At 75.1% G+C, this 57,502-nt stretch carries 49 protein-coding genes (2 of these 49 only partly in view); 24 read left to right on the forward strand and 25 right to left on the reverse strand.

What is annotated here, in order from left to right; all coding sequences use genetic code 11:
* Positions 1-443, forward strand: partial view of an AAA family ATPase gene (locus tag ABZ249_RS21690; RefSeq protein ID WP_355265782.1) — the 3' end only. Its footprint begins 2,602 nt before the window's first position; the window shows 443 of its 3,045 coding nt (coding positions 2,603-3,045); its start codon lies beyond the left edge, outside the window; the stop codon is at positions 441-443.
* Positions 444-550: 107 nt separating this feature from the next.
* Positions 551-1,261 (forward strand): hypothetical protein, encoded by a 711-nt coding sequence (locus tag ABZ249_RS21695; RefSeq protein ID WP_355265785.1) that lies wholly within the window; start codon positions 551-553, stop codon positions 1,259-1,261.
* Between the two features lie 16 nt (positions 1,262-1,277).
* Here ABZ249_RS21695 and ABZ249_RS21700 read toward each other — a convergent pair whose 3' ends face one another.
* Positions 1,278-3,104: an NAD+ synthase gene (locus tag ABZ249_RS21700; protein ID WP_355265788.1), complete on the reverse strand. Its 1,827-nt coding sequence runs from the start codon at positions 3,102-3,104 to the stop codon at positions 1,278-1,280.
* 211 nt (positions 3,105-3,315) lie between these two features.
* Between ABZ249_RS21700 and ABZ249_RS21705 the strand changes: the two genes are divergently transcribed.
* Complete coding sequence (locus ABZ249_RS21705; RefSeq protein ID WP_220559845.1) at positions 3,316-4,677, forward strand: glutamine synthetase family protein; 1,362 nt, start codon at positions 3,316-3,318, stop codon at positions 4,675-4,677.
* A gap of 48 nt (positions 4,678-4,725) precedes the next feature.
* Here ABZ249_RS21705 and ABZ249_RS21710 read toward each other — a convergent pair whose 3' ends face one another.
* The gene (locus ABZ249_RS21710; protein ID WP_355265791.1) at positions 4,726-5,082 is read right to left on the reverse strand and encodes an SdpI family protein; all 357 of its coding nucleotides are present in this window, start codon (positions 5,080-5,082) and stop codon (positions 4,726-4,728) included.
* 6 nt (positions 5,083-5,088) lie between these two features.
* Positions 5,089-6,393: an MFS transporter gene (locus ABZ249_RS21715; protein ID WP_355265794.1), complete on the reverse strand. Its 1,305-nt coding sequence runs from the start codon at positions 6,391-6,393 to the stop codon at positions 5,089-5,091.
* A 121-nt stretch (positions 6,394-6,514) separates the two neighbouring features.
* On the opposite strand from ABZ249_RS21715, the gene ABZ249_RS21720 reads away from it, so the two are divergent.
* The 4 genes from ABZ249_RS21720 (at position 6,515) to ABZ249_RS21735 (ending at position 9,196) form a co-directional block, all read left to right on the forward strand.
* Positions 6,515-7,441 (forward strand): LysR family transcriptional regulator, encoded by a 927-nt coding sequence (locus ABZ249_RS21720; RefSeq protein ID WP_355265797.1) that lies wholly within the window; start codon positions 6,515-6,517, stop codon positions 7,439-7,441.
* A 188-nt stretch (positions 7,442-7,629) separates the two neighbouring features.
* Positions 7,630-7,953: a winged helix-turn-helix domain-containing protein gene (locus ABZ249_RS21725; protein ID WP_355265800.1), complete on the forward strand. Its 324-nt coding sequence runs from the start codon at positions 7,630-7,632 to the stop codon at positions 7,951-7,953.
* Positions 7,953-8,213, forward strand: a complete 261-nt coding sequence (locus tag ABZ249_RS21730; protein WP_220559841.1) for a hypothetical protein — start codon at positions 7,953-7,955, stop codon at positions 8,211-8,213. The genes ABZ249_RS21725 and ABZ249_RS21730 overlap by 1 nt, the downstream gene beginning before the upstream one ends.
* Before the next feature lie 14 nt (positions 8,214-8,227).
* A complete protein-coding gene (locus tag ABZ249_RS21735) occupies positions 8,228-9,196 on the forward strand; it encodes an NAD(P)-dependent alcohol dehydrogenase (protein WP_355265803.1) in 969 nt (322 codons plus the stop codon).
* Here the strand turns inward: ABZ249_RS21735 and ABZ249_RS21740 are convergent.
* The 5 genes from ABZ249_RS21740 to ABZ249_RS21760 all read right to left on the reverse strand — a co-directional run bounded on the left by ABZ249_RS21740 (position 9,177) and on the right by ABZ249_RS21760 (position 17,591).
* The gene (locus tag ABZ249_RS21740) at positions 9,177-12,020 is read right to left on the reverse strand and encodes an AAA family ATPase (RefSeq protein ID WP_355265806.1); all 2,844 of its coding nucleotides are present in this window, start codon (positions 12,018-12,020) and stop codon (positions 9,177-9,179) included. The genes ABZ249_RS21735 and ABZ249_RS21740 overlap by 20 nt on opposite strands.
* Before the next feature lie 64 nt (positions 12,021-12,084).
* On the reverse strand, positions 12,085-14,949 hold the full coding sequence (locus tag ABZ249_RS21745) for an AAA family ATPase (protein ID WP_355265809.1): 2,865 nt from the start codon (positions 14,947-14,949) through the stop codon (positions 12,085-12,087).
* 45 nt (positions 14,950-14,994) lie between these two features.
* Positions 14,995-16,182: a globin domain-containing protein gene (locus ABZ249_RS21750; RefSeq protein WP_355265812.1), complete on the reverse strand. Its 1,188-nt coding sequence runs from the start codon at positions 16,180-16,182 to the stop codon at positions 14,995-14,997.
* A gap of 215 nt (positions 16,183-16,397) precedes the next feature.
* Entirely contained in the window at positions 16,398-16,859 is a 462-nt protein-coding gene (locus tag ABZ249_RS21755; RefSeq protein ID WP_355265815.1) for an Rrf2 family transcriptional regulator, read from the reverse strand.
* Between the two features lie 87 nt (positions 16,860-16,946).
* Positions 16,947-17,591: a hypothetical protein gene (locus ABZ249_RS21760; RefSeq protein WP_355265818.1), complete on the reverse strand. Its 645-nt coding sequence runs from the start codon at positions 17,589-17,591 to the stop codon at positions 16,947-16,949.
* Positions 17,592-17,780: 189 nt separating this feature from the next.
* On the opposite strand from ABZ249_RS21760, the gene ABZ249_RS21765 reads away from it, so the two are divergent.
* Together ABZ249_RS21765 and ABZ249_RS21770 are read left to right on the forward strand one after the other, a co-directional pair.
* Positions 17,781-18,923, forward strand: coding sequence for a histidine kinase (locus ABZ249_RS21765; RefSeq protein WP_355265821.1), 1,143 nt, complete (start codon positions 17,781-17,783; stop codon positions 18,921-18,923).
* Positions 18,920-19,525: a response regulator transcription factor gene (locus tag ABZ249_RS21770; RefSeq protein WP_220559832.1), complete on the forward strand. Its 606-nt coding sequence runs from the start codon at positions 18,920-18,922 to the stop codon at positions 19,523-19,525. Before ABZ249_RS21765 ends, ABZ249_RS21770 begins: the two co-directional genes overlap by 4 nt.
* A 14-nt stretch (positions 19,526-19,539) precedes the next feature.
* Here ABZ249_RS21770 and ABZ249_RS21775 read toward each other — a convergent pair whose 3' ends face one another.
* Positions 19,540-21,138, reverse strand: a complete 1,599-nt coding sequence (locus ABZ249_RS21775; RefSeq protein WP_355265824.1) for an MFS transporter — start codon at positions 21,136-21,138, stop codon at positions 19,540-19,542.
* Between the two features lie 414 nt (positions 21,139-21,552).
* On the opposite strand from ABZ249_RS21775, the gene panB reads away from it, so the two are divergent.
* Together panB and ABZ249_RS21785 are read left to right on the forward strand one after the other, a co-directional pair.
* Entirely contained in the window at positions 21,553-22,398 is an 846-nt protein-coding gene (panB, locus tag ABZ249_RS21780; protein WP_220559830.1) for a 3-methyl-2-oxobutanoate hydroxymethyltransferase, read from the forward strand.
* Positions 22,399-22,593: 195 nt separating this feature from the next.
* Positions 22,594-23,634 (forward strand): LLM class F420-dependent oxidoreductase, encoded by a 1,041-nt coding sequence (locus ABZ249_RS21785; RefSeq protein ID WP_355265827.1) that lies wholly within the window; start codon positions 22,594-22,596, stop codon positions 23,632-23,634.
* Positions 23,635-23,689: 55 nt separating this feature from the next.
* Here the strand turns inward: ABZ249_RS21785 and npdG are convergent, their stop codons facing one another.
* Positions 23,690-24,385, reverse strand: coding sequence for an NADPH-dependent F420 reductase (gene npdG, locus ABZ249_RS21790; protein ID WP_220559828.1), 696 nt, complete (start codon positions 24,383-24,385; stop codon positions 23,690-23,692).
* 46 nt (positions 24,386-24,431) lie between these two features.
* On the reverse strand, positions 24,432-24,620 hold the full coding sequence (locus tag ABZ249_RS21795) for a hypothetical protein (protein ID WP_355265830.1): 189 nt from the start codon (positions 24,618-24,620) through the stop codon (positions 24,432-24,434).
* A 106-nt stretch (positions 24,621-24,726) separates the two neighbouring features.
* Between ABZ249_RS21795 and map the strand changes: the two genes are divergently transcribed.
* The 9 genes from map (at position 24,727) to ABZ249_RS21840 (ending at position 34,431) form a co-directional block, all read left to right on the forward strand.
* Positions 24,727-25,578 (forward strand): type I methionyl aminopeptidase, encoded by an 852-nt coding sequence (map, locus tag ABZ249_RS21800; RefSeq protein ID WP_220559826.1) that lies wholly within the window; start codon positions 24,727-24,729, stop codon positions 25,576-25,578.
* Between the two features lie 44 nt (positions 25,579-25,622).
* Positions 25,623-26,420, forward strand: coding sequence for a HEAT repeat domain-containing protein (locus tag ABZ249_RS21805; protein WP_355265834.1), 798 nt, complete (start codon positions 25,623-25,625; stop codon positions 26,418-26,420).
* A gap of 60 nt (positions 26,421-26,480) precedes the next feature.
* Positions 26,481-27,314 (forward strand): M55 family metallopeptidase, encoded by an 834-nt coding sequence (locus ABZ249_RS21810; protein ID WP_355265837.1) that lies wholly within the window; start codon positions 26,481-26,483, stop codon positions 27,312-27,314.
* 70 nt (positions 27,315-27,384) lie between these two features.
* Positions 27,385-28,755: a M20/M25/M40 family metallo-hydrolase gene (locus tag ABZ249_RS21815; protein WP_355265840.1), complete on the forward strand. Its 1,371-nt coding sequence runs from the start codon at positions 27,385-27,387 to the stop codon at positions 28,753-28,755.
* A gap of 74 nt (positions 28,756-28,829) precedes the next feature.
* Positions 28,830-29,792, forward strand: a complete 963-nt coding sequence (locus ABZ249_RS21820; protein ID WP_355265843.1) for an LD-carboxypeptidase — start codon at positions 28,830-28,832, stop codon at positions 29,790-29,792.
* Positions 29,793-29,914: 122 nt separating this feature from the next.
* The gene (locus ABZ249_RS21825; protein WP_220559820.1) at positions 29,915-30,181 is read left to right on the forward strand and encodes a helix-turn-helix domain-containing protein; all 267 of its coding nucleotides are present in this window, start codon (positions 29,915-29,917) and stop codon (positions 30,179-30,181) included.
* Positions 30,182-30,265: 84 nt separating this feature from the next.
* Positions 30,266-31,516, forward strand: a complete 1,251-nt coding sequence (locus ABZ249_RS21830; RefSeq protein ID WP_355265846.1) for a sulfotransferase — start codon at positions 30,266-30,268, stop codon at positions 31,514-31,516.
* 214 nt (positions 31,517-31,730) lie between these two features.
* Complete coding sequence (locus ABZ249_RS21835; protein ID WP_355265849.1) at positions 31,731-33,698, forward strand: acyl-CoA dehydrogenase; 1,968 nt, start codon at positions 31,731-31,733, stop codon at positions 33,696-33,698.
* Positions 33,699-33,789: 91 nt separating this feature from the next.
* On the forward strand, positions 33,790-34,431 hold the full coding sequence (locus ABZ249_RS21840; RefSeq protein WP_355265852.1) for a PadR family transcriptional regulator: 642 nt from the start codon (positions 33,790-33,792) through the stop codon (positions 34,429-34,431).
* A gap of 179 nt (positions 34,432-34,610) precedes the next feature.
* Here ABZ249_RS21840 and ABZ249_RS21845 read toward each other — a convergent pair whose 3' ends face one another.
* The 3 genes from ABZ249_RS21845 to ABZ249_RS21855 form a co-directional block, all read right to left on the reverse strand.
* Positions 34,611-35,450 (reverse strand): ABC transporter permease, encoded by an 840-nt coding sequence (locus tag ABZ249_RS21845; RefSeq protein ID WP_220559816.1) that lies wholly within the window; start codon positions 35,448-35,450, stop codon positions 34,611-34,613.
* A gap of 97 nt (positions 35,451-35,547) precedes the next feature.
* Entirely contained in the window at positions 35,548-36,609 is a 1,062-nt protein-coding gene (locus ABZ249_RS21850; RefSeq protein WP_355265855.1) for an ATP-binding cassette domain-containing protein, read from the reverse strand.
* A 124-nt stretch (positions 36,610-36,733) separates the two neighbouring features.
* The gene (locus ABZ249_RS21855) at positions 36,734-37,456 is read right to left on the reverse strand and encodes a glyoxalase (RefSeq protein WP_355266012.1); all 723 of its coding nucleotides are present in this window, start codon (positions 37,454-37,456) and stop codon (positions 36,734-36,736) included.
* Positions 37,457-37,966: 510 nt separating this feature from the next.
* Between ABZ249_RS21855 and ABZ249_RS21860 the strand changes: the two genes are divergently transcribed.
* Both ABZ249_RS21860 and ABZ249_RS21865 read left to right on the forward strand, forming a co-directional pair.
* Positions 37,967-39,169, forward strand: a complete 1,203-nt coding sequence (locus tag ABZ249_RS21860) for an MFS transporter (RefSeq protein ID WP_355266015.1) — start codon at positions 37,967-37,969, stop codon at positions 39,167-39,169.
* A gap of 112 nt (positions 39,170-39,281) precedes the next feature.
* Complete coding sequence (locus ABZ249_RS21865; RefSeq protein ID WP_355265858.1) at positions 39,282-40,622, forward strand: GH1 family beta-glucosidase; 1,341 nt, start codon at positions 39,282-39,284, stop codon at positions 40,620-40,622.
* Positions 40,623-40,960: 338 nt separating this feature from the next.
* Here ABZ249_RS21865 and ABZ249_RS21870 read toward each other — a convergent pair whose 3' ends face one another.
* From ABZ249_RS21870 to ABZ249_RS21895, 6 genes are all read right to left on the reverse strand, one after another.
* Positions 40,961-41,524 (reverse strand): hypothetical protein, encoded by a 564-nt coding sequence (locus ABZ249_RS21870; RefSeq protein WP_220559812.1) that lies wholly within the window; start codon positions 41,522-41,524, stop codon positions 40,961-40,963.
* 145 nt (positions 41,525-41,669) lie between these two features.
* On the reverse strand, positions 41,670-42,275 hold the full coding sequence (locus ABZ249_RS21875) for a TetR/AcrR family transcriptional regulator (protein ID WP_355265861.1): 606 nt from the start codon (positions 42,273-42,275) through the stop codon (positions 41,670-41,672).
* A gap of 59 nt (positions 42,276-42,334) precedes the next feature.
* A complete protein-coding gene (locus ABZ249_RS21880) occupies positions 42,335-43,507 on the reverse strand; it encodes an acyl-CoA dehydrogenase family protein (RefSeq protein WP_355265864.1) in 1,173 nt (390 codons plus the stop codon).
* Positions 43,504-45,510 carry a biotin carboxylase N-terminal domain-containing protein gene (locus ABZ249_RS21885; RefSeq protein WP_355266018.1) on the reverse strand — a complete coding sequence of 669 codons (2,007 nt, stop codon included), beginning with the start codon at positions 45,508-45,510 and terminating at the stop codon, positions 43,504-43,506. Before ABZ249_RS21885 ends, ABZ249_RS21880 begins: the two co-directional genes overlap by 4 nt.
* A gap of 89 nt (positions 45,511-45,599) precedes the next feature.
* Positions 45,600-47,198: a carboxyl transferase domain-containing protein gene (locus ABZ249_RS21890; RefSeq protein ID WP_355265867.1), complete on the reverse strand. Its 1,599-nt coding sequence runs from the start codon at positions 47,196-47,198 to the stop codon at positions 45,600-45,602.
* Complete coding sequence (locus ABZ249_RS21895; RefSeq protein ID WP_355265870.1) at positions 47,195-48,961, reverse strand: acyclic terpene utilization AtuA family protein; 1,767 nt, start codon at positions 48,959-48,961, stop codon at positions 47,195-47,197. The genes ABZ249_RS21890 and ABZ249_RS21895 overlap by 4 nt, the downstream gene beginning before the upstream one ends.
* 128 nt (positions 48,962-49,089) lie before the next feature.
* On the opposite strand from ABZ249_RS21895, the gene ABZ249_RS21900 reads away from it, so the two are divergent.
* Both ABZ249_RS21900 and ABZ249_RS21905 read left to right on the forward strand, forming a co-directional pair.
* Positions 49,090-49,599 (forward strand): hypothetical protein, encoded by a 510-nt coding sequence (locus ABZ249_RS21900; protein ID WP_355265873.1) that lies wholly within the window; start codon positions 49,090-49,092, stop codon positions 49,597-49,599.
* Between the two features lie 836 nt (positions 49,600-50,435).
* Positions 50,436-51,707 carry an ABC transporter substrate-binding protein gene (locus tag ABZ249_RS21905; RefSeq protein WP_355265876.1) on the forward strand — a complete coding sequence of 424 codons (1,272 nt, stop codon included), beginning with the start codon at positions 50,436-50,438 and terminating at the stop codon, positions 51,705-51,707.
* 60 nt (positions 51,708-51,767) lie between these two features.
* On the opposite strand, the gene ABZ249_RS21910 is transcribed toward ABZ249_RS21905, so the two are convergent.
* From ABZ249_RS21910 to ABZ249_RS21930, 5 genes are all read right to left on the reverse strand, one after another.
* Positions 51,768-53,057 carry a thymidine phosphorylase gene (locus ABZ249_RS21910; RefSeq protein WP_355265879.1) on the reverse strand — a complete coding sequence of 430 codons (1,290 nt, stop codon included), beginning with the start codon at positions 53,055-53,057 and terminating at the stop codon, positions 51,768-51,770.
* 89 nt (positions 53,058-53,146) lie between these two features.
* Positions 53,147-53,563 (reverse strand): cytidine deaminase, encoded by a 417-nt coding sequence (locus tag ABZ249_RS21915; protein WP_220559803.1) that lies wholly within the window; start codon positions 53,561-53,563, stop codon positions 53,147-53,149.
* Positions 53,542-54,804 (reverse strand): ABC transporter permease, encoded by a 1,263-nt coding sequence (locus ABZ249_RS21920; protein WP_355265881.1) that lies wholly within the window; start codon positions 54,802-54,804, stop codon positions 53,542-53,544. Before ABZ249_RS21920 ends, ABZ249_RS21915 begins: the two co-directional genes overlap by 22 nt.
* Positions 54,801-56,366, reverse strand: a complete 1,566-nt coding sequence (locus tag ABZ249_RS21925) for an ABC transporter permease (RefSeq protein ID WP_220559801.1) — start codon at positions 56,364-56,366, stop codon at positions 54,801-54,803. Before ABZ249_RS21925 ends, ABZ249_RS21920 begins: the two co-directional genes overlap by 4 nt.
* Positions 56,363-57,502 carry the 3' portion of an ABC transporter ATP-binding protein gene (locus ABZ249_RS21930; protein WP_355265884.1) on the reverse strand. It continues 468 nt past the right edge of the window, so only the last 1,140 of its 1,608 coding nucleotides appear in the window; its start codon lies off the right edge, out of view; the stop codon is at positions 56,363-56,365. Before ABZ249_RS21930 ends, ABZ249_RS21925 begins: the two co-directional genes overlap by 4 nt.

Below are 57,502 nucleotides of genomic sequence, written 5' to 3' on the forward strand. Positions count from 1 at the left end.
GCCTCGGCCTCTGGGAGAAGGCGGTGGCCGCCTGGGAGGACACCCCCATGCCCCTCCACCTGGCCTCCGCCCGGCTGCGGGCCGCCCGCGCCGCCGTGGCCGCCGGGGAGCGCGACCGGGCCCGGGAGCTGGTGCGCGCGGCCCACGAGGCCGCCGACCGGCACGGGGCCGTCCCGCTGGCCGCCTCCGCCGCCGACCTGGCCCGCCGGCTCGGTGTCGGCCCCGCCGGCGGGGCGCCCGCCCCCGCCCCCGCCGGGCTGACCGCCCGCGAACTGGAGGTCGCCCGGCTGCTCGCCGCCGGGAGCACCAACGCCCGCATCGCCGAGGAGCTGTTCATCTCCGCCAAGACGGCCAGCGTCCACGTGTCCAACATCCTCGCCAAGCTGGGCGTGCCCAACCGCGCCACCGCCGGCGCCCGGCTGCGCGAACTCGGCCTGGGGTAGCCCCGGCCCCCGGGCCCGGATCCGGTCTGGAGCCGGGCCCGGGGGGCGGCATAGGGTGGCGGGAAGACCACGATGCCAGGCGCTCCCCCACCGACGAGGTATCCCCCATGCCCACCTCCGCCGTGCCCGCCCGACGTGTCCGCACCCGGAAGACCGCGGTCGTGTCCGCGGCCGCCGTCGCCCTCTTGTTCGCAGCCGGCGCCCTCATCCTGGGCTCCGGCCCCGGGACCGGGCCCGCCGTCCCGGCCGGCGCCGACTCCCCCACCGACGCGGTCTCCCCGGCCCAGGGCGCCCCCTCGGCCGACCTGCTCGCCTACGCGGGACCGGAGCAGGCGAGCCGGCTCGACCTCGGCCCGGGGCCGTACACGCTCCCCGACGACCCCTGCACCGCTCTGACCGAGGAGACCCTGGCCGGACTGGGGCACACGGCGTCCTCCGGCATCCCCGGCGAGCGCGGCTGCTCCTGGAGCGCCCTGAGCCCGGACGGCGGCCTCCACGGCCTGTCCGTGTCCTACACCGCCTGGGAGGACGCCGACCGGGCACGGCACCGCTTCGACGAGGAGTTCGCCCGTGTCCGGGGCGACGAGGAGGGCGTCCACTGGGACCAGAGCTCCAACGCCGGTGAACAGAGCCGTCTGGCCCTGGCGGAACGGGACGGCGCCTTCCTGGCGACCCTGCTGGCCCGCCAGGGGGAGGTGCACGTCACCGTGGTGCGCGCCTTCACGCCCGGCCCCGGCGGCGGGGAGGGCGCGGACCGCAGCGTCGAGGTGCGGCTCCTGGGCGAGCTGGGCCGCCAGGCCCTGGGCCGGCTGGGCTGAGGCGACCGGACCGGGGTCAGACCGTCCAGCGGTTGGTGATCGGCAGCCGCCGGTCCCGGCCCAGGTTGCGGGCGCTGATCTTGGTGCCCGGCGCCGACTGGCGGCGCTTGTACTCGGCCCGGTCCACCAGCCGGATCACCCGCCGCACCAGGTCCGGGTCGTAGCCGGCGAAGACCAGCTCCGCCTCGCCCTTGTCGGTGCCGATGTAGGCGTCCAGGACCGCGTCCAGCAGCTCGTAGTCGGGCAGCGAGTCGGTGTCGAGCTGGTCCGGGCGCAGCTCCGCGCTGGGCGGCTTCTCGATCGAGTTCTCCGGGATCGGCGGCACCTCCCCTGCCCGGACGGCCTCGGCGTTGCGCCACCGGGACAGCTCCCACACCAGCGTCTTCCAGCAGTCCTTGATGGGCGCGAACCCGCCCACCGAGTCGCCGTACAGCGTCGAGTACCCGGTGGCCGCCTCGCTCTTGTTGCCGGTGGCCAGCACCAGGTGGCCCTCCTGGTTGGACAGCGCCATCACGAGGGTGCCGCGCACCCGCGCCTGGAGGTTCTCCGCCGACAGTCCGTCCAGCGGCGCGTCCGCGGCGGCGGTGGCCGCCTCGAAGGCGTCCACCACCGGCGCGATCGCGATCGTGCGGGCCGCGAAGCCCTGGCGCCGGGCCAGCTCCTCGGCGTCGGTGACCGAGTGGCCGCTGGAGTGCTCGCTGGGCAGCAGCACCCCGTGCACCCGGTCGGCGCCGACCGCGTCGACGGCGATGGTGGCGGTGAGCGCGGAGTCGATGCCCCCGGAGATCGCCACCAGGACCGAGGCGAAGCCGTTCTTGGCCACGTAGTCGCGCAGGCCCGTGACCAGGGCCCGGTAGACCTCGCCCACGTCGGAGAGGGGGTCCGGGCGCGGGGTGACCACGTTCTCCAGGGGTTCGTAGGGCTCGACCGGGGTGCTCGACACGGTGCGGCGCACGATGGCCAGGCCGTCCACGACCCCGCCGGGGGCCGGGTCGGCGCCGGAGGCCGTGTCGGAGCCCGTATGGGGCGCGGTGTCGGAGCCCGTGCCGGGTGCGGAGCCGAGGGGCAGGTCGAGGTCCGCCACCAGCAGCGTCTCGGTGAACTGGGGGGCGCGCGCCACCAGCTCGCCCTCGGCGTCCACCACCAGCGAGTCGCCCTCGAAGACCAGCTCGTCCTGGCCGCCCACCATGTTCACGTAGGCCAGCGCCGCGCCGATCTCCCGGGCGCGCCGCTGGCACAGCTCCAGGCGCACGTCGTCCTTGTGCCGCTCGTACGGGGACCCGTTGAGCGACAGCAGCAGCCCCACCCCGGCCGCGCGGGCCGCCGTCACCGGGCCGCCCTCCTGCCACAGGTCCTCGCACACCGCGATGCCCACGTCGACGCCGCGCACCCGCACCACCGGGAAGGTGTCGCCCGGCACGAAGTTGCGGAACTCGTCGAACACCCCGTAGTTCGGCAGGTGGTGCTTGGCGGAGGTGACCACCACCGCGCCTTCGTGCAGGACCGCCACCGAGTTCTGCGGCGCGCCCGCGGGCTGGCCGTACCTGGCCCCGGGCCCCTCCCGGCGGGACAGGAAGCCCACCACCACCGGCAGGCCGCCCAGCCCCTGCTCCGCCAGCTCCCCGGCCAGGCGGTGCACGGCCTTGACCGAGGCCGACACGAAGGAGTTGCGCAGGGCCAGGTCCTCCACCGGGTAGCCGGTGACCACCATCTCCGGCAGGGCGAGCAGGTGCGCCCCCCGGTCCCGGGCCTCCCGCGCGGAGTCCACGACGATCCTCAGATTGCCCTCCAGGTCACCGACCGTCGGGTTGACCTGGGCGAGTGCGATTCTCAGCTGTGCCACGACCACGAGCCTAGCCGGAGGGTTCCCGGCCGCGCCCGTGCGGGAGTCCCCGCAACGCGCCGTCACCGGCCATAATGCGAGGAAGAGGAGCGACAGGGGGACGAACCGGACGGCCGACGGGACGGGCGCGGAAATACCCCGGAAATATGCACACGGCAGACTGGGCCCGGGACACCCGACCAGGGCCGACCGTCATCGAGGAAGGTTGATCGTGAATCGACAGCAGGAATTCGTGCTCCGCACGTTGGAGGAGCGCGACATCCGGTTCGTACGGCTGTGGTTCACCGACGTGCTCGGGTACCTCAAGTCGGTCGCCGTGGCACCCGCCGAGCTCGAGGCGGCCTTCTCCGAGGGCATCGGGTTCGACGGCTCCGCCATCGAGGGCTTCGCCCGCGTGTACGAGGCCGACATGCTGGCCCAGCCCGACCCGTCCACGTTCCAGGTGCTGCCCTGGCGCAACGAGCCGCACGGCACCGCGCGCATGTACTGCGACATCCTCATGCCCGACGGCTCGCCGTCCTCCGCCGACCCCCGGCACGTCCTCAAGCGCCAGCTCGGCAAGGCCTCCGACCTCGGGTTCACGTTCTACACGCACCCCGAGATCGAGTTCTACCTGCTCAAGAAGATGCCCGAGCTGGGCGAGCTGCCCGTGCCCAACGACTCCGGCGGCTACTTCGACCACACCCCGCACAACAGCGCGCACGACTTCCGGCGCAACGCCATCAACATGCTCGAGGCCATGGGCATCTCGGTGGAGTTCAGCCACCACGAGGGCGGGCCCGGCCAGCAGGAGATCGACCTGCGGTACGCGGACGCGCTGACCACCGCCGACAACATCATGACCTTCCGGCTCGTGATGAAGGAGGTGGCGATGGAGCAGGACGTGTACGCGACGTTCATGCCCAAGCCCTTCACCCAGTACCCGGGGTCGGGCATGCACACCCACCTGTCGCTGTTCGAGGGCGACCGCAACGCGTTCTACGAGCCCGGCGCCGAGTACCAGCTGTCCAAGGTCGGGCGCGGGTTCATCGCGGGCCTGCTGCGGCACGCCGACGAGATCACCGCGGTCACCAACCAGTGGGTGAACTCCTACAAGCGGCTGTGGGACGACCCCGCCGCCTCGGCGGGCATGGGCGGCGAGGCGCCCGCGTACATCTGCTGGGGCCACAACAACCGGTCGGCGCTGGTGCGGGTGCCCATGTACAAGCCGGGCAAGTCGAACTCCAGCCGGATCGAGATCCGGTCCCTGGACACGGCCTGCAACCCGTACCTGGCGTACGCGGTGATCCTGGCCGCGGGCCTGAAGGGCATCGAGGAGGGGTACGAGCTGCCCCCGGGCGCCGAGGACGACGTGTGGGCGCTCACCGACGCCGAGCGCCGGGCGCTGGGGATCCGGCCGCTGCCGCAGAGCCTGGACGAGGCGCTGCGCCTGATGGAGAACAGCGAGCTGGTCGCCGAGACGCTGGGCGAGCACGTCTTCGACTTCTTCCTGCGCAACAAGAAGGCGGAGTGGCACGACTACCGCCGCCAGGTGACCCCGTACGAGCTCCAGCGCTACCTGCCCACCCTGTAGGCCCAGGACACCGCGGGCCCCGGCCGCCCGGCCGGGGCCCGCGCCCTGTCAGCGGGCGCGGGCGCGCACCTGCCGGGAGGCGATCGCGGAACCCGCCGACAGCAGGGTCACCGACAGCAGCGTCGCCGCCAGGATTCCCGCGGCCTGCACCGCCGCACTCGGGCCGAGCACCGCAGCGGCGGGAGCTCCCAGCATGGCCACCCCGGAGGCCAGGGCCCAGGGAGCGGCCCGGTAGTGCACCTCGTACCAGACCTCGTCGTCGCTCCGCGTGAACCGGGTGCGCAGACCCATGAAGGGGTTGGGGGCCAGTTTCCGCCGCCGCCCGAGGTGGCCGGTCGCCAACACGAGCCCGGCGGCCGCGGTCGTCACGAACACCAGCCACCACAGAGCAGCGCCTTCGAGCACGGGGCCTCACGACCTTTCGCCGGGGACGGAACCATCACCCAACGTATCTTTCCGCCCCGGGCCGGAGGGTGGCCGGAGTCGGCCATCACTCTCTGGGGTGGGTGAGGAGGCCGGGCGATGAGTACCCGCACTCAGCAGGAGCGGGGTGAGGAGCAGCAGCACCCCGGCGGCGGCGATCGCGGACCGCGCGCCCGTCACCGCCGCGAGCAGGCCCCACAGCGCGGTCACGGCGGCGACCACCACGGACCTCGTCACGTTCCAGGCCACCAGGACCCGGGCCGCCCGCTCCGCCGGGACGCGCCGCAGGCGCTCGGCGGCGAACAGCGGGTTGAACACCCCGATGCAGGTGATCATCGCCGCCTGCACCGCGATGACCAGCACCATCCCGGCCGGGCCCGGCACCACCGGGACCAGCCCGAGCGGCCACACCGCCCGCAGCGTCCCGGCGGCCCGCAGTACCCGGCGGCGCCCGTAGCGCGCCTCCAGCCGCGGGGCGAGCCGCGCCCCGCAGAGCCCGCCCAGGCACGGCAGGCCCAGCGCCATCCCGTACTGCCAGGCCGACCAGCCGAGTTCTCCCAGCAGCAGCACCGCCAGCAGCGGCTCGGTGGCCATGATCAGCGCGTTCACCGCCACCGTGTTCCGGAACAGCGGCCGCAGCACGGGGTCGGCGTGGATGAACCGCCATCCCCGGACCAGGTCCGCGGCCCGCGCGGGCTCGGGGCGCGCGGGCCGCTCCTCCCGGCCCCGGATCGCCGCGACCGCCAGCGCCGACGCCAGGAACCCGAGGGCGTTCGCGGCCACCGTGGCCACCGGTCCCAGCAGTCCGACGGCCGCTCCACCCGCCACCGGCCCGACCGTCGTCGCGGTCCAGGTCGTCGCCTCGAACCGGCCGTGCGCCACCACCAGGTGCTCGGGCCGCACGATCTGTTTGAGGTGGGCGCCGCCGACCGAGGTGAACGTGATCCCGGCCGCCGCGGTGACCGCCGACACCGCGAGCAGCTGCGTGTACGTCAGCAGGCCGCACCAGTAGGCGACCGGGACCGACAGCAGCGCGGCGCACCTGACGGCGTCGGCCCCGATCATGACCGGCCTCTTGCGCCGCCGTTCCGCCCACGGCCCCAGCGGCAGCGCCAGCAGCGCACCCGCCGCGGTCCCCGCGGCGGCCAGCGCCGACACCTGCGCCGGTCCCGCCCCCAGCACCGTGACCGCGATCAGGGGGAACGCCCCGAACCCCAGCCAGGTGCCGGCCGTGGACACGGCGAACCCCGTCCACAGCCACCCGAACGCGCTCCCCAGCCTCTGCCGCGACATCCGGTCCCTTCCGACGGCCGTCCGCTGACGGAGAGATCAGAGCAGACCGGCCCGCCCGTGATCCAACAACGGCGGGACGGGTGGTCCACAACCGCGCGTTGTGGCCCCCTACGATGCGGGCATGGACATCGAGGCCGTGCGCACCTTCGTCGCCGTCGCCGAGACGGGGCGGTTCCAGGACGCCGCCGCCGACCTGCGCGTCACCCAGCAGGCCGCCTCCAAACGGGTCGCGAACCTCGAGCGCTCCCTGGGCGCGGTGCTGTTCACCCGCACCGCGGGCGGCGCCCGGCTCACCCCGGAGGGCCGCGCCTTCCTCCCGCACGCCCGCGGGGTGCTGCGCGCCGTGGAGCACGCGGCGGCCTCCGTACGCCCGGGGAGGCGGGCGCTGCGGGTGGACGTGCTGAGCCGGCGCATCGCCCCGGGCGCGGCCCTGCACCGGTTCCACCTCGACCACCCGGACACCGGGCTGGACGTGGTCTCACTGCCGAACGCCGGCGCCGGGGCCGCCGTCGCGGAACTCCTGGCCGGGCGGATCGACGCCACCTTCCGCGCCGTCGCCGACCCGCCCGCGGGCGTCACCGCCGAACGCGCCCTGGACGACCCCCTCCAGTTGCTGACGGGGCCGCGCCACCCGCTGGCCGGGGCGGGGACGCTGCGCCCGGCGGACCTGGCCGGGTACCGGATCCGGATCCCCGGCATCCGCCCGGGCACCGAGTGGGCCGACTACTACGACGCCCTGGCGGAGGAGTTCGGCCTGGGCATCGACGCCACGGGCCCGGACTTCGGCAGCGACGCCCTGCTGGACGCCATCGCGGAGTCGGCGACCGTGGCGACGCTGGTGTGCGCCGGGGACCGGTACGTGTGGCCCGACTCCTGCGGCCTGCGCCGCATCCCGCTGGCCGACCCGGTGCCGGTGTACCCGCACTCGCTGCTGTTCCGCACCGGGGACCCGCACCCGGCCCTGGACCTGCTCCGCCGCCACCTCGCCGCCCGCCGCACGGTCCCGCCCGGCCCGGTCTGGGAGCCGCCCGGCCGCCGGGTGCCGTGAAGGAGCGGTCGCTCCCGCTTCGGCCCCGGGGCCGCCGGGCCCGACCGCTCCGCCCTGTGCAGGACCCGCACCGCCGTCGGTCCCCCCGCCCCGTGTGAGGGCGCCGGCCGCCGCCGGGGGCTTGTGCCGGCGGGCAGGGCGGCCTTATCTTTCATATGTAAGAAGTTTCTTACACGTATAGGGAAGACATGACACAGCGCGAACCCACCGGTGACGAGCTCGTCGAACTGTTCGCCGCACTCGCCAACCCGGTACGCCTGCGGATCATCGCGACGCTCCGGGGCGGCCGCGACTACGTCAGCAACCTCGCGCGCGTCATCGGCATCAGCCGCCCGCTGCTCCACATGCACCTGCAGCGCCTCGAAGCGGCCGGAGTGGTCGTCGGCAGCCTGGAGCTGTCCGACGACGGCAAGGCCATGAAGTACTTCGAGCTCGCCGACCTGGACCTGCACCTCACCCCGGAACTGATCGCCACCGCGGCCGCGAGCCTCACCGTCAAGGAGAAGCAGTAATGGACTGGCCCACCGTGATCCTCATCCTCGGCCTGCTCACGATCGCCACCTTCATCGGCATCGCGATCGAGGCCGGCCGCCAGGAGTCCCGCAAGACCACCATCGGCGCCGCCCGCGCCGACGAACTCCGGAGCCTGGTGGCCCGCTACGAGGAACTGGCCGCCACCACCCTCGACGCCCAGCAGCGCACCGCCGCGGACGTCGCCGAACTGCGCGCCCGCGCCGCCTCGATCGAGCAGATCCTGCGAACGGTGGAATGACGATGTCCGACCTGATGCGAGCACTCGTACAGACCGCCTACGGCGAGGCCCGCGACGTCCTCGCGTTCGCCGAGGCCCCCGTGCCCGAACCCGGTGAGGGCGAGGTGCGCGTCCGGGTCCACGCCGCGGCGCTGAACGCCGCCGACGTGTACATCATGCGCGGCGAGCCCGTCGTGGGCCGCCTCGCGTTCGGCCCGTCCCGGCCGCGGCAGCCGATCCGGGGACGGGACCTGGCGGGCGTGGTCGACGCCGTCGGCCCCGGGGTCCGCGGCCTCGGCCCCGGCGACCGCGTGGCCGGCGAGGGCGAGGGGTCGCTCGCCGAGTACGCCTGCGTCAAGGCGTCACGGGCGGCGCGCGTGCCCGACACCGTGCCGCTGCACGACGCCGCCGCCGTCCCGCTGGCCGGGGTGACCGCCCTCCAGGCGGTGCGCAACGGCGGAGTGGGGCCCGGCGACCGCGTGCTCGTCAACGGCGCTGCGGGCGGCGTGGGCTCCTTCGCCGTGCAGCTGGCCGCGACCGCGGGGGCCGAGGTCACCGGGGTGTGCAGCGCCGGCGGCAGCGGGTTCGTGCGCTCGCTCGGCGCCCGCGCGATCGACTACGCGGCCGAGGACTTCACCCGCACCGGGCCCTACGACGCCGTCATCGACCTGGCCGGGAACCGCACCCTGCGCGAACTGCGCGGCGCGCTCGCCCCCGACGGCACGCTGGTGCTGTCCTCGGGCAACGGGACACGGATGATGGGCCCGCTGTGGCGCAACGCCGCCGCGTCCCTGGCCTCGCCGTTCACCCGGCAGCGCCTGCGCCCGTTCCTGGCCCGGACGGCCCGGGAGGACGTCGGGGACCTGCTGGCCCGGATCGCCGGGGGCGGCCTGCGCGCCCGGGTCGAGCGCACCCACCCGTTCGAGGAGGCCGCCGACGCCCTCGCCCACGTCTCCGGGGGCCACGCCCGCGGCAAGGTGGTGGTCACCCTGCGGGAGGAATGAGCCCCAGTTCCCGGGCCCGCACCCCGGCCGCGTGGCGGTTGGTCACGCCGAGCTTGCCCATCAGGTTGGACATGTGCACGCTCACCGTCTTGGCCGAGATGAACAGCTTCTCCCCGATCTCGGTGTTGCTGAGCCCCGCGGCCGCCCGCACCAGCACCTCGGCCTCCCGGGGCGTCAGCCCCGCCGGGAGGCGCGGCTCCCCGGCCACCGCGCGCAGCGGTTCCACGTACCGCTCGCGCAGCGGGGCGTCGGTGTCCAGCAGCCCCACGGTCCCCTCCAGCCGACCGAACAGCTCCCGTGCCCGGGCGCCCTCCCCCGCCTCGGCGGCGGCCCGGCAGGCCTCCTCCAGCATCAGGAACTCCTCCGCGTGGAGACCCCTGCCGCGCACCATCGCCAGCGCCCGTTCCCAGTGCCCCAGGGAGCCGGCGGGGTCGGCCGTCAGGCGCGCCAGCGCCTGGGCGCGCCGCAGCTCCCCGTACGGGGTGGTCCACCACTGCGACGGGCGCAGGTACACCCCGACCCGCCCGGCCAGCTCCTCCGCCTCCCCGGCCAGGCCGGCCCGCCGCAGCGCGCGCACCAGTCCGGCCAGCGGCCCCGGCCCGTTCAGCGACGACTGCGTCGGCCGCCCTCCCTCCTCACGCTCGACCATCCGGTACGCCGTCTCCAGCGCGGCCTCCAGGTCCCCCTCCGCGGTCAGCACCCGCACCCCCACCTGGTCCACCGCCGCGAACAGGTGCGCGTCGGTGTCCCGGACCGCCTCGACCGCCTGCTCCCAGTGCTCCCGCGCCCCCGCGGTGTCCCGCTGGGCCAGCCGGATCTCGGCGAGCACGAACCGGCGGGTCCCCTCGTCGAGCCGCCCCCCGGAGGACCCGGCCAGCACCTCCTCGGCCTCGCGCATCCTCCCCAGGTCCAGGAGCGCCCCCGCCCTCTCCGTCTCGGGGACGGGCCCGCGGGTCCGGAGGACCCCCAGTTCCGCGCACCGGTCCAGGAGCTCCCGCTCCGCCCGCAGGCACTCGTGCCACTCCAGCCGGTACAGGTGGTGGACCGCGATGTTGTTCCGGGCCCGCAGCTCGGCGTCGACCATCCCCAGTTCCCGCGCCAGCCCCATCCCCCCGGTGAGCAGGGGCAGCGAGCCGTCCGCACGCCCCACCTCCAGCGTGCTGCCCAGGGTGATGAGGGCCTCGGCCTCGCTGCGCCGGTCCCCCGCAGCGCGCGCCCGGTCCAGGACGTCCCGGGCGGCCCGCCGCGCCTCCGCGTCCCGGCCCACGAGGTAGAGCAGCGCCGCCCGGGCGCCGCTGACCGCGATGTGGTCCGGGTGCCCCCGGGGCAGCAGCGCGGACGCCTCGTCCAGTACCTCCAGGCCCTCGTTCCGGCGGTGCAGCGCCTTGAGCGCCTGGGACCGCAGCAGCAGGAAGCCCGCCCGGGAGACGGGGTCCGCCGACTGCTCCGCCCCCTCGGCGGTGTAGCGCAGCGCCTCGTGGGAGGAGCCGCCGATCTGCACGGCCGCCCGGGCCGCGTCCAGCAGCAGCCGTGCGCGCGTGACGCCCAGCGGGGCGGCCACGGCCTCCGGGTCGGGCAGCAGTTCCCACAGCTCCAGCAGCCGCTCCACCGCGGCCAGGTGCTCGGGGTGGGCGAACGCGTCCGCCGCGTGCCCGGCCGCCGCCCACAGGGCGGCGAAGGCGCGGGGGTGGTCGTGCACCGCGTCGGCGTGGTGGGCCAGGCGCAGCACCCGCTCCGGTTCGGCCAGGCCCGGCACCCCCGCCTCCAGGGCGGTCACGTAGCGGCGGTGGCCGCGCACCCGCCGCCCCGGCAGCAGGTCCTCGCGCACCGCCTCGGCCAGCAGCGCGTGCCCGAACCGGTAGTCCTCCCCCGCCACGCGCAGCACCCGGGCGTCGACGGCCCGGCGCAGCACCCCGTCCAGCTCGTCCTCGGAGAGGTCGCCGGCCACCGCCGCCAGCAGCGCGTGGTGCACGCGGACCCCCGACAGCGCGGCCAGGCCCAGCACCGCGCGGTCGGTGTCGGGGAGGCGGTCGACGGCGCGCAGCAGCAGGTCGCGGGAGGTGTCGGGGAGCCCGTCGTCCGGGGAGGACACCAGGGCCTCCACGAACAGGGGGTTGCCGCCGCTGCGCTCGCAGAGCAGGTCGAGCGCGCGCGGGTCGGGGCGGGCGCCGCCGCGCAGGGCGGCCGCCTGGGCGGCGACCTCCTCGCGGCCGAAGGGCCCCAGGTCCAGCCGGGTGGCCCGGGCCGGGCGCTCCAGGTCGGGCAGGAGGCGGCGCAGGGGGTGGGCGCGGTGCAGGTCGTCGGTGCGGACGGTGGCCAGCAGGTGGACCGGGGCGGGGCCGAGGTTGCGCACCAGGAAGAGCAGGAGGTCGCGGGTGGAGGCGTCGGCCCAGTGCAGGTCCTCGACCACCAGGGCCAGGCCGCCGGCGTCGGCGGCGGTGTCCTCCAGGTAGGACAGGACGGCCTCGAACAGCCGGGTGCGGTCCTCGTCGGGCGCGGCGGCGGTCCCGAGTTCGGGGAGCAGCCGGGCGAGCGCCCCGGCCCGGGCCGGGGAGGGCGGGACGTCGCGGACCAGGTGGCGCAGGGCGGCGGTGAAGGGGGCGAAGGCGACGGTGCCGCCGCTGGTCTCCAGGCAGGCGCCGACCGCCGTGCGGGGCAGGGGCGTGCGCCGCAGGTACTCCTCCAGCAGGCGGGTCTTGCCGACCCCGGCGTCCCCGAGGACCAGGGTGGCCCGGGCGTCCCCGCGGGCGGCGAGGTCCGCCTCGGCCAGCAGGTGGGCCAGGTCGGGGCCGCGTCCGATGAACGCCGTGGGAGTGGGGGCCATGGCGCCAGTATGCCCGGGCCGCGAAACGACGCCCACCTTTACGACATAGATCACATATCGGACATCAGACCAGGTTCAGGTCCCGGGCCTTCGCGGCGGCCGCGCCGCGGTTGGCCACCCCGAGCTTGCCCATGAGGTTGGACATGTGGACGCTCACCGTCTTGGCCGAGATGAACAGCTTCTCCCCGATCTGCCGGTTGGTCATCCCCAGGGCCGCCAGGCGCAGCACCTCCGCCTCCCGCTGTGTCAGCCCCGCCGGGGCCTCCCCCGCGGCCCGCGTGCGCGGCCGGGGCAGGCCGTGTGCGCGGCGGACCCGGTCGGCCAGCTCCGCGAACAGGGTCAGGCCGCTCTCCCGGGCGGCCCCCTCCGCCTCCTCCAGGTGTGCGGCGGCCCGCTCCGGCTCCCCCGCCCGGGCCGCGGCGCGCGCCGCCGCCAGCAGCAGGTGCACGCGGTGGAAGCGGTGCTCGCGCACCTGCGGCAGCAGTCCCTCCAGGGTCCGCAAGGCCGCGGCCGCGTCCTGCGAGGACTGGGCCGCGGCCTGGTCGCGGACCAGCCGGTCCACCGGGTGCGGCATGTCCCGGGGCAGCGCGGCGGCGGCCTCGCGCAGGACCGCGGTCAGGTCGGCCGCCCGTTCCCGCCATTCCGGCTCGTCGCGCATCATGTCCACCACCTCGGCCACGGAGGAGAGGTTGCTCATGTACCGGCCGTCCAGGTGGGGGGCGTCCCGGTCGCCTTCGTCCAGGAGGCGCCGGGCGATACCGGCCGCCGTGTCGAACCGCCCCTCGACCGCCGTGCGCATCATCTCCGTGAAGCGGATGGGCGTGTACTCCGTCGGGGAACTGCTCTCCTCGGGCAGCAGGCGGCGGAACTCCTCCAAGGCCCTCTCCGCGCCCGCGGCGTCCTGCCGGTAGAAGGCGAGCTGCTGGATCAGCGTCCACGTCCGGGCCCGGATCAGCCGGTCGCCCGCGGCCGGGTCCAGCAGCCGCTCGCACTCCTCCACCCGCAGCTGGTAGAAGCGGCTCAGCCCCATGCTCAGGCGGAACGCCGGGCCCTGGGTGCGCGCCAGCCCCAGCTCCCCGGTGCGCTCCAGGCCGCGCCGCGCGGTGTCGTAGGCCTCCGCCGCCCTCCCCTCCGCGGAGAGGGCCCCCGAGAGGTTGATCCACCCCCGCAGCTCCGCATGGACGTAACCGGTCGCGCGGGCGAGGGCGATGCCCTCCGTGAGCAGCCGCAGCGCCCTGTCCGGGTCCTCCTGCGGGGCCAGGCTGCCCAGGGTGACGAGCACGTCGGCCTCACTGCCCCGGTCGCCGGCCTCGCGGGCCGTGCGCAGCGCCCTCTCCGCGGAGTGGCGGGCCCGGGTGGGGTGGCCGCGCACCATGAACGTGGACGCCAGCAGCGCCCCGGCCGCGGCCTGGTGGGGGTCGCCCCTCTCCATCACCACGAACGCGTCGGCCAGGTCCTCCAGCGCCCCGTCGCTGCCCAGGTCCTTGTAGGCGTAGGCGCGGACGTAGCGCAGGCCCGCGATGAGCGCGCGGTGCGGCGGGGGCTCCTTGACGCCCGGGTCGTGGTGGCCGGTGACCCCCAGCTCCTCCAGGCCCTCGGTGGCGTAGTCCACCGCGCGGCGCAGCGACCCGGCCAGCAGGCACACGGCGGCCGCCAGGCGCAGCACCTCGGCGCGGGGCGCGCCCACCCGTTCGGCGGCGTCGGGGACGAGGTCCCACAGTTCCAGGACGCGTTCGAGCAGGACCAGCCGCTCGGGGTGGGCGGCCGCGTCGGCGGCGTGCCGGGCCGCGGCCCAGGCGGTGGACAGGGCCAGCGGCTGGTCCCCGGCGGCGTGCGCGTGGTGGGCCAGTTGCAGGGCGGTGCCGGCCGCGTCCAGCCCCGGCACCCCCCGCTGGAGCGCTTCGGCGTAGCGCCGGTGCGCGCGGATGCGCTCGCCGGGCAGCAGGTCGGTGTAGACGGCCTCGGCGAGCAGGGCGTGCCGGAACACGTACCCCTCCGCCGTGGCGCGCAGCACCCGCGCGTCCACGGCCGGGCGCAACGCGGCGTCCAGGGCCTCCTCGCCGGTCCCGGCCCGGCGGGCCACCGCGGACAGGAGGGTGTGGCCGATGCGGTCCCCGGCGGCGGCGATCAGCCCGACCACCCGGCGGGTGTCGTCGGGCAGCCGGTCGACGGCGGAGGTCAGCAGCTCGCGGGGCCCGTCGGGCAGCGGACCGCCCGGTCCGTCCAGGAAGGCCTCCACGAACAGGGGGTTGCCGCCGCTGCGCTCGTGCAGCAGGTCGGGGTCGGCGGGCGGGTCGCCGCGCAGGGCGGTGGCCTGGGCGGCGACCTCGTCCCGGCTGAACGGTTCGAGGTCCAGGCGCGAGACCCGGGGCAGCCGTTCGACCTGGGGCAGCAGGCGGCGCAGCGGGTGGGTGCGGTGCAGGTCGTCGGTGCGCACGGTGGCCACCAGGTGGACCGGGGCCTCCCCCAGGTTGCTCATCAGGAACACCAGCAGGTCGCGGGTGGAGGCGTCCGCCCAGTGCAGGTCCTCCACGACGACGAGGAGTCCGTCCCCGCGCGCCCGCTCCTCCAGGAAGGTGAGGACGGACTCGAACAGCCGCGCCCGGCCGGTGCCGTCGGCCTCCGGGACCGGGCCGGCCCCGGGCACCGGCCCGGCGCCGCCGTCGCGGGACAGGTCCCGCAGCAGCGCGGTGAAGGGCGCGAAGGGGATGCCGTCGCCGCCGAGTTCGAGGCAGCCGCCGACGGCGGTGCGGCCCAGCGGCGTCCGGTCCCGGTACTCGTCGACGAGCCGGGTCTTGCCGATCCCGGCGTCGCCGCAGACCAGCAGGGCACGGGCGCCCTCGGACCGGACGCGGTGGGCGTCCTCGACCAGGGCGGCGAGCTGGCGGTCGCGGCCGATGAACACGGGGCGGGGGGAGTCGTCCTGCATCCCGTCACAGTACGGCGTCCCGCACCGCCCCGCACCGGGCCGCGGTCAGGCGGTGCCCTGCCACAGGTCGGGGCCGAACACCTCGTAGCGGACACGCCGGGCGGGGACCCCGGCGTCCAGCAGCCGGGCGCGCACCCCGCGCATGAACGGCAGGGGGCCGCACAGGAACGCCTCCACCCCCTCGGGGACGTCCACCCCGGACAGGTCCATCCGGCCGGTGCGGTCGCCGCCGCCGGTCTCGTACCAGGTGAGGGCGCGGGCGCCGGGCAGCGCGTCGACCAGGGCGGCGACCTCGTCGCGGTGGGCGTGGTCCTCGGGCGAGCGGTCGGCGTGCAGGACCAGGACGGGCCGGGTGTCGCCGCGTTCGGCCAGGCCGCGCAGCAGGGCGACCACGGGGGTGCAGCCGATCCCGGCGGAGGCGAACAGCAGCGGGTGGTCGCCGCCGGGCAGGACCACGTCGCCGGCCGGGGCGGACACCATGAGGGTGTCGCCGGGGCGGGCGGTCCCGTGCAGGAGGGTGGAGACCTCCCCGGCGGGGGCCGACCCGGCGCGCAGGCGCTTGACGGTGATGCGGCGGCGGGTGCCGTCCCAGCCGGTGAGGGTGTACTGGCGGGCCTGGCGGACGCCGTCGGGCATGCGCACCCGGACGCTGACGTACTGGCCGGGGAGCGGGGCGGGAGGGGTCCCGGCGCCGTCCCCGGGTTCGAGGGTGAGGCTGACGGTGTCGGGGGTCTGCTCGCTGCGTTCGGTGACGGTCCAGGGGCGCCACACGTCGCGGCCGGTGGTGTGCCCGGCGTCGGCGTACAGGCGCGCCTCCAGGGCGATGAGGGCACCGGCCATGAGCCAGTAGACCTCGTCCCAGGCGGCGACCACCTCGGGGGTGGCCGCCTCGCCGAGCACGTGGGCGATGGCGCCGAACAGGTACTTGTGGACGACGGTGTACTGGTCCTCGGTGACGCCGAGGGAGGCGTGCTTGTGGGCGATCCGGCCGAGCAGGGCGTCGGGTCGCTCGCCGGGGTGGGCGAGCAGGGCGGAGGCGAAGGCGGCGACGGCCCCGGCCAGGGCGCGGCGCTGCTCGCCCGATGCCTGGTTGCCGCGGTTGAAGAGGCCGTCCAGGAGTTCGGGATGTTCGCCCAGCATGGTGTCGTAGAAGCGGGCGGTGACGGCGTCCAGGTGTTCCGCGACGACGGGCAGGGTGGCCCGGACCGTGGCGGCGGACTCGGCGGAGAGCATGCGACCTCCTCGCACTCGTTAATTTGCATCTGAAATGCACATTAAGAGCGGCTCCGCGACCCCCTCCGCCGGGGCCCGGCCGGGCGGGGCCCCGGGCGGGGCCGGGTGCCCGGCGGGCGGCGCCGGGGCCAGGGTCTTCGGTCCCGCGGGCGGTGGGGCGCGGGTCCCCGGCGGGGCCGGGAAAGGTCCGCGGCGGGGGTCCGCGGAGAGCTCGGTCACATTCCGGAGGCGTCCCGATCGGGCGTTTCCGGGCGCAGCAGGACCAGGGTCTCCCGGGCCGGGGACGACACCAGGGACTCCACCGTCACCTCGTCGAGGGAGGCGTAGAACGCCTCGCGGGCCCGGTGCAGGGCGCCGCGCAGGCGGCAGGCGGCGCGCAGCGGGCAGGGCGGGTCGTCCTCGCACCCGGCCAGGTCCCCCGCGCCCTCCAGTTCGCGGACGATCGCGCCGACCGGGGTCCGCCGCCCCCGCGCGGTGAGCCGCAGGCCGCCGCCCCGGCCCCGGCGGGCCTCCACCACTCCCAGTTCGGACAGGCGCGCCACCGCCTTGGCCATGTGGGTGTAGGGCACCGAGGTCATGTCCGCGACGGCGCGCGTGGTGAGGAGCTCGCCCTCCCCGGCCACGGCGAGCCGCATGACCAGGCGCAGGGACACGTCGGTGAAGGCGGTCAGGCGCATGTCCGCGAGCGTAGCCGCACCCTCCGGGCGCACGGCGCTCCGCGCCCGGGGCGGGCGCGGAGCGCGGGGCGGTGCGGGCGGTGCGGTTCAGAGGCGGAAGACCAGTTCGGCGGCGACCCAGACGTCGACCACGCCGCACCACTCGGCGAAGGAGCGGGACACCGCGCGGTCCTTCCACAGGTGGTAGAAGTCCCAGAACCCGTGCAGGAGCCAGCCCGCCGCGATCAGGTAGCGGGCGGCCTCGGGGTCGACCGCCAGGCCGACCAGTCCCAGCCCGCCGAAGAACAGCATGCCCAGCGCCTGGATCCGGTACGTGCCGGGGCGGAACAGGTGCCCGTCCAGGGCCGACCAGACCAGGACCAGCAGGGCCAGGGCGGTGAAGACGGTGGAGGGCGCGGCGAGTTCGGTGGCCCGCAGGACCGTGACCACCACGAAGGAGGCGAGGACCAGGGGCCAGGTGAGGTACCGGTACTTCTCCCCCACCTTGGCCATGAGCAGGTAGATCAGGGGCAGCAGCGGGAGGATCTCGGCGTAGCCGTACGCGGCGTCGGCCTCCCCGCCCCCTCCGCTGCCGAGGACGGCCGCGGAGAGCAGCGCCACCGCGGTGGGCCAGCGGGCGAGCAGGAAGCGCCCGGCCCGGCGCGGGCCGCTCTCCCCGGACCGGCCGGCCCGGGGCCCGGGCCCGGCGGTCCGGGTGCCGTTCGGTTCGGGTGCGGTCTCGTACGCGTTCACGGGAGGTCTCCTCTGCGTCGCCCTCCGGTACCCGGAGGGGGTATCTTCCGTCGTGTCTCCAGACTCCTCCCGGCGGGCCCCGCCCGGTAGTGCCGGACCACCGGCGTCGGCGTGCGCGCGTCACCTCCCGGCATGACATCCGTCATGCGCCCCCTGCCGCGGCCCCGGGCCCGCTGCGACAATGGCCCGGTGGACACTGCCGACGACGGACCCGGGACCGGGGGCCTGCGCCGCTTCACCTGGTGGAGCCTGGCCGGGGTGACGGTGGCCTTCATGGCCCCGGTGCTGGCCCCGCCCCTGTGGGACCCCGGCCTGTCCCCGTGGGCCGCGGCCGCCGGCGGTGCGGCCCTGGCCCTGACCTCGCTCTCGCTGTTCGCCCTGTTCGGCCGCCGCCTGGCCGGCGGGACCGACGGCCCCTTCCCGGCCGGGTGGGCCGCCGCGGGGTGCGCGGGCGCGCTGGCCACCGCCCTGGTCCTGTGGCCGCTGGACGAGGTGCTGTGGTCGGTGGCCCCCGCGACGGTGGCCGCCCCCGTGGCGATGTTCCTGCGCCCGCGCCCGGCCTGGGTGTCCGTCGCCGCGGTCGCGCTCGCCCTGGCCGTGCCCGGGCTGCTGCGCGGGTCGGACGCGTTCGGGGTGCTGTTCCCTCCCGGGCTGGCGCTGGTCGTGGCCTGGGCGGTGCTCGGCCTGCTGTGGACCTGGGACGTCGCCGCGCGCCTCGACGAGTCCCGGCGGCTGGCCGCCCGGCTCGCGGTCGCCGGGGAGCGGCTGCGGTTCGCCGCCGAGTTGCACGACGTGCAGGGCCACCACCTCCAGGTGATCGCGCTCAAGGCCCAGCTGGCCGCCCGGCTGGCCGGGACCGATCCGGAGCGGGCCGCCGGGGAGATGCGGGAGGTCGCCGGCCTGGCCGCCGACGCGCTGCGCGACACCCGCGCCGTGGTCCGGGGCTACCGGGGCACCTCGCTGGAGCGGGAGGTCGCCAACGCCGCCAGGGTCCTGGAGTCCGCCGGGATCCGGGTGCGCTCGTCGGTGGAGGCGGTCGAGGGCGGGGGCGACGGGGTCCGGGGGCTGCTGGGGCTGGTCGTGCGCGAGGCCACGACCAACGTGCTGCGGCACAGCCGGGCGGGCGAGGTGGAGATCGCCCTGCGCCCCGAGGGCGACGGCGTACGGCTGCGGGTCGCCAACGACGGCGCCGACCCCGCCGGGGGCGGCGACGGCACCGGCCTGCGCTCCCTGGCCGAGCGGGTCGGGGCCGCCGGGGGCACGCTGACATGGGACGACACGGGCGGCTGGTTCACCGTGACCGCCGTCCTGCCCTGGGAGGGGAACGGATGAGCATCCGGCTGCTGGTCGCCGACGACGAGGACCTGCTGCGCGGCGCCCTGGCCGCCCTGCTCGGGCTGGAGCCCGACCTGGAGGTCGTGGCCCAGGCCGCCACCTCCACCGAAGCGGTGCGGCTGGCCCGCGCGCACCGGCCCGACATCGCGGTCCTGGACCTGGAGATGCCCCCGGCGGACGGGCTGCGGGCGGCCGAGGAGATCCGGGACGACCCCGGCTGCCGGGTGGTGCTGGTGACCCGGCACGCCCGGCCCGGCGTGCTGCGGCGCGCCCTGCGGGCCGGGGCGAGCGGTTTCGTGCCCAAGACCACCCCGGCGGAGCGGCTCGCCGAGATCCTGCGGGAGGTGGCGGCGGGCCGCCGGTACGTGGACCCCGACATCGCCGCGTCCGCGCTGACCGAGGACGACTGCCCGCTCGGGGAGCGGGAGCTGGAGGTGCTGCGGCACTCCCGGGGCGGGGCGTCCGTCAACGAGATCGCCGCCCGGGTGCACCTGGCGCCCGGGACGGTGCGCAACTACCTGTCGTCGGCGATGGGCAAGCTGGGGGTGTCGTCCCGGCACGCGGCCGCGCACCGCGCCTGGGAGGAGGGCTGGATCTAGGCGTACCGGCCCACTCAGCCCTGGCCGTCCGCCTCGGGCGCGGGCGTGCGGGGCCCGTCCGCGGCCTGGTGCGCTCCGGCCTCGCGCGGCATCCACACCAGCACGATGACCACCCCGACGGCCGCGCAGCACAGCGACACCAGCGCCGCCGCGTGCAGCCCCGACAGGAACGCCTCCTTGGCCGGCGCCACGAGCGCCGTCCCCGCCTCGCCCAGGCTCCGGGCCACGGCCATGGTGGCCTCGATCGACTCGCCCGCCGCGTGCAGCCCCGGGTCGCCCGGGTGCGCGGCGGAGCCCTCCTGCGCGGCGGCCTCCTCCAGGGCCGGGGTGATGTCCGCCCGGTAGCGGAAGGAGATGACCGCGCCCAGCACCGCGACGCCCATGGCGGTGGCCACCTGGCGGACGGTGTTCTGCATCGCCGAGGCCGCGCCCGCCTTGCCGGGCGGCACCGACGAGACGATCGCGTCGGTGGACGGGGTGAGGACCACCGCCATGGCGCTGGCCTGGGTGAAGAAGAAGACCAGGATCAGCCAGAGCGGGGTGTCCGCCTCCAGCAGGGTGAAGAACGCCAGGCTGGCGCAGACGATGAGGATGCCGGTTGCGGCGACGGCGCGCGGCCCGAACCGCCGGACCAGGTTGGGGCTGAGCGGCGCCAGGAGCATCTGGCCGACCGCGGCCGGGAGCACCAGCAGCCCGGCGACGAACGGGCTGAACTCGCGCACGCTCTGCCAGTAGAAGCTCATGAAGAAGATGAGCCCGGACATGCTGAAGAACATCAGCATGACGGTGGCCATGGCGACGCTGAACCGCGGGTTCCGGAAGAACCGCACGTCCAGCGACGGGTTCTCGGTGCGCGACTCGTGGAACAGGAACAGGGCGACGACCGCCACCCCGGCCAGCAGGCTGCCCCACACGTCGGGCCCGGCCAGGGAGGAGCGTTCGCCCGCGGTGATGATGCCGTAGATGAGCAGGACCAGGCCCGGGACGGACAGCAGCACCCCGGGGACGTCCAGGCGGCCGGGGGCCTCGTCCCTGGACTCCGGGACCAGGAAGTACATCAGGGCCAGGCCCAGCAGCACGAACGGCACGTTGACGAGGAAGATCGACCCCCACCAGAAGTTCTCCAGCAGCAGGCCGCCCGCCGACGGCCCGATCGCCATGGCCAGCCCGACCGAGCCCGACCACAGGCCGATGGCGCGGCCGCGCTCCTCGGCCGGGAAGACGGCGGTGATGATCGACAGGGTCTGCGGCATCACCATGGCGGCGCCGAAGCCCATCACCGCGCGGGCGGCGATGAGCTGCTCGGGGCTCTGGGAGTAGGCGGACAGCGCCGAGGCCGCGCCGAACACAGCGAGTCCGGCGGTGATCATCCGTCTACGCCCCCACCGGTCGCCCAGGACGCCGAAGGTGAACAGCATCCCGGCGAAGACCAGGGTGTAGGAGTTGATCGCCCAGGCCAGCTCGGACTGGCTGGCGCCGACCCCGAGCTCGGGGTCGGAGAGGGTGCGCAGGGCGACGTTGAGGATCGTGTTGTCCGCGACGAGCACCAGCAGGCAGATGATGAGGACCGCCAGTCCGCCCCACCGCCGTCGATAAGCCGTCCCAGCGTCCACGTGAGCACCCTCGTTCTCCACGAACCCGTCCGCGCGCGGGCGGAGGACCCGCCCGACGGGATCGCCATGGTAGCGGCCTGGCCCTCCCGGCCCCGCGGCGCGCTCCCGGTGACCGCGACCGCCCGGCGGGGGCGGGCGGCGTGACGCACGCCCGTCCGAGAGAGGGGGGCACGGGGGAAGTTCCCGCCCCGGGTCCCGGTTGTATCCCGAAGGAAGCGGACGCGCGCGACCGTGCGATGATGCACACACGGCACGCGGGCCCGGCCCTTCCCACCGCCGACGGCGGCGGCCGGAGCCCGACCGCCCCCGGCCCCGCGGGGCCGCACATCCGCCGCGTCCGCGCGGCGCACATCTATTTCGTCCACACGTCCGGGGACACCCACGCGGTGCTTCGAGACAACGGAGGAAGACATCATGAGCACCACTGACAAGACCCCCTCCGCCCTGTACGGCGGGGTCACCAACCGGCGCGTCACCATCCGCGACCTGGCCGCCGCCAAGCGGCGCGGCGAGACCTGGCCGATGCTGACCGCCTACGACGCCCTCACCGCGCGGGTGTTCGACGAGGCGGGCATCCCCGTCCTCCTCGTCGGCGACTCGGCGGCCAACGTCGTGTACGGCTACGACACCACCGTCCCGGTCTCCGTGGACGAGCTGGTGCCCCTCACCGCCGCGGTGTCCCGCTCCACCAAGCGGGCGCTGGTGGTGGCGGACCTGCCGTTCGGCTCCTACCAGGGCTCCCCCGAGCAGGCCCTGGCGACCGCCTCCCGGTTCATGAAGGAGGGCGGCGCCCAGGCCGTGAAGCTGGAGGGCGGCCACGCCGTCGCCCGGCAGGTGGAGCTGCTCGTTTCGGCGGGCATCCCGGTGATGGCGCACCTGGGCCTGACCCCCCAGTCGGTGAACACGCTGGGCGGGTACCGGGTGCAGGGCCGCGGCGAGGCCGCCGCCGCCCTGCTCAAGGACGCCAAGGAGCTGGAGCGTGCGGGCGCGTTCTCCGTCGTCCTGGAGTGCGTGCCCAGCGACCTGGCCGCCCAGGTCACCGAGCAGCTGGGCATCCCGACCGTGGGCATCGGGGCGGGCAAGGCCACCGACGCCCAGGTGCTGGTGTGGCAGGACATGGCCGGTCTGAGCCCGCGGGTGGCCAAGTTCGTCAAGACCTACGCCAACCTGCACGACACGCTGCGCGACGCGGCGTCGGCGTTCGCCGACGAGGTCGTCAACGGGGTCTTCCCCGACGCGGAGCACTCGTACGCGAGCTGACCCGCGGGTCGTCCCTCGCAACGGACGCCGGCCGGGGCACCCGCCCCGGCCGGCGTCCGCCGTGTGCGTCCGGTCCGGGCGCCGGGGTGCCGGATTCATGTGAGGCGGGACACGAACCGAATCGTACTCGGGAGTAGAGTCGCCTCATATCCCAGCACCTACGCGGGCCGGGGCACCCGGCCCTTGGGAGGACGCATGCGCATCTCGATGCCGCTCCAGTACGCGGGCGAGCCCAAGGCCGCGGTCGACCAGGTGGTCGAACTGGAGAAGGCCGGGCTGGACACCGTCTGGGTCGCCGAGGCCTACGGCTTCGACGCCGCCACCCTCATGGGCTACATCGCCGCCCGGACCGAGACCGTGAACATCGGCTCGGCGATCCTGCCCCTGTACACCCGCACCCCCACGCTCATCGCGATGACCGCCGCGGGACTGGACCACCTGTCCGGCGGCCGGGCGATCCTCGGCCTGGGCGCCAGCGGCCCGCAGGTCATGGAGGGCTTCCACGGCGTCCCCTACGTCAAGCCGCTGGCCCGCACCCGCGACACCATCGAGATCTGCCGCAAGGTGTGGAAGCGCGAGGAGCGCCTCACCCACGACGGTCCGGTGTTCCGGCTGCCGCTGCCCGCCGACCAGGGCACCGGCCTGGGTCGGCCGCTCAAGATCATCAACCACCCCGTGCGGTCCGAGATCCCGATCTACGTGGCGTCCCTGGGCGTCAAGAACGTGGAGATGACCGCCGAGATCGCCGACGGCTGGCTCCCCCACCTCTTCATCCCCGAGAAGGCCGGCACCGTGTGGGGCGAGGCCCTGGCCGCGGGCGAGGGCAGGCGCGACGCGTCGCTGGGCCGGCTGGAGATCGCCGCGGGCGGCCTGCTCGCCATCGGCGAGGGCGAGGACACCAAGAAGCTGCTCGACCTCGTGCGCCCGATGATCGCCCTGTACGTCGGCGGCATGGGCGCCAAGGGCAAGAACTTCTACAACACCGTCGCCCGCCGTTACGGCTACGAGGAGGCGGCCGAGAAGATCCAGGACCTGTACCTGGACGGGAAGAAGGACGAGGCGGCCGCCGCCGTCCCCGAGGAGTTCGTGGAGCTGACCAACATGGTCGGCCCCGAGTCGTACGTGCGCGAGCGCGTGGAGGCGTTCCGCGCCGCCGGGGTCACCAGCCTCAACGTCATCCCGGTGGGCGAGGACCCGGCCGCCCTCATCGAGAAGGTCAAGGGCTGGGTGTCCTGACCCGGACGGGGCGCGGCGCGGGGCCGGGGGCGCTCCCCCGGCCCCGCCGCGGTGTTCACAGGCCGGTGATCCGGATCCCCGCGTGGGTCTTGTAGCGGCGGTTGACCGCGATGAGGTTCGCGGTGAGCGCCTCCACCTGGTGGGCGTTGCGCAGCCGCCCGCCGAACACCCCGCGCACGCCCGGGATGAGCTCGGCCAGGGCCCGCACCGTGTCGGTGGCGGCCCGGTCCTCGCCCAGCACCAGGACGTCCAGGTCCACGGTCTCCACCTCCGGGTCCAGGAGGATCACGGCGGAGACGTGGTGGAACGCCGCCGTGACGGTGCTGTCCGGCAGCACCGCGGCGGCCTGCTCAGCCGCGCTGCCCTCGGGCACGTCCAGCGCGAACGGGCCGCGCTTGTCGAAGCCGAGCGGGTTGACGCAGTCCACCACGAGCTTGCCCGCCAGCGGCCCGGCCAGGGACTCCAGCAGCTCCCGGTGCCCGTCCCAGGGAACGGCCACGATGACGATGTCGCCCTCGGCCGCGGCGGAGGCGTTGTCCAGGCCGCGGACGTCGATGGCGGCGGACTCGGCCTCCACCAGCTCGCGGGCGGCCTTCTCGGCGCGCTCGGCGCTGCGCGACCCCAGGTACACGGTGTGCCCGGCCAGGGCGAACCGGCGGGCCAGCCCGCGCCCCTGGTCGCCCGTGCCGCCCAAAACGGAGATGGTGCGCCCGGTGATGTCGGTGGTCTCAGGTGTGCTCACTTCGGTCATGCGCCGATCCTGTCAGAACCGGGTTCGGAATCCGGTGCGCGCCCCCTCACCACCTGTCCTTCTCGTCCTCGTCCTCCCAGTCGCTGTTGCGCTCGGCGGCGATGGTCAGCGCCCGCGCCGCCGTGGCCTCGTCCGGATAGGGCCCCAGGCGCTCCCGGTTGGGGCAGCCGGCCCCGTGCTCGACGGTGTTGTGCCTGAGGCAGTACCACCAGCCGTCTTCCTGTACGTCGGCCACCGCGTCCGCCTTTCCTCGTTCCTGGTCGGTCACCTACCCGGGCGGGGGTGTTCCTCACACCCGAGCGGCCGCTGCCGGCCGGCGCCACGAACTAGAATCCGTGTCCATGACTACTCCGCTGGTTCCCGGGCGCATCTCGCCGCAACGTTCGGTCCCCTCCCACATCGTCCGCCCCGAGTACGTCGGGCGGAAGCACCCCGTGGAGGGCGTCCTGGGCGACGTGCAGACCCCGGAGACCATCGAGCGGATGCGCGTGGCGGGGCGGATCGCCGCGCAGGCGCTGGAGGAGGTCGGCAGGCACGTCGTGCCGGGGGTGACCACCGACGAGCTCGACCGGATCGGCCACGAGTTCCTGCTGGACCACGGCGCCTACCCGAGCACGCTGGGGTACAAGGGCTACCCCAAGTCGCTGTGCTCCTCGCTCAACGAGGTCATCTGCCACGGCATCCCGGACGACACGGTGGTCTCCGACGGCGACATCGTCAACATCGACATCACCGCCTACAAGGACGGCGTGCACGGCGACACCAACGCCACGTTCCTGGCCGGGAACGTGTCCGAGGAGCACCGCCTGCTGGTGGAGCGCACCCGCGAGGCCACCATGCGCGCCATCAAGGCGTGCCGCCCGGGGCGGCGGATCAACGTGATCGGCCGGGTCATCGAGTCGTACGCCAAGCGGTTCGGCTACGGGGTGGTGCGCGACTTCACCGGGCACGGCGTCGGCCCGGAGTTCCACTCCGGCCTCGTGGTGCCGCACTACGACGACCCGCGCGCGGACACCGAGATGGTGCCCGGGATGACGTTCACGATCGAGCCGATGATCACCCTGGGCGGGGTCGACTACGACATGTGGGACGACGGCTGGACCGCCGTGACGGCCGACCGCAAATGGACGGCCCAGTTCGAGCACACCCTGGTCATCACCGACACCGGCGCGGAGATCCTCACCCTCCCGTAGCCGCTGTCCCCCGGCTCCCCTCCCCGTGCGCCCCCGGAGGTCCCATGGCGCGGTTCGTCCACCTGGCGCCCGCCGCTGCCGCCCGGCGCGCGGCGCGGTCCGGACTGCGCGCGAACCCCGGACGCGACGGGGGGCGCGGGGTGTACTGCTTCCCGGTGCTGCCCTCCTACACGCTCACCCACCAGTGGCTGCGCGAGCTGTCCCGCTGGAAGGACGCCCGGGGCATGGCCGCCGTGCACCTGCTGCTGCCCGACGGCGAACCCGTCCTGGTCGGGCACTACGGCGGCCCCGGGCGCCGGACGACCGCGGCCGGGGCTGTGGGCGCCGTCGCCGCGCTGGAGGACCCGCGCGGCTGGGAGGTGTTCGTGCCCCGGGCGGTGACCGCCCGGGAGGTGCGCGCGGTCCGGACCGTGCGCCGCGGGGTCGGCTGGCGCTACCTGCCCGGGGCCCACGGGCGGCCGCCGTGCACGTGCGCCGGCTGCCGGGTGCGCGGTGCGTACGGATCGCGGAGGCTGCTCGAACGCAGGCCCCATCCGGCGGACGGCCCCTGGCCGCCGCCCCGGGTGCTGCTGGAGCGCATCGACCGGGCGTCGGCCGACGGCGACGCGGCGGCGCTGTGCGCGGCGCTGGAGGGGTTCGGCCACCGGCGGCGCGGTCCCGTGGACCGGCTGCTCCCGCTGGCCGGCCACCCCGACCCGCGGGTGCGCTCCGCCCTGGTGTGGGCGGTCTGCGGGTGGTCCACCCCCGGCACCGGCGATCTGATCTCCCTGCTGGCCGCCGACCCCGACCCCGGGGTGCGGGAGGCCGCCGGGGACGTCCGGGAGATCCGCGGGGACCGGTAGTCCGAGCCTGTTCCGGCGATGTCTGGCGCGGTCAGTGCGGTGGGGGCTAGTGTCGGGCGGGTGAAGATCCTGATCTCCGCGGACATGGAGGGCGCCACCGGCGTCACCTGGCCCGCCGACTGCGAACCCGGCACGGAGCAGTGGCAGCGCTGCCGGGCGATGTTCACGGGCGACGTCAACGCGGCGATCGCCGGGCTGTTCGACGGCGGCGCCACCGAGGTCCTGGTCAACGAGGCCCACTCCACCATGCGCAACCTGCTGCTGGAGGAGCTGGACGGGCGCGCCACCATGATCACCGGCCGCCACAAGGAGCTGTCGATGGTGGAGGGCGTCCAGCACGGCGACTGCGACGGCGCCGTGTTCCTGGGCTACCACTGCGGCGCGGGCGAGGAGGGCGTGCTCGCCCACACCTACCTGCCCAACGCCGTCACCGGGGTGTGGCTGGACGGGGAGCCCGCGAGCGAGGGCCGGCTCAACGCCGCCGTGGTCGCCGAGTACGGCACCCCCGTCATCCTGGTCACCGGCGACGACCGCGCCTGCGAGGACGCCGAGACCTACGCCCCGTTCGCCCGCACCGTCGCGGTCAAGGAGTACGTGAGCCGGTACGCGGCCCGCTGCCGCCCGCCCGCGCGCACCGCCGAGGACATCCGGCTGGCCGCGTCGAAGGCCACCCTGCTCGCCGGGCGCCTGGACCCCGCGGAGCCCGTCACCCGGACCGTGGAGGTCGAGGTGGACGCCGCCCACCTGGCGCAGGCCGCCGCCCTCGTCCCCGGGGTCACCCGGACCGGGGCGCGCCGCGTCCGCTACACCTCGCCGGACGCCTACGAGATGATCCGCTGCTTCAAGACCGTCACCACGATGATCTCCCAGGCGATGGAGCAGGACTACGGCTGACCGGCCGCCCCGCGCCCGCTCCCGGACCCGCACACCCTCCCGCACCGCAGAACCGCAGAAAGGCCGCGCCGTGGCCCCCACCTCCTCCGCCACCGACACCGCCCGGGCCGGTGAGGACGCCGTCGTCCTCACCCGGGGGCTGATCCGCCGGGACTCCACCAACCGGGGCGGGGGCGAGGGGGACGAACGGGCCGCCGCCGAGTACGCGGCCGAGGCGCTGACCGACGCCGGGCTCGCCCCGGTGGTGCTGGAGTCGAAGCCGCGCCGGGCCAACGTGGTGGCCCGGGTGCCCGGCACCGACCCGGACGCGCCCGCCCTGCTCGTCCACGGCCACCTGGACGTGGTGCCCGCCGACGCCGCCGACTGGACGGTGCCCCCGTTCTCCGGGGAGATCGCCGACTGCCCCGTCACCGGGCTGCCCGCGCTCTGGGGGCGCGGCGCCGTGGACATGAAGAACACCGTCGGCATGGTCACCGCCGTCGTCCGGGAATGGGCCCGCGCCGGGGTGCGGCCGCGCCGCGACATCGTGCTGGCGTTCGTCGCCGACGAGGAGGACAGCTCCGAGCACGGCGCCGAGTTCCTGGTGCGGCGGCACGCCGACCTGTTCGAGGGCTGCACCGAGGCCGTCGGCGAGGGCGGCGGCGAGACCGTGTACGCCCGCGGCGTCGACGGGCGGACCGTGCGGCTGTACCCGGTGGGGGCCGCCGAGCGGGGCAGCGCCTGGCTGACGCTGCGCGCCGCGGGCACCGCCGGGCACGGGTCGCGCCCGCCCCGGGACAACGCCGTCGCGAGCCTGGCCGAGGCGGTCGTGCGGATCGCCGGCCACCGTTGGCCGCTGCACCCCACCCCCGTGGTGCGGGCCGCCCTGGACGGCATCGCCGCCGCCCTGGGGGTGGAGCGCGCCCCCGGGGACGCCGACACCGACGAGGCGGTGGAGGCGCTGCTGGCCCGGCTGGGCACGGCGGCCCCGCTGGTCTCCCCCGCCCTGCGCAACAGCGCCGCGCCCACGATGCTCTCCGCCGGGTACAAGGTCAACGTGGTCCCGGGCGAGGCCACCGCGGGGGTGGACGGCCGGGTGCTGCCGGGGGCCGCCGCGGACTTCGAGCGCACGATGGACGCGCTCACCGGGGACCGGGTGTCGTGGGAGTACGCGCACTCCTCGCCGCCGGTGTCCGCCCCGGTGGACTCGCCCGCGTTCGCCGCGCTGCGGGCCGCCCTGCTGGAGCAGGACCCCGGGGCGCACGTGGTGCCGGTGTGCCTGTCCGGCGGGACCGACGCCAAGGTGTTCGCGCGCCTGGGGATCGACTGCTACGGGTTCTCGCCGTCCTGGCAGCCGGAGGGCCTGGACTACACGGGGCTGCTCCACGGGGTGGACGAGCGGGTGCCGCTGGAGGGCCTGCGGTTCGGGGTGCGGGCCCTGGACCGCTTCCTGCGGGCCTGAACGGCCGAGCGTTATGGGTGGGCGCGCGCCGTCGGGGCGGGCGCGGCGATACCGAGATCCATGAGGGGGAACGCGTGACGGAACCGACGGCGGTGGCCGACCGGGGGGTGGCGGCGGGGGTCCGGCCGCCGAGGCTGCGCAGGGGCGACCGGGTGCGGCTGGTGGCGCCGTGCAGTCCGGTCCCGGAGCCGATGCTGGAGACGGCGGCCGAGGAACTGCGCCGCTGGGGGCTGGCCGTGGAGTTCGGGGAGCACGTGCGCGACCGGCACCCCGTGCTGCCGTACCTGGCGGGCGAGGACGCCGACCGGGCCGCCGACCTCCAGGAGGCGTGGTGCGACCCGGACGTGGCCGCGGTGTTCTGCGTGCGGGGCGGGGACGGGGCGCACCGGACCCTGGACCTGCTCGACTTCGCGGCGCTGCGGGCGGCCGCTCCCAAGGCGCTCATCGGGTTCAGCGACGTCACGGCGCTGCACGAGGCGTTCGCGGTGGAGCTGGGCGTGGCGACGGTCCACGGGCCGGTGATCGGCACCAAGTACTTCGTGGGCGACCCGGTGGCGCAGGAGGAGCTGCGCGTGACCCTGTTCGAGCCGGAGCGGCGCACGGTGCTGACCTCGTCGGGCGCGCACGCGCTGGTGCCCGGGCGCGCCGAGGGGGTGGTGTTCGGCGGGAACCTGAGCCTGCTCAACGACGGCCTGGGGACGCCGCACAGCCGGGCGTCGGCCGCCGGGGGGATCCTCATGCTGGAGGACGTCGGCGAGGACGTGGCGCGGGTCGACCGGATGCTCACCCACCTGCTGCGCACCGGGTGGACGGACGGCCTGGCCGGGGTGGTGCTGGGCACGTGGACCGACTGCCCGCCGGACCCGGGGGCGATCGCCGACCTGATGCGCGACCGCCTCGCCCCGCTGGGGGTACCGGTGCTGTGGGGGCTGGAGACGGGGCACTGCGCCGCGCAGCTGACGGTGCCGCTGGGTGTCCCGGCCCTGCTCGACGCCGAGAACGGCACCCTGGAGTTCGCCGTCCCCGGCCTGGCCTGAGCCGGCCGGTGCCGGGCGCGGCGCCCGGCACCGGCCGCGCCGGCGGGTCGGGCGGCCCGCCCGTCCGCGCCCTCGGATACCTATACCGGCGGAATCCGGGGCGGGAGTCTAGACTCGACGGCATGGTGAGAGAGCCGCTGACCCAGACCCAGATCGAACGCGGACGCCTGCTCGGCGGGCTGCTGCGCAGCGCCCGTGCCGACCGCACCATGGTGGACGTGGCCCGGCAGGCCGGGATCTCCGTGGAGACGCTGCGCAAGATCGAGGGCGGGCGCATCCCCACCCCCGCCTTCTTCACCGTCGCCGCCATCGCCGCCGCCCTCGACCTCTCCCTGGACGACCTGCTGCGCCGCGTGGACGACGCCGCCGCGGCCCCGGTGAGCGCCTGAACGAGGGCCCCTCCCCCTCTTTCGCCGGCGCCCGCCGCCGTGGTCTGATCCGGTGGCCGCACGTCCGCGACCGAAGGAGGACCAGTGGAGAGACCGTCTCAGAGCGTGCGCCCCGCGTGGTGGCTGGAACCCGTGAACGCGCTGCTCGCCCCGTTCGAGGGGCGGTCCGGGGACGGGGGGTCCTTCGACGCCGCGCTGCGGGCGGCCTCCTCCCGCAGCGGCCTGCCCCGGCTCCCCGACGAGCCCTTCCTGTCCGACCTGAAGGTCCTCCACGACGCCTGGCAGGCGTCGCCCGACCTCACCCCGGTCGGCCGGTTCGCCCTGCGGAGCGAGATCCGGCGGCGGCTGGAGACGCGCCTGCGCATGCTCCACCTGCTCGACGCCCGCCCCGAGGTCGCCGCCGAGACCGTCGACCGGCCGGTGTTCATCACCGGCCTGCCCCGGACCGGCACCACGTTCGGGCACGGGCTCCTCGCCCGACACGTCCGGGGCCGCGCCCCGATGCTGTGGGAGCTGCTGAGCCCGGTCCCCGACACGGGCAGGCCCGGGGAGCGCACGGTGGGCAGGCGCGAGCGCCTCGCCTCGGCCCGGACGCAGATCCGGGGCATGAACGCCCTGGGCCCGGGCTTCGCGACGATCCACCCCATGCACCCCATGGAACCGGAGGAGTGCGTCTTCCTCCTGCCGCACGGTCTGAACAACCACGTCCGCGCCCCCGTCCCCGGCTACCGCGCGTGGCTGGAGCGGCGCGACGCCACCCCCGACTACGTCTACCTCAAACAGCAGCTCCAGGCTCTGCAGTGGGGGCGGCCCGCACGGCGCTGGGTGCTCAAGTCGCCACTGCACCTGCCCAACCTGGACGTCCTGCTGTCGGTCTTCCCCGACGCGGTGGTGGTCCTGACCGACCGCGACCCCGCGCGGGCGATGCCGTCGTGGGCGAGCCTGACCGAGGCGGGGATGCGCCTGCACTGCCGCGGGGTGGACCCGCGCCGGATCGGCCGCGAGTGGCTGGACATCTGGGCGCGGGCCGCCGAGCGCGCCCGCGCCGTGCGGCGCGAGAGCGCCCCCGAACGCTTCCTCGACCTTCCCTACGACGAGCTGACGTCCGACCCGCTCGGCGCGGCCGAACGCGTCTGGCGGAGCCTGGGCGAGGAGTTCGACGCGGACAGCCGGGCCCGGGCGCTCGCCTACACGCGGCGGGACCGGCGCCGGAACCCCGGCGGCCACAGGTACGGGCTCGACCGCTACGGCCTCACCGCCGGGGAGGTGCGCGCGGCGTTCGGCCCGGACCCCACCGGCTCGGCCGCCGCCCGCACGGCCGCCTCCGGAGACTGAGGCGCCCGGGGGACCGCCGGTCCGGCGGTCCCCTCGCGGACCCGGCGACCCGCGCGGGGGCGGCCCCCGGGGCGGCGGACCTCTCCGGTCCGGCGCGGGGCCCTGGGGCTAGGTTGGGATCACACGCCCGTACCGGGCGTGTTCCCGACCCCTCCGGCCGCGCGGGTGGTAGGCACGAGGGGGCCGCGTCGACGAGGACCAGCAGGGGGAAGACATGAGCGAACAGGCGTTGCGGGTGGACGAGGCCGAACTCCGCGGCCTCCTGGACGGCCGGTGGGCCCACGTGCGCGAACGCGTCCGGGACGTCCTGCGGGGAGAGCTGTACGCCCCGGTGTACGGCCTGTCCGTGGAGGAGCACCGCGAGCGCACCCTGAAGCAGCTGCTCGCGCTGGCCGAGACCGACCTGCCCGGGTACGGCTTCCCCGCCTCCGTGGGCGGCGAGGACGACATCGGCGCCTCCGTGGTCGCCTTCGAGATGCTCGTCGCCGACCTGTCCCTCATGGTCAAGATGGGCGTGCAGTGGGGCCTGTTCGGCGGGGCGATCCGCGCCCTGGGCACCGAGCGGCACCACACCGAGTACCTGCCGCGGGTCATGTCCGTGGAGCTGCCCGGCTGCTTCGCCATGACCGAGACCGGCCACGGCTCGGACGTGCAGAACCTGCGCACGACGGCCACCTACAACCCGGTCACCGAAGAGTTCGTGATCGACACCCCCGACGAGTCGGCGCGCAAGGACTACATCGGCAACGCCGCCCGGGACGGCCGCATGGCGGTCGTGTTCGCCCAGCTGCACGCCGACGGCGAGGAGCACGGCGTGCACGCCCTGCTCGTGCCGATCCGCGACGAGCACGGCGACCCGATGCCCGGGGTGCGGATCGAGGACTGCGGCCCCAAGGCCGGGCTCAACGGCGTGGACAACGGGCGGCTGTGGTTCGAGGGCGTGCGGGTGCCCCGCGCCAACCTGCTCAACCGGTACGGCACCGTGGCGCCCGACGGCACCTACTCCAGCCCCATCCAGAACCCCAACCGGCGGTTCTTCACCATGCTGGGCACGCTGATCCGCGGCCGCATCAGCGTGGCCGGGGGCGCGGGCGGCGCCGCCAAGGCCGCGCTGGCCATCGCGGTGCGCTACGCCGACACCCGGCGCCAGTTCACCCGGCCCGGCGGCGACGGCGCGCCCGAGCAGGAGGTGCGCATCCTCGACTACCTGGCGCACCAGCGCAAGCTGCTGCCCGCACTGGCCCGGACCTACGCCCTGCACTTCGCGCAGGAGGAGCTGGTGACGCGGCTGCACGAGCTGTCGCGGGCACCGCGCCGCGACGAGCACGCCCAGCGGGAGCTGGAGTCGCGGGCGGCGGGGCTGAAGGCCGTCTCCACCTGGCACGCGACCGCCACCATCCAGACCTGCCGGGAGGCGTGCGGCGGCGCCGGGTACCTGTCGGAGAACCGCATCCCGCAGCTCAAGGCCGACTCCGACATCTTCACGACGTTCGAGGGCGACAACACGGTCCTGCTGCAGCAGCTCACCAAGGGCCTGCTGACCAACTTCCAGGACTCGTTCGGCGACCTGGACACGATGGGGCTGGCCCGGTTCATGGCGGGCAGGGTGTTCGAGACGGTGATCGAGCGGACCGCGGCGATCCCGCTGATCGACCGGCTCATCGCGGCCTCCCCCGGGCGCGACGGCGCCGACCTGTACAACCGGGGCTGGCACCTGGAGCTGTTCGAGGACCGGGAGGAGCACATCATCGAGGGCCTGGCCGGGCGGCTGCGCCGCGCCGGGAAGGACGGCGGCGACGCGTTCGAGGTGTTCAACCGGGCCCAGGACCACGTGCTGGCCGCCGGGCGGGCGCACATGGACCGGGTGGTGCTGGAGGCGTTCGTGGCCGGGATCGACCGGTGCGGCGACAAGGCGACGGCCAAGCTGCTCAACCGCGTGTGCGACCTGTACGTGATGTCCGTGATCGAGGAGGACCGCGCCTGGTTCCTGGAGCACGAGCGGCTGTCGACGGCGCGGACCAAGGCGGTGACGCGGGCGGTGGACGACCTGTGCCGGGGGCTGCGGCCGTACGCGGTGCAGCTGGTCGACGCGTTCGGGCTGCGCGACGAGTGGCTGGCGGCGCCGATCGCGCTGGGCTCCGAGCACCGGCGGCAGGGCGACGCGGCCCCGGCCCGCGGGTGATCGGGGGTGCGGCCCTGGGCGAGGGCCGCACCCGTCGGATAGAGTAGTCAAAGTTGATTAGCATTCCGTTGCCGAACGGGGAGGGTGTGGCATGTCGGCCATCCGGCTGCTGGTCCTGGGGGCGGTCCGCCTGCACGGCCGGGCGCACGGCTACCAGGTGCGCAACGACCTGGAGTTCTGGGGCGCCGACGAGTGGTCCAACGCCAAGCCGGGGTCGGTCTACCACGCCCTGAAGCAGCTGGCCAAGCAGGGCCTGCTGCGCGCGCACGACACCGCGCCCTCCACCGCGGGCGGCCCGCCCCGCACCGAGTACGAGATCACCCCGGAGGGCGTCGAGGAGTACTTCTCGCTGCTGCGGCGGGCGCTGTCCGCGCACGACGAGCGGCGGGACATGCTCTCGGCCGGCCTGGGGTTCATGGTGGACCTGCCCCGCCACGAGGTGATCGAGCTGCTGAGCGTCCGCGAGGAGGGGCTGAAGGCCTGGCAGGACTCGGTCAGCACCCACTACATCCCCGACGAGTACGCCGACACCATGGGCCATATCGGCGAGATCATGGGCATGTGGCTGGCCGTGGGCCGCGCGGAGGCGGAGTGGACGCGGCGGCTGATCGAGCGCATCGAGACGGGCGCGCACTCGTTCGCGGGCGAGGGCGGGAACCCCTTCGAGGGCGTGTTCGCCGAGGACAACCCCGAGCTCATGGCGGCCTGGCGGATCGGCGAGCCCCCGGCCTGACCCCGGCGCCCGGGGGGGCGTTGTCCGGGAGGGGCCGGGCACCGGCCCGGAGCGGCGTACGCGGTGCGGGAGAACGCCCGGGAGCCCGGGGGCGGACAGGTCGTCCTCCCCCGGGCGTGCGAGCGCGGGGCGGGTGTCCTCGGAATCCGGTCGGACCCCGCGGACACCCGCGGCCGGGGTCAGCGGGACAGGGACCGGAAGCGGGCCGCGGCCATCGGGCAGGCGACCAGGAGCAGCAGCACCGGCCACAGCACCGCCAGGAACAGGGCGTTCTCCGCCGCCCAGGAGGTGCCCGCCGCGCCGGGGTTGCCGAACAGGTCGCGGACCGCGGTGGCCGTCGCCGACATCGGGTTCCACTCGGCGACCGCGCCCAGCCACCCCGGCATGGCCTCGGGGGAGGCGAAGGCGCTGGAGGTGAAGGCCACCGGCCACACCAGGATCTGCACCGCCATCACCAGTTCCGGCCGCCCCACCACCAGCCCCAGCCAGACGCCGCAGGCCAGCATCGCGGCGCGCAGCAGGAGCAGCAGGCCCACCGCGCCCAGTGCCGCGCCCAGGCTGCCGTGCCAGCGCCAGCCGAGGGCGAAGCCGGCGGCGAGCACGATGAGCAGGCCCGCGACGGACTCCAGGAGGTCGGCGACCCCGCGCCCGACCAGCACGGCGGTGGAGGCCATGGGCAGGGAGCGGAACCGGTCCAGCACCCCGCGCTCCAGGTCGCGGGTGATGGCGGTCATCGTGCCCTCCAGGCCGAACGCCATGGTGAGCACCAGCAGGCCGGGGACCAGGAACTCGGTGTAGTCGCCGCCGCCGGCGACGGTCATGCTCCCGCCGAGGAAGAGCGCGAAGAGCACCAGCATCATCACCGGGAAGAGCAGCCCGATGACCGGGCCCCACGGGTTGCGGGCCCAGCGGGCGAACTCCCGGCGGGTCATCGTCCAGGAGTCGCCCGCCCAGCGGGCGAGGGCTCCGAGTTCCTCCTCGTGCGCCCGGGCGTCGTACAGGTCGGTCGTGCGTGTCATGTCCTTCTCCGATCGTCGTCAGCGGCCGGGGCCCGCCCCGGATGTCCGTCCCCACCCCGTGAGGCACCGCCCCCGCCAGCCGGGGCGTGCGGGTCGGTCACGTGGTGCCCGGGGCGGCGGGGACGCCCGCGGCGGGCGGGGCCGGGGCCCCGGCGGCGTCCGCGGGGGACTCGGCGGGGGATCCGGTGAGGCGGAGGAAGACCTCGTCCAGGGTGGGTCGGCGGACGGCCAGGTCCTCCGCCTCGATCCCCTCCGCGTCCAGCGCCCGGACGGCGCGGGCCAGGGCGCCCCGCCGGTCGGCGACCGGGAGGCTGATGCGGCGTGGGCGCTCCCCCTCCCCGGGCGACTGGTCAAACTTGACCAGTTGGTCAAGGTCGAACGCGCCGGAGCCGCCGAAGAGGCGCCCCAGCACGGCGGCGGCCTCGGCCAGGCGGCCCGGGTCCGCGACGACCACGTCGAGCCGGTCGCCGCCGACCAGCCCCTTGAGCCGGTCGGCGGTGCCCTCGGCGATCACCCGGCCGCCGTCGACCACGCTGATGAGATCGGCCAGTTGGTCCGCCTCCTCCAGGTACTGGGTGGTGAGCAGCACCGTGGTCCCCGCGCCCACCAGCGAGCGGACCGACTCCCAGACCTCGGTGCGACCGCGCGGGTCCAGGCCCGTGGTCGGCTCGTCCAGGAACAGCACCGCCGGGTCGACGATGAGCGAGGCCGCCAGGTCCAGGCGGCGGCGCATGCCCCCGCTGTACCCGGACACCGGGCGCTTGCCGGTGTCGGCCAGGCCGAACCGCTCCAGCAGTTCGCCGGCTCGGGCGGCGGCCCGGCGGCCGCCCAGGTGGTGCAGGCGGCCGAACAGTTCGAGGTTCTGCCGCCCGGACAGCTCCTCGTCCAGTGCCGCGTGCTGGCCGAGCAGCCCGATGCGGCGCCGGACGTCGCGCGGCCGGGCGGCGACGTCGATCCCGTCCACCTCCACCCGCCCCCGCTGCACCCGCAGCAGGGTGGCCAGGGTCCGGACCAGCGTGGTCTTGCCCGCGCCGTTGGGCCCCAGGATGGCGTGCACCGTCCCCCGCTCCACGGTCATGTCGAGACCGTCCAGCGCGCGCGTGTCGCCGTAGGCCTTGTACAGCCCCTCCACCAGAACGGCGGGCTCGCGATTCTCCATGGACCCTCCCCATGACTGATCAAGTTTGACTACTGGGAGGAGGGTACTGCCCATCCCGCCTCCTAGTCAAACTTGATTACCTGATGTTCTTCAAACGCCCGGCCCACCGACGGCGCGTCGCCGCTCAGTCGGACAGCCAGCGCCGGAGCTCTCCGGCGTTGCGGAGCTCCGCTTCGACACGGGCCCGCTCCGACTCCGTGAGCCCGATCCCCCGCAGCCGCCCGATCCACTCGGCGCTCCGCTCCCCCTCCCCGAGCGGGACGGACAGCTCGATCAGCATCGCCAGCGCCATCGCCCGCTCCACGGGCGGAGCCCCGTCGCCGTGCCTGCGCAGCCCCGACTTGAGGAAGCGCCAGGCCATCCGGTCGTCGAGCTTGAAGTCGCGGATGATGCGTGCGCCGTCCAGGACCCGGGCCAGGCCCTCCAGGTCCGGCGACCCCCCGTACTCCAGGTCTTCGGGTTCGTCTCGCTGGATGACCATGATCGAGTTGCCCGAGGGGTCCATCACCGTGAACCGGCTCGCCCCGGGCCGGTAGCGGGTGATCCGGGGCAGCCCCCGGGTCGGCACCCGCCCCTTGGCCGCGCGCACGGACGCCACCAGCGCCGCGTGGTAGGCGGCCACGTCGTCGACCAGGACCAGGCAGCCGCCGCTCTCCTCCAGCGCGGGGTCGAGCCCCTTGGGCGCCCGCCCGTAGTGCAGGTGGATTCCGCTCCACTGGAATGCGAGGTAGAGGTAGGGCCGGTGCTGCCGGTAGGTCACCTCGAACCCGAGGGACTGGAAGAAGTCCAGCGTCTCCTCCGCCGAGACGCACGGCAGCAGGGGGACCGTGGTCTCGTTCGGGCGCACGCCCGGCGGCGCGTCCCGCACCGCCGACCCACCCCCCTCCGCGCTTCCGTCGATCCCGCCCCCGGCCTCCGCGACGCCTTCGCCCACGACCCCTCCTTCGCCACACCACTCCCCCTGACACCACAAGACCCGAAAGCCCCGACCGCCCCGGCCCCACAGTCCGCGCCCGGGCCATCGGCACCCCGACCCACGGGAGTGATCAAGTTTGACCAGTGGTGCGAGCCTAGACCACATCACTCCCACTAATCAAGTTTGATCAATCGCGGGAAATGCCGCCTCGGACTTCCACCCGCGCCTGTGACCCACCTAACATGAAGACAATTCACGTTAGGCAGGTGATCCGTGCGCACACCCCCGGCGCCCCCGCCCTCCGAACGCCCCGGCCCCGCCGACCCGCCCCCCGGCACCGGCACCGCCCCCGACACCGCGGCCGCCTCCCCGGCCGGGGCCGCGACCGCCTCCGAACCGGTCCCCGAGGCCCTCGCCGAGCCCGCCTCCCCCGTCGGCGCCCTGTGGGTGGCCGGGATCAGCCTGGCCAACCTCGGCATGTGGATGGCGTTCTTCGGCCCCCTCCAGGTCCTCCTCCCCGAGCAGGTCGGGGCCATAGCCCCGGAGGGCAAGGAGACCGCCCTGGCCTGGGTCACGGGAGTCGGCGCCCTCGTGGCCACGCTCGGCACCCCCCTGGCCGGGGCGCTGTCCGACCGCACCACCGGCCGCCTGGGCCGCCGCCGCCCGTGGGTGCTGCTGGGCGCCGTCCTGGGCGGGATCGGCCTGACCGTCCTGGGCCGCCAGGACAGCGTGGCCGGCGTCCTCGTCGGCTGGTCGCTGGTCCAGGCGGCCCTGTCCCTGCTCAACGCCACCCTGCTCGCCGCCGTCCCGGACCGCGTCCCGGTCCGCCAGCGCGGCGCGGTCTCCGGCTGGGTCGGCATCCCCCAGTCGGCGGGCGTGGTGGTCGCCGTGGTGCTGGTGACCGCGGTGGTCACCCGCGTCGCCCCGGGCTACACGCTCATCGGCGTGCTGCTCATCGCCTGCGCCCTGCCCTTCGCCCTGCTGTCCCCGGATCCCCCGCTGCCGCGCGGGGCCCGCCCGCCCTGGCGCGACCTCGGCCGCGGCTTCTGGGTGTCCCCGCGCCGCCACCCCGACTTCGCCTGGGCCTGGCTCACCCGGTTCCTCATGCAGACCGGCAACGCCATGTTCACCCTCTACCTGCTGTACTTCCTGCGCGACGGCATCGGCTACGAGGAGCTCTTCCCCGGCTCCTCGGCCACCGACGGCCTGCTCCTGCTGATCCTGGTCTACACGGCCGCGGTGGTGGCGAGCACCGTGGTCGCGGGCGTGCTCTCCGACCGCTGGGGGCGCCGCCGCGGCCCGGTGTGCGTGTCCGGCGCGGTGTGCGCGCTCCCGGCGTTCCTGGTGGCGCTGTTCCCGTCCTGGCCGATGACGGTCGCGTGCGCGGTGGTGCTGGGCGTCGGGTTCGGCATCTACCTGTCGGTGGACAACGCCCTGGTCACCGAGGTCCTCCCGGCCGCGGAGGGCCGCGCCAAGGACCTGGGGATCGTGAACATCGCCAGCGCCGGCCCGCAGGTGATCGCCCCGGCGCTGGCCGGCCCGATCGTGGTGTACCTGGGCGGCTACCCGGTCCTGTACACGGTCTGCGGCCTGCTGACCCTGCTGGGCGCCGTCCTGGTGTGGCGCATCAAGGGGGTGGCCTGACCCGCGCCCCGCCCCCGCCCGTACCCCGTACCCCTGTCCCCGCCCTCCCCGGCCGGTCTCCGCTCCCGGACCCGGCACCCGAGGGCACCCGTGCACGAAAGGCGGATCCGTTATGTCGTCACCGTTCCTGTGGGGTGTGGCCTCGGCCGCGTTCCAGGTGGAGGGGGCCCTGGCCGAGGACGGCCGCGGCCCGTCGGTCTGGGACACCTTCGCCGCCCGCCCGGGCGCCGTCCGCGACGGCCACAGCCCGGCCGTGGCCTGCGACCACTACCACCGCTGGCCGCAGGACGTGGACCTGCTCGACCGGCTGGGCGTGAACGCCTACCGCTTCTCGATCGCCTGGCCGCGGGTGGTGCCGCAGGGCACCGGGCCGGTGAACAAGGCGGGCCTGGACTTCTACGACCGGCTGGTCGACGCCCTGCTGGAGCGGGGCATCACCCCGTTCCCGACCCTGTTCCACTGGGACCTGCCCCAGGCCCTGGAGGACGCGGGCGGCTGGTCGTCGCGGGACACCGCGCGGGCGTTCGCCGACTACGCGGCGGTGGTCGCCGACCGGATGGGCGACCGGGTCCCGCGGTGGATCACCCTGAACGAGCCGGTGGTCCACATGGCCTACGGGCACGCGTTCGGGACCCACGCCCCGGGTCACACCCTGGAGGTCCCCGGAGTCCTGGCGGTGGCGCACCACCTGCTGCTCTCCCACGGGCTGGCCGCCGCGGAGCTGCGCTCGCGCGGCCTGGAGGCGCTGCTCACCAACAACCTGAGCCCGGTGCGCGGCCCCCAGGACCCGACCGGCGCCGACCTGGCGGCGGGGGCGGCCTACGACGCCCTGCACAACCGGCTGTTCACCGACCCGGTGCTGCTGGGCTCCTACCCGGACCTGTCGGCGTTCGGCGCGGCGGAGGTGCCGGGGGTGCGCGAGGGGGACCTCGGGGTCATCGCGGGCAGCGCGGACGGCATCGGTGTCAACTACTACAACCCGAGCCTGGTCCTGGCGCCGGAGGAGGGCGCGGGGCTGCCGTTCGCGCTGGGCGAGATCACCGGCGTGCCCACGACGGCGTTCGGGTGGCCGGTGGTCCCCGAGGGGCTGACCGACACGCTGGTGGGGCTGTCGGAGAGGTACGGGGAGGCGCTGCCGCCGCTGTACGTCACCGAGAACGGCTGCTCCTGCGAGGACACCGTGGTCGACGGCCGGGTCGCCGACCCCGGGCGCATCGCCTACCTGGAGTCGCACATCGCCGCCGTGGACGCGGCCCGCGCGCGGGGAGCGGACGTGCGCGGCTACTTCGTGTGGACGCTCACCGACAACTTCGAGTGGGCGGAGGGCTACCACCAGCGGTTCGGCCTCGTGCACGTGGACCACGAGACCCAGGTCCGCACGCCCAAGGACTCCTTCGCCCGCTACCGCGACATCATCGCCGCCCGCACCGGGGCGCCGGACTCCCCCGCCTGACCGCCGCGGGGGCGCGGCCGACCCACCCGGCCGCGCCCCCGCGCGCACCGGAGCCACATCCGTGTCGACGGCCCCAGGGCCACCCGACGGCCGCGCACTGCCCCGTCGGCTCCGCCGGAAAGGACCCACGCGCACCATTAGGGTGCACCGGAGCCACATCCGCGCCAACGGTCCCAGGGCCACGTGACACCATCGTCCCGGCGGCCGCGCACCGCCCCCCCGGCTCCGCCTGAAAGAACCCCACGCGCACCATTAGGGTGCACCGGAATCACATCCGCATCAGCGGCACCGCGACCGGTCGGCGGCCGTGCGCGCTGCCACGCGGCACCGACCGGGGGCTACTCGGCGACGGGGTCCAGGGGGCCGCTGTCGAACCGCTCGGGGGCGTGCTCGCCGCGCTTGCGGGCGGGCTCCCACCACCACCAGTGCGAATCGGGCACCCAGTCGGGCACCTCCTCGCCCGCGGAGGACACCGCGGTCTCGGCCACCGCCTCCAGCGCGTCGTCGATGCGCACCACGGCCTCCAGGTCCTCCTGGCGCAGGAACTCGCGCCAGGGCACGAACTCCTCGGCGAGGATCTGGAGCATGGACCGGCGCCAGCAGGCGGGCCGGTAGCCCTCGTAGCGGCCGTTCTCGGCGGCGGTCTGGCTGCGCACCACGTACAGGCCGAGCCGGTCGGGGTTGTTCCCGCTGACCAGCAGCTCGGCGAGGGTGGACGTGAACTCGCGGCCGGCGGGCGACCGGCGCGCGGCGCGGTCGGTCGCCCGGTAGAGGTCGAACAGCGCGGCGAAGGCCTCGTCCATGAGCGCGTCCCGGTCCCTGCGGCGCGCGGCGCTCTCCGCGAAGGCGTCCAGTGCTCTCCTGGCCAGGGCGGGGATGTCCCTGCCCGCGTCCGCACTCACCTGTCCACCGCCTTTTCCTGTTGTGAGGCTGTTCTCTCGGGGGAGGCGCCACCGGGGGTGTCGGCACGTTCGGTGACGGCCGGGCTTCCGATGATAAACACCGCGTTCGCGGTGCCGCCATCGCGGGAGGCCCGGACGCGCGGCCTCATCCGGCCAGGACCGTGTCGAGCATTCCGGCCCACTGGCGCACGATGCGCCTGCGACGTGCGGTGTCGTCGGTGAGCAGGTTGGCCAGCCCCAGGCCGCGGGCCAGGTCGAGGGTGGCCTGGACGGCCTCGCGCACCCCGGGCCGCGACTCGTCCGCCCCCAGCAGCTCCACCGCGGCCCGGTGCAACTCGCGCCCCACCTGCTCCTCCATCGGGACCACGCTCTCGCGCAGGGCGGGGTCGCTGGCGGCGGCCGCCCACAGCTGCAGGGCGGCCCGGAAGTCGTCCCCGGTGAACGCGTCCACGGCCACCTCCACCACGGCCTCGGTCCGCCCGGGCCCCTCGGGGACCTCGGCGATGCGGCGGCGCAGCTCGGCGCCCCGGGTGTCGAGCATGTGCCGCATGACCGCGAGGAACAGGTCCTCGCGGGTCGGGAAGTGGTGCTGTGCCGCCCCCCGGGACACCCCGGCCGCCTCGGCGACCGCCCCGACGGTGGCTCCGGCCACCCCGTGCCCGGCCAGGCGGCCCACGGCCGCCTCCAGCAGCCGGGCGCGGGTGGCCCGGCTGCGCTCCTGTCTGGGTTCGCGCTCCGCTGCGGTCCCCAACCGTCGCCCCCTCGCTCGCCACCGTGCGGACGCCCGGCCCCCGGGCGCCCGCACCCGAATCAGTACGACTTGGGCAGCCCCAGGGACTGCTGCGCCACGTAGTTGAGGACCATCTCCCGGCTGACCGGGGCGATCCGCGCCAGGCGGGCACTGGCGATCGCCGACCCCAGCCCGTACTCGCTGGCCAGGCCGTTGCCGCCGAGGGTCTGCACGGCCTGGTCGATGGCCCGCACGCACGCCTCCGCCGCGGCGTACTTGGCCATGTTGGCCGCCTCGCCCGCCCCCGCGTCGTCGCCGGAATCGTAACGGAACGCGGCGTGCTGGGTCATCAGCCGGGCCTGTTCCAGCTCGATCTTCACCTGGGCGAGGGGGTGGGCCAGGCCCTGGTGGGCGCCGATGGGGGTGTCCCGCCACACGGTGCGCTCCTTGGCGTAGGCCACGGCCTTGTCGAGGGCGTGCCGGGCGCTGCCGGCGGCCAGGGAGGCGGCCATGATGCGTTCGGGGTTGAGTCCGGCGAACAGCTGCAGGAGCCCGGCGTCGGGGTCGCCGACCAGGGCGTCGGCGGGCAGCCGGACGTCGTCGAGGAACAGCTGGTACTGGTGGTCGGGGCTGACCAGGTCCATCTCGATGCGGTGCTTCTCGAACCCGGGGGTGTCGGTGGGCACCACGAACAGGGCGGCGGAGAGCCTGCCGGTGTCCTCGTCCTGGATGCGGCCCACCACGAGGACCGCGTCGGCGACGTCCACCCCGGAGATGAAGGTCTTGCGCCCGTTGAGGACCCATTGGTCGCCCTCGCGGCGGGCGGTGGTGGTGATCCGGTGGGAGTTGGACCCGGCGTCGGGTTCGGTGATGGCGAAGGCCATGATGGTCTCGCCGGTGGCGATCCCGGGCAGCCAGCGCTCGCGCTGTCCGGGGGTGCCGAAGCGGGACAGGACGGTGCCGCAGATGGCCGGGGACACGACCATCATGAGGGTCGGGCACCCGGCGGCGCTGAGCTCCTCCAGGACGGCGGCCAGGTCGCCGATGCCGCCGCCCCCGCCGCCGTACTCCTCGGGGAGGTTGACACCGAGGTAGCCGAGCTTGCCCGCCTCCCTCCACAGCTCGGTGAGGTAGGCGTCCTCCTTGGCCTTGGCCCGGTAGTACGCGGACCCGTAGCCGCCGGCGAACGCGGAGACCACGGCGCGCAGTTCGACGCGCTCGGGGGGTTCGTTGAAGGTCATGGCTCCGGTCATCGGCTGTGCTGCCCTTCGTAGTCGAGTACGGCCAGGGGGGTTCCGGCGGCGACCCGCTCCCCCGGGGCGACCGGGATCTCCCGGACGGCTCCGGCGGCGGGCGCCGTGATGCGGTGCTCCATCTTCATGGCCTCCATCCGCAGCAGGGTCTGTCCCGCGCGGACCTTCTCCCCCGCCGCGACGTCGACGGAGGTGACGGTGCCCGGCATGGGCGCGGGCAGCGCCCCGGGGTCGACGGCGGCCTCGGGGACGGGCAGGGGGTCGACGCGGGTGAGGGCGACCGACCCGTGCGGGGTGTCGACGTGGATCCGGTCGCCGGAGCCGCGGACGTCGAAGGCGCGCACCAGCCCGTCCACCTCCAGGACGGCCCGGCCGGCGGTGGCCGCGGCGGGGTCGGCCCGGTCGGCGGTGACCGACCGGACGCGCACGCCGGGCCGTTCGGGGACGGGGGCGCCGCGGACGGTGCGGTGGGCCGCGGTGACCTCGCGCCCGTCGTCGGTGGTGTAGCGGCGCAGGTGCGCCCCGGAGGGCAGGTTGCGCCAGTACGCGGGGATCCCGGCGGGCAGGGGCCCGCTCCCGCGGGACGCCTCGGCGCCGACCAGGGCCGCGGCGAGGGCGGCGAGCTCCTCGGTGTCGGGGGCGGCCAGCGGGGTGGCCAGCGCGGTGAGGCGGTCCCCGGTGAGGAAGCCGGTGTGCAGTTCCCAGGGGCGTTCGGCGGCCCGGGCGAACACCGGGTGGCGCAGGACGCGCACGAGCAGGTCGCGGTTGGTGCCCACGCCGTGGACGCGGGCGCCGGCCAGGGCCGCGGCCAGGCGGCGCAGGGCGTCGCGGCGGTCGCGGCCGTGGGCGACGACCTTGGCGAGCATGGGGTCGAAGTCCGTGCCGACGGCGTCCCCGGCCTCCACCCCGGAGTCCAGGCGCACGCCGGGGCCTGCGGGCCGGTCGAAGCGCGCTGTGGCGGCGGGGACCTCGAACGCGGTGAGCACGCCGGTGCGCGGCCGCCACCCCTGCCGCGGGTCCTCGGCGTAGAGGCGCACCTCGACGGCGTGCCCGGCGGGCGGGGGCGGGCCGCCGTCGGGCAGCGGCTCGCCCTCCGCGATCCGGATCTGCCATTCGACCAGGTCCAGCCCGGTGACGCATTCGGTGACGGGGTGCTCGACCTGGAGCCGGGTGTTCATCTCCAGGAACACGGGCGTGCCGAACGCGCCGCCGCCCCCTTCGCCGGGCGGACGGACCAGGACGAGGAACTCGGCGGTCCCCGCGCCGACGTAGCCGATGGCGCGGGCCAGACCGCGGGCGGCCTCGTGCAGTCCGCGGCGCACGTCCTCGGGCAGGCCCGGGGCGGGGGCCTCCTCGACCACCTTCTGGTGGCGGCGCTGCACCGAGCAGTCGCGTTCGCCGACGGCCCACACGGTGCCGTGGGCGTCCGCGAGGATCTGCACCTCGATGTGGCGCCCGCGCTCCACGTACGGCTCGCAGAACACCTCCGGGGCGCCGAACGCGGCGGCGGCCTCGGCGCGGGCGGCCTCCGCCTCGGCGGGCAGGTCGGCGAGGTCGCGGACCACGCGCATGCCCCGTCCCCCGCCGCCGGCGGAGGCCTTGACCAGGACGGGCAGGTCCTCGGCGCGCACGTCGGCGGGGTCCAGGGAGGCGGCGACGGGGACCCCCGCCGCGCGGGCGGTCTCCTTGGCGCGGGTCTTGGAGCCCATGCCCTCGATGGCGTCGGCGCCGGGCCCCACCCAGGTGAGCCCGGCGGCGGTGACCGCGCGGGCCAGGGCGGGGTTCTCGGACAGGAAGCCGTAGCCGGGGTGGACGGCGTCGGCCCCGGCGGTGCGGGCCGCGGCCACGATCGCGCCGGGGTCGAGGTAGGCGTCCACGGGCCCGCCCCCGGCGGGGACCGGGAGGGGGACGGCGGTGTCGGCCTCGGCGACGTGGGCGGCGGCCTCCTCCCCCGGGGCGTGCACGGCGACGGTGCCGATGCCCAGGGTGCGGCAGGTGCGCATGACGCGGCGCGCGATCTCGCCGCGGTTGGCGACCAGCAGGGTCGTGATGGGTCGGGGGTGCTCGGTCGGAGTGGTGGTCACGGGTGCCCTCACATTCGGAAGACGCCGAAGCGGTCGGTGCCGCGCACCGGGGCGTTGTGGGCGAAGGACAGGCACAGTCCCAGGACGGTGCGGGTGTCGCGGGGGTCGATGACGCCGTCGTCGTAGACCCGCCCGGACAGGAACAGGGGCAGGGACTCGGCCTCGATCTGTCCCTCGACCATCTGCCGGACCAGGGCGTCCTGCTCCTCGTCGTAGGGCCGCCCCTTGCGGGCCGCGGACTGGCGGGCGACGATCGACAGCACCTCGGCGAGCTGGCGGGGGCCCATGACGGCGGAGCGGGCGCTGGGCCAGGCGAACAGGAACCTGGGGTCGTAGGCGCGGCCGCACATGCCGTAGTGGCCGGCCCCGTAGGAGGCGCCCACCAGCACCGAGAAGTGGGGGACGGTGCTGTTGGAGACGGCGTTGATCATCATCGAGCCGTGCTTGATGATGCCGCCCTGCTCGTACTCGCGGCCGACCATGTAGCCGGTGGTGTTGTGCAGGAACACCAGCGGGATGTGGGCCCGGTTGGCGAGCTGGATGAACTGGGTGGCCTTGTGCGCCTCGGCGCTGAACAGCACCCCGTTGGCGTTGGCGAGGATACCGACCGGGTACCCGTGCAGGTCGGCCCAGCCGGTGACCAGTCCGCCGCCGTAGGCGGGCTTGAACTCGTCGAACTCCGAGCCGTCGACGATGCGGGCGATGATCTCGCGGGGGTCGACGGGGACCTTGAGGTCGGGCGGCATGACGCCGACGAGGTCCTCGACCGGGTGGAGCGGCTCGCGGGCGCCCGCGGCGGGCGCGGGCCCGGCCTTGCGGTGGCCCAGCCGGGCGACGATGCGGCGGCCGATGCGCAGGGCGTCGTGCTCGTCCCGGGCGAGGTGGTCGGCCAGGCCGGACACCTCCGCGTGCATGCGGGCGCCGCCCAGCGACTCGTCGTCGCTCTCCTCCCCGGTGGCGGCCTTGACCAGGGGCGGGCCGCCGAGGAACACCTTGGCGCGGTCGCGGACCATGACGACGTGGTCGCTCATGCCGGGGATGTAGGCGCCGCCCGCGGTGGAGTTGCCGAACACCAGCGCGACGGTGGGGATCCCCTCGGCGGACAGCCGGGTGAGGTCGCGGAAGGTCCGCCCGCCGGGGATGAAGATCTCCTTCTGGGAGGGCAGGTCGGCGCCGCCGGACTCCACCAGGCTGATCATCGGCATCCGGTTCTGCGCGGCGATCTCCCCGGCCCGGTGGGACTTCTTGAGCGTCCAGGGGTTGCTGGCGCCGCCGCGGACGGTGGGGTCGTTGGCGACGATGACGCACTCGACCCCCGAGACCACGCCGACGCCGGTGATCAGGCTCGCGCCGACGGTGTACTCGCTGCCCCAGCCCGCCAGCGGCGACAGCTCCAGGAAGGGCGATCCCTCGTCGAGGAGGAGTTCGACGCGCTCCCGGGCGGTGAGCTTGCCGCGGGAGCGGTGGCGCTCGACGTACCTGTCGCCGCCCCCGGCCAGCGCCTTGGCGTGTTCGGCGTCGATCTCGGCGAGTCTGCCGAGCATGGCCTCGCGGGCCCGGGCGAACTCCGCGGACCCGGTGTCGATCCTGCTGTCGAGCACGGTCACGGGCGGGCCTCCCCGGGTGCGGGCAGAAGGGACTCCGGGAGCGGCAGGCGGCGGGCGCGCAGCCACTCGCCGAGGCCCTTGGCCTGCGGGTCCGGTCCCCCGCGGCGGGCGGTGCCGGGGGCGAGCATGCCCTCGATCCAGAAGTTGGCGGCGCGCAGGTGCGGCAGCAGGTGGCGGGTGACCTCGAGGCCGGCGGTCTCGGGGAGCAGCTCGCGCAGCAGGTCGACGGTGAGCCGGTGGGCGAGCCAGCGCCATCCCTCGTCGTCGCGGGCCCAGACGCCGAGGTTGGCGTCGGCGCCCTTGTCGCCGCTGCGGGCGCCCAGGACCAGCCCCAGCGGGGCCTCGCGCACGGGCCCCTCGGGCAGCGGCGGCGGCAGCGGGGGCTCGGGCACCTCCTCCAGCGGCCGGGTGGTCTTCGGAGGGGCGATGACGAGGCGGTCGCCGTCGGGCAGGATCGCGGTGTGCTCGACCTCGGCGGCGGGCACGAACGCGTGGCTCGCGATCACCCCGTCGGGGCGGGCGTCGCGCGGCGGGGAGGTGAGGTGGAACCCGGCGTAGCCCGCCAGCGCCAGTTCCACGGCGGCGGCCCCGAAGGGGCGGCCGACGACCGCGGGGTCGTGGTCGCGGGCGGTGACGCGCAGTCGGGCGGTGGCCGCGTCCTGGGTGTCGCCGTGGGGGTCGGCGGCGGGGACGAACTCGAAGTCCAGCTCCTCGGGGCGGCGCCGCGCCAGGGCGGCGCGCAGCTGGCGCTCGGCCCAGGCGGCCTTCTCCCGGGCGTCCAGGCCGGTGATGAGCAGGTCGACCTCGTTGCGGAAGCCGGTGAGGCCGGTGAGGCCGACCTTGAGGTCGGGCGGCGGGGCCTCCCCGCGGACCCCGGACAGGCGCACCCGGTCGGGGCCCTCCTGCTCCAGGCGGACGGTGTCCAGGCGGGCGGTGACGTCGGGGCCCGGGTAGCGGGCCCCGGCGATCTCGTACACCAGCTGGGCGGTGACGGTTCCGGTGGTGACGGCGCCGCCGGTGCCGGGGTGCTTGGTGATGACCGCGGAGCCGTCGGCGTGGATCTCGGCGACCGGGAAGCCGGGCCGGTCCAGGTCGTACCCCTCGCGGCGCAGCTCGCCGGCGAAGGCGTAGTTGCCGCCGGTGGCCTGGGCGCCGCATTCGATCACGTGCCCGGCGACGGTGGCCCCGGCCAGGGCGTCGAGGTCGTCGCGGGTCCAGCCGAAGTGGGAGATGGCGGGGCCGACGGCGAGGGAGGCGTCGGTGACCCGGCCGGTGACGACGATGTCGGCCCCGGCGTCCAGGCAGGCGGCGATGCCGAACGCTCCCAGGTAGGCGTTGGCGGTGAGGGGGCCGTCCAGGCCCAGCTCCTCGGCGCGGTGCAGCAGGTCGTCGCCGGTGACGTAGGCGATGCGGGGGTCGAAGCCGAGGGATTCGGCGAGCTCGGTGAGCCGGTCCGCCAGGCCCTGGGGGTTGAGGCCGCCCGCGTTGGTGACGACCCTGATGCGGCGTTCCAGGATGAGGGCGAGGCTCTCGCGCATCTGCCGCAGGAAGGTCCTGGCATAGCCGCGGCCGGGGTCGGCGAGCTGGTCCCGGCCGAGGATGGCCATGGTGAGTTCGGCCAGGTAGTCACCGGTGAGGACGTCGACCGGTCCTCCGGTGATCATCTCGTGGACGGCGGAGAGGCGGTCCCCGTAGAAACCGGAGGCGTTGCCGACCCACAGCGAGGGCGTATCGGTCATGGTGATGAGAGTGACACCGGACACATGAAAAAACAAGCACTCGTGATTGTTTTTCTGTTATCGCGCTTTTCATCACGATATGGCCGGAACCGGCCACGGAGCGTGGGTTATCACCCTCGGGGAACCGGGGAGCGAGCGGATATTTTGTCCGGGTGAGCACCTCCGAGAACACCACCCCCGCCGACGACGCCGCCTCCGACGACACCCCCGCCGCGGCCGCCCCCGCCGACGACACCCCCGCCGCGGCCGCCCCCGCCGACGACACCCCCGAGGCGAACGCCCCGGCCGCCGACGCCTTCCTGGACGCCGGGCGCGCGGCGAGCGCGCCGGGCGTCCTGTCGGCCGAGACCTTCGCCCTGGCCTCCCTGCTGCTGCTCGCACCGGCGGCGACCGGGCAGCGCCTGTTCGAGCTCTTCGGCCGGTTCGCCTTCACCGATGTCACGCTGGAGACCGAGGGCCACCTGGCCTCCGTCAACGCCGACCTGCTCGCCTACGGCGGGCTGGGCGTGCTGACCGTGCTGACGGCGTCGCTGTCGCTGTTCCTGGGCCGAGCGACGACCCGCCCCTGGGCGTGCTGGCTGTCCTCGGCGACGGTGCTGGCCGGCGGCCTGTTCGTGGTCCTGGCCATCGTCACCTACGTCATCGCGGCGGGCCGGATCTGACGGGCCCGCCGAGGGTCGGGACTGCTAGGATGCGCAAACCCTGACAAGTAAGGCATAAGCCACATAAAGGCCGCCTTCTCCCGTGCCCCGGAGACCATCCCCCTTGGCATCCCCCTCCCCGGTGCGCCGCCCCCGGCCCCTGCCCGGTGCCCGCGTCGCCCCCCTCATCATCGTCATGGCCGCCGCCGGTACGGCCCCGGCCCGCTCCCCCGCCACCGGCCGCACCGGTGCCGCCCGGGTCCCCACCGGCGGGCCGGCCCCGGCCTCCTCCCCAGAGGTTCCCCCCGGGCCCCCTGCCATCGGGTACGCGCCCCCGGGCCATGCGAGGAGAACGGCCCCGTCACCGGCGAGGCGGCCGCGCCCGTCCGCGTCCGGGTGGCCCGCATGGACCGCCCAGGGGGCGCCCTCGCGGCCCCTCCACGCGAACCGACCCCGCCCTCCGCACCGGACGGCCCTCGAGGGGGCATCTCCGCGGACCCGCCGTGCGAACTGCCCCCGCCCTGCGCACCGGACGGACCCCCAGGGGGCACCCTCGCGGACCCGCCGCGCGGGTCGGCACGTGTCGGCCCCTTCGGCACCGGCGCAGTGATCCCCGCCGAGGGCCCGCCGGGGTCCACGCCGGCGGGAACACCCGCCCGGGCACCCCGGCGGAGCGGCTCCACACCACCGTCCCGGCCGTGCCCGGCGGGCGAACCCCCGCGCACGACGCTCAGGAAGGCGCGGCGCCCGCGGGCCCGCGCGTCCCGAACCCCCCTGGCCCGGCCCCGGCCCCCGGCCCGCCGAACCGACCACGGCGGCACCCGCCGCCGGCATCCCCATTCCCCCTTCGGAGAACCATGACCACCCCTCCCCCTCCTCTGCCCGAGACACCCGCGCCCGCCGCGCCGAAGGCGCCGAACCGGCGCCCGCTGGTCATCGGCGCGGTGGCCCTGGCCGTCGTCCTCATGGGCGCCGCCGCGGGCGCGGCCTACTGGCTGCGCACCCCGTCGGTCGGCGACCCCCTGGCGGTCTCCCCCGAGCCCCTGGCCCTGGGGCTGTTCTCCGCCGAGGGCAGCACGGGGCCCAAGCAGGAGGCCATCGCCCTCGCCCTGGAGGAGATCAACGCCGTCGGCGGCGTGCTCGGCCACGAGGTGGCCGCCCCGGTCGCGTCGGAGGACGCCGGGGACCTGCTGGGCGCCGACCTGGACGCCGTGCTGGGCTCCCACGCGATGGGCGGCGAACAGCTGCTCCCGGGGCTGCTCGAGGCGGGCACCCTCTACTGCGGCAACGCCGAGCCCTACACCACGACACCGGGCTTCGGGGACGGCCTGTACTTCTCCGCGATCCCGGGCCAGGACCAGATGGTGCGGGCGCTGGTCCGGCTGGCCGCCGAGGACGGCCGCGAGAAGATCGTGGTACCGCACACGCCGGGCAGCGAGGTCTGGCTGGACGCCATCACCGCCGAGGCCCAGGCCCACGGCGTCGAGGTCGTCGGAGTGGACCTCCTGCGGGCCATGGCGGACCCGTTCTCCGACGCAACGGGGGCGGCGGAGCTGCTGGAGGAGGGGGCGGACGCCGTCATCCCCCTGGACCCGACCGCCGTGGTGGTCACCGAATCCCTGATGGACCACGGCCTTCCGGCCGAGGGCGTCTACCTCCCCGGCCTCCCGCTCGTCGCGAACCCGACCGCCCCGCTGGACTCCCTCGGCCCGGCCGGGTCGACCGTGGTCCGCCACCACTCGGGCGGCGAGCGCTTCCCGGAGATCGAGTGGGGCTCCTCCGACAGCGGGGACATGTCCTACGCCGCCCAGTTCGGCGGGGTGACGGCCGCGCTGTACGACTGCGTGAACCTGGTCGCCCTGGCCGCCGAGGCCGCGGGCTCGGTCGAGCCCGCCGAGGTCGCCGCCCGGATGCCCGCGGTGAGCGCGGGCGGCCGGGAGTGCACCGGGTACCAGGACTGCGTGGCCCGTGTCCGCGCCGGGCAGGACATCGCCTACGTCGGCCCGCGCGGTCCGCTCACCTGGGACGACGGCAACCTGCTGGTGGACGTGCCGTTCGAGGTGATACGCCTGCACGGCGAGGGCGAGCCCGTGGACACCGAGGTCCGCACCTTCTCCCTGGGCTCCTGACCCGCTCCCCGCGGGGCGGGCGCCGGGGTCCCGGTGCCCGCCCCGCGGCGTGCACGGCGGTCAGGCGATGCGGTCGATGACGATCGGGCCCGGCTCGAAGACGCCGTCCGGGTCGATGTCGAAGGCGCCCTCCAGCGCGGCCGCGCCGCGCTCGAAGCGCTCCGGCTCGTCCGCGTGCAGGGTGAACAGCGGCTCGCCGGCCGCGACGGTCTCCCCCGGCTTGGCGTGCAGGGTCACTCCCGCGCCGAAGGACACCGCGTCCTCCTTGCGGGCGCGGCCCGCGCCCAGGCGCCAGGCTGCCAGGCCCACCTGGTAGGCGTCCAGGCGGGTGAGCACGCCCGAGGCCGGGGCGAGCACGGTGCGGCGCTCGGCCGCCTGCGGCAGCGGGGCGTCCGGGTCGCCGCCCTGGGCGCGGATCAGCCGCTTCCACGACTCCAGGGCACTGCCGTCCCGGAGCGCCTCGGCGGGGTCCTTGACCCCGTTCTCGCCCGGGGTGAGCCCCGCGGCGGCGAGCATCTCCCGGGCCAGGGCCACGGTCAGCTCCACCACGTCGGCCGGGCCGCCCCCGGAGAGCACCTCCACGGACTCGGCGACCTCCAGGGCGTTGCCCACCTGGCGTCCCAGCGGCACGGACATGTCCGTGATGAGCGCGACCGTGCGCACCCCGTGGTCGGTGCCGATGTCCACCATGGTGCGGGCCAGCTCGCGGGCCGAGTCGACGTCCTTCATGAACGCCCCCGACCCCGCCTTGACGTCCAGCACCAGGGCGCCGGTGCCCTCGGCGAGCTTCTTGCTCATGATGGAGGCCGAGATCAGCGGGATCGACTCCACGGTCCCGGTGACGTCGCGCAGCGCGTACAGCTTGCGGTCGGCCGGGGCCAGCCCCTCGCCGGCCGCGCAGATCACCCCGCCGGTGTCGGCGAGCACGGACCGCATCTCGTCGGTGCTCAGGGCTGCCCGCCAGCCCGGGATGGACTCCAGCTTGTCCAGGGTGCCGCCGGTGTGCCCCAGGCCCCGGCCGGACAGCTGGGGCACCGCCGCGCCGCAGGCGGCGACGGTGGGGGTGAGCGGCAGCGTGATCTTGTCGCCCACGCCCCCGGTGGAGTGCTTGTCGGTGGTGGGCCGGTCCAGGTCGGAGAAGTCGAGCCGGACGCCGGAGGCCAGCATCGCCTCGGTCCACCGGGACACCTCGGCGCGGTTCATGCCGCGCAGGAAGATCGCCATGGCCAGCGCCGACATCTGCTCCTCGGCGACCGCGCCGCGGGTGTAGGCGTCGATCACCCAGTCGATCTGCTCCGGAGTGAGCTCTCCCCCGTCGCGTTTGGCGCGGATGATCTCGATGACGTCCATGTCATTCCTTCCGGGAGAAAACGGGTCTCCCCGGCCGCCGCCGTTCGGGCGGCGACCGGGGAGAGGGATGGTGCCTGTTCTCTTGGTTCTCAGGCCAGGTTGTGCGGACCGAAGGCCTGCGGCAGGACCCGGTCCATGGTCAGGATCCCCTCGGGGGTGTCCACCAGCAGGTCCGGCCCGCCGTGCTCGTACAGCAGCTGGCGGCAGCGCCCGCACGGCATGAGGGTCGCCCCCTGGCCGTCCACGCAGGCGAACGCGACCAGTCGGCCGCCGCCGGTGGCGTGCAGGGCGCTGACCAGGCCGCACTCGGCGCACAGCCCCACCCCGTAGGAGGCGTTCTCCACGTTGCAGCCGCTGACGGTGCGGCCGTCGTCGACCAGCGCCGCCGCGCCCACCGGGTACTGCGAGTACGGCGCGTAGGCGCGGGTCATGGCCTCCCGGGCGGCGCCGCGCAGCGCCTCCCAGTCCACGGCCTCCGCAGTGCTCATGACCGGCTCGCCCTCCACTGCTTGCCGACCCCGGCGGGCGGCCGCAGCCTCTGGGAGGCCAGCGACAGCACCAGCAGCGTCGCGATGTGCGGGCTGTAGGTGGCCAGCTCGCGGGGCAGCGAGTCGGTGGTGAAGTACCAGACCAGCAGCAGCACGGCCGCGATCGCGCCGGCGATCGCCAGGCCCTTGCGGTCCTGGCGGACCTGCCACAGGGCGACCAGCAGCAGCACCACGGCCAGCAGGAGCAGCAGGGCGTGGATCGCCGCGCCGCCGCCGCGGATCTGGAGGGCGTCGGTGTACCCGAACAGCCCGGCGCCCATGGCCAGGCCGCCCGGCCGCCAGTTGCCGAAGATCATCGCGGCCAGACCGATGTAGCCGCGGCCGCCGGTCTGCCCCTCCTGGTAGATCTGCGAGGCGACGACGGCGAGGAACACCCCGCCCATGCCGGCCAGGCCGCCGGAGACGATCACCGCGATGTACTTGAAGGTGTACACGGGCACGCCCAGGGACTCGGCGGCGTCGGGGTTCTCGCCGACCGAGCGCAGCCGCAGGCCGAACGCGGTCTTCCACAGCACCAGGTAGGTCACCGGGATCATGAGGATCGCGATGACCGTCAGCGCCGACAGCCGTGTGGTGACGCCGATGACCAGGGACGCCAGGTCGCCGACCACGGGGATCCCGCTGGCGGCGACGGGCCCCAGGGCGTCCGCCACCCCGGGCAGGCTCAGCTGCGGGAAGGGCGGTGCGGTGGGCGACTGCGAGGCGCCGGCCCCGGGCACGTCGGCGTAGACCAGGATGGACAGGTAGCGCATCGCGCCGAGCATGAGGATGTTGATCGCCACACCGGACACGATGTGGTCCACGGCGAAGGTGACCGTGGCGACGGCGTGCAGCAGGCCGCCCGCCATACCGGCCAGCACACCGGCGGCGAGGCCGATCCACGGGCTGCCGGTCGACCACGCGAAGTACGCGCCGAACCAGGTCCCGAGGATCATCATGCCCTCGAGGCCGATGTTGATGACGCCCGCCCGCTCGGCCCACAGGCCGCCCAGGGCGGCCAGGGCGATGGGCACCGCGAAGGTGAGGGTGGTGCGGACGGTGCCCGCGTCGGTGAGCATGTCCTGGCCGGTGACGACCCGCAGGCCCGCCAGGGCCACCAGGACCGCGCCGAACAGGCTGAGCAGGCGCCACACCGACCGGCCGCCGGAGCGGGCCGGGGGCGCGGCCACCGGCTCCATCACGTTGAGTTCCTGGCTCACTTCGCCTCCCCGCCGCGGTCGCCGCCGGGGGTGTCGTCCCCGGTGGCGTCACCGCTGTCGGACGCCGTGCCGGCCGGCACGGTCTCCTCGGCGGGCCCGGCGACGGTGGTGCCGAGCTCCTTGCCGATCTGCTGCTGCTGGTACCGGCGGCCCCAGCGGTGGACGATCTCGTAGACCACGACGACCGTGAGGACGATGGTGGCCTGGGCGATGACGGCGATCTCCTGCGGGATGCCGTCGAAGGGCAGGATGCCCGCCGCCTGGTTGAGGAAGGCCCAGAACAGGGCCGCGAAGGCGATGCCCACCGGGTGGTTGCGGCCCAGCAGCGCGATGGCGATGCCGATGAAGCCGATGCCGGTCGGGAAGTCCAGCGCGTAGTAGTGGGAGCTCCCGAGCAGCTGGGGCATGCCCACCAGGCCCGCGACCATGCCCGAGAAGAGCATGGACAGGAACACCATCTTCTTGACGTTGACACCGCTGGCCTCGGCGGCGCTCTGCGACTGGCCGGTGGCCCGCAGCTCGAAGCCGAAGCGGGTGCGGTTGAGCATCACCGCGTAGCCGATGCCCACGGCGATCGCCAGGAACACCAGGCCGAAGATCTCCCGCTCCGAGCCGAGGAACAGGGCCGGGACGCCGGGCACCCAGGACCCCTCCGGCAGCGGCGGGGTGCCGATGTTGTTGGTGCTGATCTCCACCGCCAGGCGGTCGGTGTTCAGCAGGTAGGCGGTGATGCCGGTGGCGATGGCGTTGAGCATGATCGTCGAGATGACCTCGGACACGCCGCGCGTGACCTTGAGGTACCCGGCGATGCCGGCCCAGGCCCCGCCCACCGCGACGGCGACCAGGATGATGACGATCTGGCTCAGCACCGGCGGCAGCACCAGCCAGCCGCCGACGGCGGCGGCCAGCAGGGCGGCGAGCCGGTACTGTCCGTCGACGCCGATGTTGAACAGCTTCATCTTGAAGCCGATCGCCACGGCGACGGCGGCCAGGTAGTAGGTGGTGCCGTCGTTGATGATCTGCACCAGGCTGTTGGGCCGGGTGCCGTACTCGATCATCCGGGCGAAGGTGGCGCCCGGGGCGATCCCGCTGAAGAACAGCACCAGCGCGGTGACGGCGATCGCGATGATCCCGGCGGCGAACACCGCGGCGAAGGACAGCGCGAGCATCGCCGCCAGGCGGCGGTACAGCAGGAAGGCGGCGCCCGAGCCGACCAGCGCGCCCACGGCGGCGGCCACCGGCTCGATCAGGGACAGGTCGAGGAACCAGGCCACCAGCAGGCCGGAGACCACCGACAGCACCAGGGCGGTCGGGACCACCAGGGTGCGGTGCAGCGTGGTGCCCTCCTCCTTGGTCCCCGCGGCGCCGGCCCGCCTGGCGTCGGGGATCCGGCGGTCCACCAGGACCACGGCGGCGAACGCCAGGACGACCCCGATGATCAGTGCCGCCCACCACAGCAGCACCGTGTCGAGGGCGGCGGTGACGCCCGTGCCCAGCAGGGCGATGAGGAGTGCCGGGAGCAGTGCCCGGGACGTTCCGGGGCGGGTGCTCTTCTCAGTCACGATCCACCCCCGTTCCGGTCGGCGGTGTCGTCACCGCTGCCACCTTCTGTGCTGTCGGTGGCCCCGTCGCCGCCGAGGGTGGCGCCGGTCATGGCGGAGCCGAGCTGCTCGGGGGTGACGGTGGCCGGATCGGCCTGGGCGACCAGGCGGCCGCGCAGGATGACGTGCAGTGTGTCGGACATGCCGATGAGCTCGTCGAGGTCGGCGGAGATCAGCAGCACCGCGAGGCCCGCCGCGCGCGCCTCGCGCAGCTGCTCCCAGATCGCGGACTGGGCGCCGACGTCCACACCCCGGGTGGGGTGGGCGGCGACGAGGAAGCGGGGGTTCCCGCTCATCTCGCGGCCGATGATGAACTTCTGCTGGTTGCCGCCGGACAGGGCGTCGGCGATGACGTCGATGTTGGGCGTGCGCACGTCGTACTCGGCGACGATGCGCTCGGCGTCGGCGCGCGCCCCGGCCCTGTCGATCCAGGGGCCGCGCACGCTCGGCGGCTTGGTCTGGTGGCCCAGGATGCGGTTCTCCCACAGGGAGGACTCCAGCAGCACGCCGTGGCGGTGCCGGTCCTCGGGGATGTAGCCGACCCCGGCCTCGCGGATCTTCAGGGTGTGCCAGCCGGTGACGTCGTCGCCGCCCAGCCGGATGCGGCCGCCGGCGACCGGCCGCATGCCCATGATGGCCTCGATGAGCTCGGACTGGCCGTTGCCCTCGACGCCGGCGATGCCGACGATCTCGCCCTCGTGGATGTCGAGGGTGACGCCCTCGACGACGGCGCGGCCGTCGGCGGAGCGCACGGTGACCCCGTCCAGGGAGAGGACCACGTTGTCGGTGACCGTGGACTCGCGCAGCTCGGGGACGGGCAGCTCGCCGCCCACCATGAGCGTGGCCAGTTCCCGCGCGGTGGTGGTGCGCGGGTCGGCCGTGGCCACTGTGGTGCCGCGGCGGATCACGGTGATCTCGTCGGCGACGGACAGCACCTCGTCGAGCTTGTGCGAGATGAAGATGACCGTGAGGCCCTCGCTCTTGAGCTCGCGCAGGTTGTCGAAGAGCTCGTCGACCTCCTGCGGGACCAGGACGGCGGTGGGCTCGTCCAGGATGATGGTGCGGGCGCCGCGGTAGAGGACCTTGAGGATCTCCAC

The sequence above is a fragment of the Nocardiopsis sp. NPDC006139 genome (assembly GCF_040614155.1).
GTDB classification, from domain to species: domain Bacteria; phylum Actinomycetota; class Actinomycetes; order Streptosporangiales; family Streptosporangiaceae; genus Nocardiopsis; species Nocardiopsis changdeensis.

What these genes read in the sequence shown, in the direction of transcription:
- ABZ249_RS21745 (WP_355265809.1), bottom strand. Translation starts at nt 14,949, where the DNA reads ATGCAGGACGACTCCCCCCGCCCCGTGTTCATCGGCCGCGACCGCCAG.
- ABZ249_RS21835 (WP_355265849.1), top strand. Translation starts at nt 31,731, where the DNA reads ATGAGCGAACAGGCGTTGCGGGTGGACGAGGCCGAACTCCGCGGCCTC.
- map (WP_220559826.1), top strand. Translation starts at nt 24,727, where the DNA reads ATGACTACTCCGCTGGTTCCCGGGCGCATCTCGCCGCAACGTTCGGTC.
- ABZ249_RS21715 (WP_355265794.1), bottom strand. Translation starts at nt 6,393, where the DNA reads ATGTCGCGGCAGAGGCTGGGGAGCGCGTTCGGGTGGCTGTGGACGGGG.
- ABZ249_RS21845 (WP_220559816.1), bottom strand. Translation starts at nt 35,450, where the DNA reads ATGACACGCACGACCGACCTGTACGACGCCCGGGCGCACGAGGAGGAA.
- ABZ249_RS21695 (WP_355265785.1), top strand. Translation starts at nt 551, where the DNA reads ATGCCCACCTCCGCCGTGCCCGCCCGACGTGTCCGCACCCGGAAGACC.
- ABZ249_RS21805 (WP_355265834.1), top strand. Translation starts at nt 25,623, where the DNA reads ATGGCGCGGTTCGTCCACCTGGCGCCCGCCGCTGCCGCCCGGCGCGCG.
- ABZ249_RS21755 (WP_355265815.1), bottom strand. Translation starts at nt 16,859, where the DNA reads ATGCGCCTGACCGCCTTCACCGACGTGTCCCTGCGCCTGGTCATGCGG.
- ABZ249_RS21735 (WP_355265803.1), top strand. Translation starts at nt 8,228, where the DNA reads ATGCGAGCACTCGTACAGACCGCCTACGGCGAGGCCCGCGACGTCCTC.
- ABZ249_RS21880 (WP_355265864.1), bottom strand. Translation starts at nt 43,507, where the DNA reads ATGACCGGAGCCATGACCTTCAACGAACCCCCCGAGCGCGTCGAACTG.
- npdG (WP_220559828.1), bottom strand. Translation starts at nt 24,385, where the DNA reads ATGACCGAAGTGAGCACACCTGAGACCACCGACATCACCGGGCGCACC.
- ABZ249_RS21905 (WP_355265876.1), top strand. Translation starts at nt 50,436, where the DNA reads ATGACCACCCCTCCCCCTCCTCTGCCCGAGACACCCGCGCCCGCCGCG.
- ABZ249_RS21730 (WP_220559841.1), top strand. Translation starts at nt 7,953, where the DNA reads ATGGACTGGCCCACCGTGATCCTCATCCTCGGCCTGCTCACGATCGCC.
- ABZ249_RS21840 (WP_355265852.1), top strand. Translation starts at nt 33,790, where the DNA reads ATGTCGGCCATCCGGCTGCTGGTCCTGGGGGCGGTCCGCCTGCACGGC.
- ABZ249_RS21720 (WP_355265797.1), top strand. Translation starts at nt 6,515, where the DNA reads ATGGACATCGAGGCCGTGCGCACCTTCGTCGCCGTCGCCGAGACGGGG.
- panB (WP_220559830.1), top strand. Translation starts at nt 21,553, where the DNA reads ATGAGCACCACTGACAAGACCCCCTCCGCCCTGTACGGCGGGGTCACC.
- ABZ249_RS21785 (WP_355265827.1), top strand. Translation starts at nt 22,594, where the DNA reads ATGCGCATCTCGATGCCGCTCCAGTACGCGGGCGAGCCCAAGGCCGCG.
- ABZ249_RS21725 (WP_355265800.1), top strand. Translation starts at nt 7,630, where the DNA reads ATGACACAGCGCGAACCCACCGGTGACGAGCTCGTCGAACTGTTCGCC.
- ABZ249_RS21885 (WP_355266018.1), bottom strand. Translation starts at nt 45,510, where the DNA reads ATGCGCACCTGCCGCACCCTGGGCATCGGCACCGTCGCCGTGCACGCC.
- ABZ249_RS21910 (WP_355265879.1), bottom strand. Translation starts at nt 53,057, where the DNA reads ATGGACGTCATCGAGATCATCCGCGCCAAACGCGACGGGGGAGAGCTC.
- ABZ249_RS21850 (WP_355265855.1), bottom strand. Translation starts at nt 36,609, where the DNA reads ATGGAGAATCGCGAGCCCGCCGTTCTGGTGGAGGGGCTGTACAAGGCC.
- ABZ249_RS21770 (WP_220559832.1), top strand. Translation starts at nt 18,920, where the DNA reads ATGAGCATCCGGCTGCTGGTCGCCGACGACGAGGACCTGCTGCGCGGC.
- ABZ249_RS21750 (WP_355265812.1), bottom strand. Translation starts at nt 16,182, where the DNA reads ATGCTCTCCGCCGAGTCCGCCGCCACGGTCCGGGCCACCCTGCCCGTC.
- ABZ249_RS21825 (WP_220559820.1), top strand. Translation starts at nt 29,915, where the DNA reads ATGGTGAGAGAGCCGCTGACCCAGACCCAGATCGAACGCGGACGCCTG.
- ABZ249_RS21865 (WP_355265858.1), top strand. Translation starts at nt 39,282, where the DNA reads ATGTCGTCACCGTTCCTGTGGGGTGTGGCCTCGGCCGCGTTCCAGGTG.
- ABZ249_RS21740 (WP_355265806.1), bottom strand. Translation starts at nt 12,020, where the DNA reads ATGGCCCCCACTCCCACGGCGTTCATCGGACGCGGCCCCGACCTGGCC.